The organism is Acinetobacter sp. ABJ_C4_1 (assembly GCF_044538495.1).
Taxonomy (GTDB): domain Bacteria; phylum Pseudomonadota; class Gammaproteobacteria; order Pseudomonadales; family Moraxellaceae; genus Acinetobacter; species Acinetobacter nosocomialis_A.
In genome coordinates this window covers 57672-115342 of record NZ_JBIUCQ010000008.1, presented here as the reverse complement: position 1 = coordinate 115342, position 57671 = coordinate 57672, and the positions used below count along the sequence as shown (strand labels likewise).

The window sequence follows — 57671 nt, the reverse complement described above, 5'->3', positions numbered from 1 at the left end:
AATCCACTTGTGTAAACGTTTCTTTGACCAGTTGATCCCAACCTAGACTTTCTCCAAAGTCTTCCTGCTCATCTTTGGCCTTAACCAAAAGAATTGGAAAATCTTCAGGGTCTGGGAAATAGGTTTGGAGTGCGATGCCATTCGCCAAATAGGTATCAAAGTAAAGTCGGAAATCTGATGGATCAGCATCGAGAGGCAGAACATTAATGGCTTTAGCTTCTTTAAGTACATGATCAAACATTTGATCTGGACTCAATTCACGCAAATATTGCGCTGGGATCGTTAACTTTTTGCCATAAGGTGCAGCCAAATCACGGGCGAACCAAGACAAAAGCATGGCATCGTCGGCATCTTCAGGCACATTTTCTGGAATTGGAGCACGAGTATCGATCATGACAATACCTGTGACCTGTTGCCCCATTTGACGCAACTGATGACTGATCTCATATGCAATCGCACCACCAAAACACCAGCCACCGAGGAAATAAGGTCCTTGAGGCTGCATCTTTTGCATTTCAGCAATATAGAGCATCGCCATTTCTTCAATCGCCACTTCCGCAGCATCGGCTTCAATCAGTCCAGGAGACTGAATAGCACGTAAGGTACGGTTCGGATTGAGATGACGCGAAAGCTCCATATAACAGAAGGTACTGCCACCAATTGGATGGAACAGCCACAGCGGTTGTTCATAGGTTCCACGGCGTAGTTCAATTACGATGGATGGCTTAATTTCTTTATTTTCGCGAATGATCTCACCCAGACGCTCCACAGTGGAGTACTGTGCCAACAAAGCAACTGACAGTTCGGTACCGAAAGCCTTTTTAAGATGGTTAACAAGCTTCACAGCTAATAGTGAATGCCCACCTAGTTCGAAGAAATCATCATGTATACCAACTCGCTTGACCGACAAGATCTGTTCAAAGGTAGTACACAGCTCGATTTCGATCGGATCACGCGGTGCAACATAATCATTGCTCTGCTCAAACACTGGCTCAGGAAATGCCTTACGATCCAACTTATTGTTGGCCGTCATTGGAAATTCATCCAATCGGATAAACGCACTTGGCACCATATAAGCTGGAAGATGGATTTGCATGGTCTTTTTCAAACCGGCAATATCAAGCTCTTGTCCAGTTACATATGCCACCAATTTCTGGTCATTGCCAGCTGTAGTCTTAACCAGCACTACTGCATCTGTGATACCGTCGATCTGTTTGAGAACATTCTCGATTTCACCTAATTCGATACGGAATCCACGGATTTTGACTTGAAAGTCTAGACGTCCATGATGAGTCAAACGTCCATCTGTACGCAGGCAGACTTTATCCCCTGTACGGTAGAGTCGACCAGCATTTGGTAGAGATGGCAATGTTCTAAATTGTGCATCTGTCAGTTCAGGTCGATGCCAGTAATCAACTGCCAGACCATCACCGCCAATCCAAAGCTCACCCATAACGCCTGGTGGAACTAAACGCTGCTGCTCATCAAGGACATAAAGCTGGGTATTCGCCAGTGGTTCACCTAAATCAATATACTTTGCATCGGTGATACGAGCTGCACTAGACCACACTGTAGTTTCAGTCGGACCATAGACATTCCATAGACAACCAACTTTATCCAGCAGTTTTTCTGCAAGAATGGTATCTAGCGCTTCGCCTCCACAGAGTGCAGTCAACCCTGCATTGCCGCCCCACTCGCTATCTAAGAGTATTTTCCAAGAAGCCGGTGTAGCCTGCAGAACATTGATAGACTTAGCATTTAGATAATCTACGAGCTGATTACCATCTTGTGATACTTCACGTGGGCATACATGCACCACACCGCCGTACATAAGCGGAATGAGTAATTCAAGAATTGAAATATCAAATGCATACGTGGTGATTGCTAACAACTGAGTTTCAGTCGTTACTTGCAATCTATCATTCATAGATAGCAAGAAATTGATAATTGAAGGATGCCCAATACGGACACCTTTAGGCTTACCTGTCGAGCCTGATGTGTACATCACATAAGCAATGTCACCAAAAGCAAGCGTCTCGCGCACTTGTTCAAGTGCCACAACACCAGCTTGATTGATATCTAAGCGAGGCACAGAACTGTTAAGAGCATCCATTAACTCGGTTTGAGTCAAGATGACTTTAGGTTCAGCATCTTCAATGATGTTCTGTAGACGTTCAGTTGGGAAATTAGGGTCCAATGGTACATAAGCTGCACCTGCCGCCCAGATTCCAAGGATTGCTGCTGGCAATAATGCTGTGCGGTCTAACATTAGACCTACACGATCGCCATGTGTAATGCCATGTGCACGCAAATATTCAGCAATACCCGCAATATGTTGACCTAACTCACGATAGCTAACCGTATGATCATTTGAGGTCAAAGCATGATTGTCACCACGCTCATCAATCTGCTTGAGAATCATTGCGAATAGATCATGCTGAGCATAATCAGTCGCCTTTCCACGGAGGGCCTCGAACTGGATACCATCTTTATAATCAGGTGCGATATCTAACTCAACGATCTTACGTTCAGGGTGAGCCACCATCTCAGATAGTACAGCTTGCAGCAGCTGTACCATATTTTCGGCAGACTGCGCAGAAAATAGATCAGTGTTGTATTTCAGTACACCAACAAGTTCACCTTGATATTCACCGCCCATTTCCAGCGTAATATCCAACTGTCCTTCTTGCTGGCGAACCGGAAAACTTCCTAACGTCAAATCTTGTCCAACTAAAGTGGCTGGAGTCTGAATTGGCAGAAGTAATTCTTTAAACTCATCCATCCCCCCTAGACGTTCCCAGAACATTCCTACCTGAGCCAATGGGTTAATACTGCCATCACGCTTTGGTGAAACAGCCTCAACTACTCTAGAAAAAGCAACTTTTTGATGCTTAAGGCTCTGTCTTAATTGTTCCTGAACCTGCTGGGTAAATTGACGTAACGTCAAATCAGCATCAATGTCCATCTGGATAGCTATTGTGTTGACGAACTGCCCCAATGCATTACGCAAAGAGCGTTCAAGTCGACCAGCTACAGGTGTAGCAATAACTAGATTATTTTCATTAGAGAGTTTGTGCAGCAGGATATAGAAACCAGATAGCACAAGTCCGAACAATGTGATCTCATAATCTTTCGCCAAATTTACAAGACCAGATGACACTGATTCAGGTACACGGAAAGCCAGTGAGCTACCCTTATGCTGCTGTACAGCTGGACGAGGATAATCAAGTGGAATGCTATGCACATGTGGTGCATGCTTCAGTGCATTTTTCCAGAAAATTAAACTTTCATCAGCATCATCGATTACGCTGCTCTGCTGCTTATCGGCATACTGTGCAAACTCAATTCCGTTCACTGTATCCGACTCTGCAACGAGTCCAAAACGTTTGCTGACGTCTCGTAGCAACAGACCAATTGACCAAAAATCCATGAGCGCATGATGAATCACAACGGCAATCACATAGTGATTTTGACCGCGTTCATAACAATGGATACGCCATAAAGGTGGCTGAGTCAGGTCAAACGGCTGCTTAGTATCCTGTTCAACCAATTGCGTCAAATCAGAAGCTTCAATATGACGAGCATCAGAAAAGATGATATTCGGATACACGCGATCCCAGATCAGTTGTTCAATCCCCTGATCATTGGCAGGCATGCTGACACGCAACAGCGGATAATCATGCATTACCGCTTCCAGAATCTCCATCGGCTTATTGCCTAATGGTTGGTTAACCTTCACATCAAAGGCCACCACCATATTGTAGGCACTGCAAGTTGGCTCTAGACGTTGGATGTACCAAATACCAAGCTGTTCCGCAGAAATCGCATGACGAGACAGAACTTCCGGTTCTAGTCGTGCAAGGTTGTTCATGAAGCAACTCCCTGTTGCAACTCAGAAACAAGATATTCAGCCAACGCATTGATAGTTGGGTAATCCCATAATAGTGTCGGCTCAAGCTCCAGTTTTGTCAGATCTTCTAAATCCCCAGACACAGACAAAGCAACGATCGAATCAAGACCGTAACTGGTAAACTTTTGGTCTGGATCAATCGTCTCAGGCTCTACGCGCATTTCTTTGGCTACTAGCGTACGAATGATTGCGCTCCAGTAAGCTTTATCTTTATTCATGGGGTAATTTCCTCTTTAACCGGTTTGGCATCACGTGGTGCCAGTGCAAAATCGATGACAGATAACATATGGTTGGTTGAAATTCGGTCTAGCAAGTCTGCCAATGTGCTTTCACGTAATGACGTCATTGGAGGAGCGGTCTGCCCTTCAGCGGCATTTAAGAAAATGATCAGCCATGCACCATCCTGTAAAGCAGGCCTTAAGCCATGACGGTTGAAGACCCAGAAACCCAGCACAGCAATGCGAGCAAACAACTCTGCATAACTACGCGCAAGACTAAAGCGCAAGGTTTCAAACTCTTTGCTTTGCTCAGAATTTGAGAAGTAATCCTGAATTTTTTGATCCAAAGAATGCTGTTCAACCAGAAGTTGGTTTGCTTGTTCACGTAGCGTGGTGAGTGTCTCAGCAGACAACCCTGCTGTGACATCGGCATCGTTGAGCATTTCGATGATTGTCCCTAGTGATTCCATCACCAAGTCACCATCTCGGTTGAAAATTTCAAGCTCGCGGAAATCAATAGCACCTGTCTCTACCTGCAAGTCATACAACTGGCGATAGCGTGCTTTAGCTTCGGCTTGGTTGAGATGGTCAGCTTTTTTGCTACGACCTTTATTGGCAGATTTGAGCTGGAAACTCAGGCTGTCTAGACAGACGGTGCTACTACCGTCAAACACACTAACAATTAGATGGTCTCTGAATGCTTTCTGATACATACCATCCGCATATGCATTTCTTAAGAAAAAACGCGACCCAAGCACTGAAGAAGTGATCTTGGCGAGTGACTCTACATACTCAGGTACGAGAACTTTGACGATTGGTGACCATGTACTGAACTGATTGATACAAACGTGTAACCCACGCGCACCAACGAGTGATAACACCTCAGCTGCTAAAAGGTAGGCATAGGCTGTCGCGAGTTGCTCACGTACCAACGGTATGCTTATTACTTTTTTGTTATATAACTCGCGTTCAATAGCAAACTCGGTCGCGATACGTAGCATGGTATCGCCAGCACCAAGAGAGAAGCTACTGCAATATGCACGTGTTACCTGTAGGGTCTTAAGACCAAGCTCTAACCCTTGGCCTTCTTCACCGATCAAAGCATCTTTGTGAATTTCAGCATTGTTAAAGCCAATCCCACTGATATCTAGCCCACGCATACCCACTGTTGGCAGGCGGTTCAGGCTATACGTTCCTTTAGAAGCCATATGACGCTTATCGAGCCAGAAAGCACTTAAACTACGTGGTCCACGATCATTCGATGTTTTAGCGATCAGACTTAAAGAGTCACCTAAAGTGGCACGATTGATCGACCATTTTTCGCCATTTAAGACATATTTGCTCTCGGCAGATTGTGCTGTCACTTCACTAGATAGCAGATCGGCACCATGAGCTTTCTCGCTATAAGCCAGCGCTGGAGCAGCACCACTCAAAATTCGACTAGCAATATTTTGGCATTGGTTCTCATTACCACCGATCCATACAATCACGGACCAAGCATTCGTGCTATAGGTCGAATTGATGGTTAGATCACGTCGTGCCAACACACGATGTAGATATAACAACTCTTCACCAATTTCCATGCGACCTCCAAGCTCTGAAGGCACATAGAAACGGTTCATACCCACTGCATTTAGAAAATCAACAGCTCGCTGAGGATATTGCTCTTTCTCATCGCGCTCGATAGCTGCGGACCAAGAAAAATCATTATTAGTATCATGTACGGAGCCTAAAATTTGCTCCAGACGAGCGGCAGATTGAAACTGCCGCAAATTGGACGTAAGTGACATGGATTTTCACTCAAGATGATTAAAGGGTAAGGATTAAAACAAAGCACTTTTCAGACGATTAAAAATCAACGTGCGTACTTCACGTTCCTTGATCATTGAGTTGAGTAGATTGGAGCTATAACGAATCAGCTGCCCCCGCTGCTCACGATCACGGATGACTTCTAAGCCGTTCTTGACATAGTTTCGAGCAATCACCGTTCTACGGTTTGGATGGGTTAAACAGACCAGTTGACCGCGTTCGATCTGCTCTTTAATTTTTCTTCTTCTGATTTTGCCGCTCGTGGTCTTATTTATTCGGCCTTGATGTAATAAATAGACACTGTCTACAGGCAAGCCAATGTCAGCCGCCACTTGTTCTTTGACCTGAGTTCTGATGGTTTCAAAATTAAGAGTTTTATCTAATGACTTCTTTTTGATTTCAAGTACAACTGTAACACCATCAGAGTCAGCAAAATTTACTGCTGCAACACAACCTTTACGAACAGCAGGATGTGCCGTTTCAACAGAGCACTCGATGTCTTGCGGGTAATAGTTCTTACCACGGATAATAATCACATCCTTAAGACGGCCAGTTACATACAGGTCTCCATCTTTAATAAAGCCCATATCACCCGTTCTTAAGTAATACTCTTTACTCGGCTGATCTGCCTCATCAAGGATAGTTGCTTCAAAGGTTTCCTGATTGACCTCTGGCTTCTGCCAGTAGCCTGCTGTAACACTCTCTCCTGCTAGCCAGATTTCACCGACTTCATGAGCTGCTACTTCTTTACGGGTATGCGGATTGACGATGCGGCAATCAATGTGTGCCGAGATCTTGCCACAACTCACCACTTGCACCGCGGTCTGATCCTGACTGGTCTGTACCAAGTGAGCATTTAACTTGTCACGATCAAGCGAAATTGCATTGAGTGGACCAGTTACACCACTGACCAAGAGCGTCACCTCTGCCAAGCCATAGCATGGCAAGAAAGTATCCAGTTTCAATTTCGATTGAGTATTGAACTTCTCCATGAAACGCTGCATGACATGCGCCTTGATTGGCTCTGCACCGTTAAACAGCACACGCACATGGCTTAGATCAAGCGCTGCTGCATCTTCATCCGAGATGCGATGCAAGCACAATTCATACGCAAAATTTGGTCCGCCACTGATCGTGACGCCTTTTTCACTAATGAATTGTAGCCATTTAAGAGGTTTTCGAATGAAGTCTAGTGGCGACATCACATAGCAGGTCAAACCAACATATACGGTCTGCAAAACTGAGCCAATTAACCCCATGTCGTGATAAACAGGCAGCCATGTCAGGCCAATATCATCAGGTTGTGTACAAAAAGCTTCAGCAATCATGGCTTCATTTGCCATAATATTTTTGTGGGTGACAATTACACCTTTAGGCCAACCTGTTGATCCTGAAGTGTATTGAAGGAAGCAAACGTCATCTGCATCAATATATGGAAAATCTTTTTCCACCAAGTCACGCTGAAATTCGGCGTCAACCGCATGTAGTATTAAACTTTCATTTTGAGCTTTTAATGTGATTAGACCTGATAGCTCAAGAATTTTTTTTGTTGTGAGTACTATCTTTGGTTCACAGTCATTCATAATATTCAAAATATTAGAAAAACCATTACGATTAAACGGCAAGCTAACTGGTACTGCGATAATTTTAGCTTTCAGACAAGCAAAGAACGATACGATAAAGTCTAGCCCAGGCTCGAACAGCAACACTGCACGCTCACCGCTGTCCACAAGGTTCATTAATATCTGAGCTTGGTGTTGAACTCGCTCGTTCAGATCTGCATACGTTAGAGATTGAATACCACCAGATTGGCGTCCCAAATACTCGAAAGCAGTTTTACCTCCCTGTAAATTTGCATGGGATTCCAAAGTTGCAATGATATTATCCGTACACATTACAGCCATAACTTACTCCGATTAATTATAATTAACCCTTAAAACCTGCTCATTCAGAAATTAAATTTCTAGCTGGGTTTTTAAATAAAAAATGAATATACTTTTTGTTTAAAATATAAATTCACATTATATTTTATGTGCGAGTGTTTTTTATTACACCTGTAAGTGTTTACAGGTTGGATGTGATTTATCAAAAATTAAGAAGCCAGACCGCTTTCACAAATCATTTTTTATTCAGTTATATATTTTTAATTCTTGTATTAATTAAACTTAATACTCAATCTTTACTCTTAATTTAGATATTACAAAGCTAAAATTTTGATGTTTTTTTAATCTTAAAATCTGTGCTCAATTGTAACTCTTCTCTTACCTAACTTTTAATTTTAGATGGTTATATGTGACATAATTCATCATTTTTATGATGACAGGTTATTCAAGCATAAAGTACCTACTCTCTCGTTCCCCTTTATTTTCAAGGGTCAAGTATTAAATTGAAATCATCTAATCAGTATTTTAGTGATTGAAAAGCATCTCATGTGCAACCAAGATACAAGTTCCACAATTAATCTATTTAATTTATATGATTATTTATAAATCATTAGAAGGTTATAGCAGGAATCCTAATATAAATAACTTCTCTCTAAAAAATAAATTTTATTATTTTTTAATAACCAAAATTTAAAATAAAACCTTACACTTTATTTAATTTAAAAACATTTTAATTATTAATTTATCTTAAGTTTAAAAACTATTTTAAATATTTAATTAACCCAATTTAAAATAAAACATTACAACTAATTATTTTTAAATTTTAATATTAATTTTTTATTATTTATCTCTATAAAAGCCCAAGCATTACAGCCCGAATAGCCGCTGAGATTTTATTGTTCACATTTAACTTTTGCATCGAATTACAGAGATGGAAATTTACCGTCCTTTCCGTCACCCCAAGAATCTGCGCGATCTCTGCTGACGTTTTACCCTCAGCAGTCCAACGTAGCGCCTCTTTTTCTCGGTTCGTTAAATAAAGATTAAACTGAGAGAACTCTACATCATTTACAATTTTAGCAATGCTGGAATGCACTGTTTGGGTCAACCAGTACATATTTGTATATTGTGCTTTTTGCTCTTTTTCTGATAATTGGTCGGCAGATCTTGCGAGTGTTAACATTCCTCTCGTCCCAATAAAATCACGGCTTGACTGAGCCCAACCAACATTTAAACCATAAGAACGTGCCTCCTCCCAGAACTCTTTTTCTTCTTGTGTCTTTGCACATTGGCTGGACCATACAAGAGGTTGAAGTGAGACCATACAATGCTGCACGGTTGGGTCCACCTTCACATAGCGTTGCTCTACATAACGCTTCTGCCATGCTTGAGGGTAATTATTCAACATAATCGTTTTTGGTTCAGCAATAGATAAGGGTGACTGCATACCATAAGCACAATAATCAAATCCAAGCTTTAAAGCTGTAGATTTAACTACTTCAAACAGCTCATCTTCATCTTGTACGATCAGAAATGCTGATAATAAATCCTCTTGCCAACTTTCCATTTGCGCTCATTAGACTCCATTCACAAATCATTTTTGTCAGTTGCATCTTGTGAATTCAAGTGATCAAATTGAAGCGTAGGCCTAATTTTTACCTTTATTTCAATAAAGCTCTGCAAGAATCTAAAAGATTTTAGGTTCCAAAAATATGTTCAATACCTAATCTTCTTTTATTGATTTCTCAATTGCAGATTTTGAATTCATCATCTAATTAACAACACTTTCAAGCCTGATATGGTTGCAAATTATTCAGATAAACTAAATTTCTGAAAGCTTTTAAGGTTGTTATATCCGTGTGCAGATTATGCTTGAAAATTTAAATTTTACAGGATGCATTTTATTCCAAAAAACAACTATTTTTAAATTAATGAAAGCAGCTTATTATTTATTCTTGTGAGTATATTTTTATTAATTTAATTAAATAATATCTCCCACTAATGGTCCAAGTGATATAATTTTACCACTTATTATATATTGAAACTAAAAACATCCATAATGATCTAGCAAATCAAATAATTAGGTTATGACTTCTCTTAGTTATAATTATTATTTTAATAATGAGAATAGATGCTATTTACAAAATTTATAACAAACTAAGCCTATGGAGCATTTTTTAAAAGTAATTTTCATATTAAAACTACAAAATTTTCAATTTTACATAAGCAAACCTTAATACTTAAACAAGTCTCTAATAAGTAAAGCTTAACGGTGTAAGGTATCAAATTATATCTAACCTGTTAAACATAACAGTATTTAATTGGCAATAATTTATGTTATTTATCAATAGATTCCTAATTCAGGTTGCTTGAACAGGTAGCATGGCCAGCATCCCCCCTCATTTTCCAATCTCAACAGATGGTTTTATTCGCATGAATGAAAACCAGCTTATGAATTACCCTTTCCAACACGTCATATCTATTATTGAGTCTACACACATTAAAGAGTCTCAAATTATCTATTATGGTTTTACTGAATGGGCCACATTAAAGACCCCAGCTTTAAGTACCGGATGGGACTGGGAGTTCGTAGAGCAAAATGGTTTTGCTAGCTTAAAACGAATTGGCCTACCCAGAAGCAATATCATGATTGTTGATGTGTCTGGTACAGATATTGGATTTGATGTTACTGAAACACTAATTGAAAGAAAAATAGATACTCTGTTTTGGGAACAGTTCATTTATGCTCAAATCAATGCAACATTAACAAAGTCTAAATTAAGTCTGAATTTCTCTTAGAAACCTGTAAATTTTTACAGTTACCGCCTTCCCAGCTGTTCAGTAAAGTCACATCAAAAATAAGTGGAAGCACTTGTAATGAACATTATTGCTGGATTTCAAAACAATTTTTCAGAAGGCTTATATACCAAATTTAAAAGTTACCGTTACAGGGTATTTGTTGAACATTTGGGATGGGAGTTAAATTGTCCACATAATGAAGAACTAGATCAATTTGATAAAATCGATACAGCTTATGTGGTTGCTCAAGATAGAGAGTCCAATATTATTGGCTGTGCCAGACTATTACCTACGACTCAACCCTATTTATTAGGTGAAATATTTCCTCAATTACTCAATGGAATGCCTATTCCCTGCTCACCAGAAATTTGGGAACTCTCAAGATTCTCTGCTGTAGATTTCTCGAATCCACCTACAACAGCGAGTCAAGCAGTGTCATCGCCAGTTTCTATTGCAATTCTGCAAGAAGCGATTAACTTTGCAAGAGCACAAGGGGCCAAACAACTTATTACGACCTCTCCTCTTGGTGTAGAGCGTTTATTACGTGCGGCTGGTTTTCGTGCCCATCGTGCAGGACCACCAATGACGATTGATGGATATTCGATGTTTGCATGTTTAATTGATGTCTAATTGTTTAAAGGTTAACTCTTGCTGCTTTAGCATGAGTTAACCTATCTCTCTATAACCAAGAAATATACATACCACCGAGACAAAAATAACGCGTATTAATCAGTCTTGGTTTTTAAATTTAAGTTTACTTTTTTATGATAATCCTCATCCGTTTTAGTCGTCCAGTCACGCGGCATAAAGGAGGTCGATATAATGGCAACGATAGCCATACTTCCAATATAAAGCATAATTAAATATGGATTACCTTGCCCAACACTAAGCAGTTTAGTGGCAATCATCGGTGCTAAACCACCGCCTAATACACCAGCCAACTGTACCGAAATAGAGATTCCGCTGTAGCGAATTTCCGCAGGAAATTGACGGGCGAAAAGCTGAGCTTGTGGTGCATACATAATCGGGAAAACCACGCCAATTGCTAACACAATTGCTGTCCAGACGAGTACCGGATCTTTTGTGTTGAGCATGGTGAAAAATGGATAGCAGTAAAGTGCCAATATGCATAAACCAAACATGAACATATTGCGTTGACCCACTTTATCTGACAAATGTCCACATAATGGTGTCATAAATAGAATGACTATTGCACCGCAAATGGTAGCAAACAAAATGTCTTGGCGTGCGATACCAAGTTGCGCAGTGGTATAAGCCAATGTAAAGGTTGAGGCAATATAGAACCATGCGTTTTCGGCAGCACGAGCTAAAATAATGGTAATAAGTTGCTTTGGATGATTTTTAAAAACCTGTAAGGCAGGAACTTTGACTTCTTCGGACTGCTGTTTTACTTTTTCAAAATCTGGTGACTCTGGTACTTTCACCCGAATGTACCAACCTACTGCTAGTAAAATAATGCTGGCAAGAAATGGTAAACGCCACCCCCAGCTAAACAGTGCTTGTTCAGGTAATAACGACACCAGCCCTAATGCAATTGAGGCTAGCATTAAACCGCCACCTGTACTGGCTTGAGGCAAACTTCCCCAGAACCCTTTACCGCCTTCGGGTGCATGTTCAACGGCCATAAGCACAGCACCGCCCCATTCACCGCCCATTGCCATCCCTTGAATGAATCGTAAGACAACCAAACAAATTGCAGCCCAGTAACCAATTGATTCGTAAGTTGGTAATAAGCCAATCAGTACGGTTGGGATCCCCATGAGCATCAAGGTCAGTAGCAACATCGATTTACGGCCAATCTTGTCACCAAAGTGACCAAAGACTAAGCCGCCTAATGGTCTCCCAATAAACCCAACGGCATAGGTGGCAAATGCAGCGAGCACGCCAGTAAGTGCATCTAGATTTGGGAAAAATAATTTATTAAAAATCAGCGCTGCTGCCGCACCGTAAATAAAAAAGTCATACCACTCAATGGTGGTGCCGACCATGCTTGAGATGCCTGCTAATCGATGTGACGACTTTTTAGTATTTGAACCGTTTCCATGTATTGATTGCATCGTAATATCCTTTTTAGATTTTCTTGTTTTATCTTTTTTATGCTTATGACCAGCCCTGACCATAAGCATTTTCAGGTCTCGCTTTATCTCCTTAAGCTTTTTAGAGTTGCGTAATAAGGCTTAGCTCAATTTTTCTAAAATTGGCTCAAATTTCGAATTACGTTCTTGCCACTGTGGTTGTTTGTCTTTATCGACAATGAGAGCACGGACACCTTCAATAAAGTCACCATGCTCAAACCAGATATCCTGTAAATCACGTTCAAGCTGCATACACTGCTGTAGCGAAAGCCCACGACCTAAATGTTGCAGTTTCAAACTGGTTTGTTTGGCTATAAATGAGCGCTGCTGCAAAATGCTGAGCATCTTACTTGCCCAAGTCTTTAAGCTTTCATCTTGTTCATTTTTAAGACTTTGCTCGATTTCATCTAAATGCTGATATCCGAAGTGTTTACGAATACCTTCAGCTAATTGTTTGAGTTCACTTTCGGCAGGGCGAGTAATAAATCGGGTAATGATGCGTTCAATTCCCTCTTTACTTAAACTTGGTGCCTCAACAAGAGCATCTTGTAAAGCTTGTAACTGTTCGCTTGGCACATGGTAGTCAATTAAATCGAGATAGAGCGCATCGCTGCTGCTGATCTGCTCGCCCGTAATTGCCATATAAACGCCAATATCATCAAGGCGAGACAGGAAATGCGTTGCACCAACGTCTGGGAAAAAGCCAATCGCTGTTTCAGGCATAGCAAATCTAGACTTTTCGCTGCTCACCACAATGTGACAAGCCTGAGCCAAGCCAAAACCACCACCTAATACATAGCCATCAAGTACAACAATGACTGGCTTTGTATATTCACGCAGTACATTCAGCATTTTATATTCGGCACTAAAGTAGCCTTTGTAGTCGGCCGTGCCATTTTTATAACTGTCATAGAGATAGCGAATATCACCACCTGCACAGAAGGCTTTTGGGCTATTTGATTTTATTAAGATTGCTTGAACAGCAGCATCATTTCGCCACAGTTCCAATTGGGCACCAATACTTTTGATCATATCTAGCGACAATGCATTGAGATGAGTCACACGGTCTAAGGTAATCACGCCGAGCTTACCTTGTCGCTCAATCATTAAGTGATTTTCTGTATTCATTTTATTGACCTCTTATTGATTTTTAAAATTTGGCTTTCGTTTTTCAACGAATGCCTGCATTCCTTCTTTTTGGTCAAATGTTGCAAATATTGAATGGAACATACGTCTTTCAAAACGCAAGCCTTCCGTAAGGTTTACTTCAAAAGCTCGGTTAATGGTTTCTTTAAGCATCATGTTTGCAGTTAAAGAGCGTGCCGCAATTTTTTCAGCTGCTTGCAAGGTTTGTTCAAGTAATTCTTCTTTGCTAAACACACGTGCGACTAAACCACTTTGCTCTGCTTCTACAGCGCCCATTTGACGAGCGGTAAAACACATTTCCATTGCTTTGGCTTTACCAATGGCATGGGTTAAGCGTTGTGTGCCACCAATACCCGGAATTACCCCTAAGGTCACTTCGGGTAAGCCAAACTTGGCGTTGTCGGCACAATAAATAAAATCACACATAAGCGCCAATTCACAGCCACCACCTAACGCATAGCCACTCACCGCTGCAATTAGAGGTTTACGGCGCTGTGCAATACGGTCTGCAAGATGGAAAAAGTCATCAAAATAAATATCTGGAAATGCCAAATCAGCCATTTCTTTAATGTCTGCACCTGCGGCAAAAGCTTTTTCAGAACCTGCCAATACGATGCAACCAATTTCGCGGTCTTTTTCGAGCTGATCTAATGCCTGATTAATTTCACTAATTAATTCGCTGTTTAAAGCATTGAGCGCTTGAGGGCGATTTAATGTAATCAGTCCAACCCCATTACGCTTTTCTAATAAAATACTTTGCCACTGCATTATTTATTCCTTGTTCTGATTTTATAGACTACGTGCGATGACTAAACGCTGGATATCACTTGTGCCTTCGTAAATTTGACAAATACGCGCATCACGATAAATACGTTCAATTGGGAAATCTCTGAGGTAACCATAGCCACCAAACACTTGTAGCGCACTTGAGCACACGCGCTCAGTCATTTCTGAAGCAAATAACTTGGCCATAGAAGCTTCGTTGAGACACGGTTGACCTGCTTCTTTTAAACGCGCAGCGTAGTGAACCAGTTGTCTCGCTGCTTCAATTTCAGTTGCCATGCTGGCAAGGCGAAACGCGATGGTTTGATGCTCAAAAATTGGTTTTCCAAAAGTAATACGCTCTTTGGCATAGCGAGTCGCTTCTTCGAGCGCCGCACGTGCTAGACCGACTGCTTGTGCAGCAATACCAATACGTCCACCTTCTAAATTGGCAAGAGCAATTTTCAGGCCCTCACCTTCTTTGCCAAGCATCAGGCTTTTATGAATACGCACATCGGTCAGCGCAATCTGACACGTATCTGAAGCATGCAGGCCTAACTTTTCTTCAACACGAATCACTTCGTAACCCGGTGTTTCGCGTGGGACTAAAAATGCACTAATGCCCTTTTTACCCGCGCTCGGATCAGTCACTGCAAACACAATAATGACACCCGCATTATCACCCGAGGTAATAAACTGCTTGGCACCATTTAAGATGTAATCATCGCCATCTTTCACCGCTCGGGTTTTAAGAGCTGCCGCATCTGAGCCAGTATGTGGTTCGGTTAAAGCAAAAGCACCGATCATTTCACCTTGTGCCAGAGGTTTTAAAAAACGCTCTTTTTGCTCATCAGTACCAAATTTTAAAATAGGCACACAGCCAACCGAGTTATGTACGCTCATGATGGTTGAGGTTGCGCCATCTGCTGCCGCAACTTCTTCGAGGGCTAGTACATAGGCTAAGTTACCCGTGTCTGAACCGCCCCATTGCTCTGAAACAAGCATACCCATAAAACCGAGTTGCCCCATTTGAGTCAATGTGTCTTTCGGGAATGTCCCGTCTCGATCCCAATCGCTGGCATGAGGCTTAATTTGTTCTTGGGCGAAACTTTTCGCCATATCACGAATGAGTAATTGTTCTTCGGTAAATTGCATTATTATTTCCTTTACCCTGCTTTAGCTTGTTGTTTAGCAATTTCTTGATTACGCAATAAAAAGCGCTGAATTTTGCCACTTGGAGTTTTAGGTAATTCACTCACAAATTCAACTAAACGTGGGTAAGCATGAGCAGAAAGTCGTCTTTTAACAAACTGGCTGAGTTCTTCAGCAAGTGCCTCTGTAGGCTGAACACCCGTAGCTAAAATCACAAATGCTTTCACAACTTCGGTACGGTCTGGGTCAGGCACACCAATCACTGCGGCCTCAACCACTGCATCATGTTCAAGTAGTGCGCTTTCCACATCAAAAGGTCCAATCCGATAACCTGATGTGGTGATTACATCATCGCTGCGTCCTACAAAGCTCATACTGCCATCGGCATGTAACTCGGCAGTATCGCCCGTTAAATAGTAATGACCAACAAAAGGCGATTTTCGGCTTTCTTTATAGCCACCAAACCACATCATTGGAGACTGGCTAATGTCGACTGCTAAAATTCCCGGTGTGTCTGGCGGAAGTTCCTCACCTTGTTCATTAACAATCGCAACACGATAGCCCGGACTTGGAAAACCTGCTGAACCAGCATGAATTTCATGTCTTAAACCATGATGATTACACACCACCATGCCCACTTCAGTTTGCCCATAGTGGTCATAAATTGGAGCATCAAGGACTTGTTTAAACCAACGAATTACTTCCGGATTTAGCGGCTCTCCTGCACTACTCACCACACGGAATTGTCCTTTTAACGGCGCCATTTGTGCCGGATCAGCTGCCATCATCATGCGGTAAGCGGTTGGTGCACCTGCCAAGTTGTTAACTTTATAATCTTTCACAATTTGGCATAAGCTATCTGTGCTGAACCCACCTTCATAAAACAAAGTAGCGTGGCCCAAGAATAATGGCCCAGTAATCGCATAGTACAAACCATACGCCCAACCCGGATCGGCAATATTCCAAAACGAGTCCTCTTCGGTTAAACCAATGGCATCTTGCATATATCGACCAAAAGCAATCAGTGCTTTTAATGGCACTTCCAATGGTTTCGCTGGCCCTGTAGTGCCTGAAGTAAACATGAGCAAGAAAGGATCTTGGATGCTACGCATGACTAGATCACATTGATCAGACTGCTGCTTTACTTCATTCCAAAAGTTAAAATCGCCTGCTTTAAGCGGGGTGCCTTGTGCGTCGGCCATCGTCACAATTGCAGGGCAATTTTCAATTTCATCGAGCTTGCTACGGTTACCCATATCGGTCACCACCAGCTTACTTTGTGCAAGCTGAATACGGTGCTCAATCGCTTTTGGGCCAAATGCAGTAAATAGAGGTTGGTACACCGCACCAATTCTCCAAGCCGCCAAAATAGTCACAATCAGTTCAGGTGTTCTTGGCAATAAGCCTGAAATACGGTCACCCGCTTTCACACCTTGTGATTTTAAAAAGTTAGCAAACTGACTCGACCATTCTTTTAGTTCACGGAAGGTGTATTGCTCTTTTCGTCCGTCTTTCCCTTGCCAATACAGCGCGATTTTGTCGCCATCTGCATGTCTATCACAGCATTCATAACAAGCGTTCAGTGCATCGAGTGAACCTGACAACATCTGTTTGGCAGTGCTTTCTAAATCGAAAGTCTGTGCAGCATTTTGATAATCCATCATATCTTTTCCCTCAGTCCGGATTTGTTGTTATTCACGACAGGGTTTGATTTATTGGTTTAAAGCCATCCTTTGGCTTTACCGTTATGCCTCTTGTGGCAGGTATTGCTGAATAATGCTCGAAAAATCGAGATTGGCATTACCACGCATACACATTTGCTGATAGAGCTGTTGCACCATGCCACCTAATACCACTGGTTGTTTGACTTGGCCCGCAGCCTCTACAGCGAGTCCTAAATCTTTTAGCATCAGCTGAGTCGCAAAGCCGTCTTGATAGCCCCGAGACGCAGGCGCATTTTCATTAATATGCGGCCATGGGTTACATACATCCGAGCTCCAGCAACGGCCACTTGAGGTATTAATGACACCAGCCAATGCTTGTGGGTCGATGCCGAGTTTCACACCCAACGCCATGCCTTCTGCCACCGCAGCCATTGAAATACCTAAAATCAGGTTATTGCAGATTTTGGCAATTTGACCTGCACCCACATCACCGCAGTGAACAATATTTTTGCCCATGTGGCTGAGTACAGGTTTCACGTCGTTAAAGGTTTGCTCATCGGCACCCACCATAAAGGTTAAGGTTCCCGCTTGAGCACCAATGGTTCCACCTGAAACTGGCGCATCACAGATTTTAATATTTTTGCCATGTGCAACAGCGGCAATGTCTTTAATGGTTTGCGGGTCAATTGTACTGCTATCAATGCATAAGCTACCTGCTTTTAGCACTTCTAAAACACCATTTTCACCCAAGTAAACCTCTTTAACATGCTTTGCAGCTGGCAACATGGTAATGACCACATCTGCTTGTTTTGCTGCTGCCTGAGGGCTGTCGCAGACTATGCCACCTGCCTCGGCGAAGTGCTGAATAGCAACTTCACTGAGGTCATAACCGTAAACTTTGATTCCGGCTTTTAGTAGGTTATGGGCCATTCTGCCGCCCATATTGCCTAGACCGATAAAGGCGATATTCATCCGTGATCCCCTTAACGTAAACTAATGGTTGTATTTACACCGCCAACTTCATGGCTATCTTCAAACCAGCGACTGGTAATCGTTTTGGTTTGGGTATAAAACTGAACAGCTTGCTTGCCGTATGGTCCCAAATCGCCGAGTTTTGAACCTCTTGAACCCGTAAAACTAAAGAAAGGCACTGGTACAGGAATTGGAATGTTGATACCCACTTGACCAATATCAATTAAGTTTTGGAAAGTACGTGCAATGGCACCGCTTTGGGTAAATAGACCTACACCGTTACCAAATGGGTTGGCATTGATTAGAGCAATCGCTTCATCGAGTGTATCTACACAAATAATTGAAAGTACCGGACCAAAGATTTCTTCTTTATAAATACGCATGTCGGTATTTACGCCACTAAAAATCGTGGCACCCACAAAGTTACCTGACTCATAACCTTGTACTTGAACATTACGACCATCGAGTAGTAACTCTGCACCTTGCTCAACACCGCTATTAATTAAGTCCAACACTCGCGCTTTAGCACGTTTTGAAATGACTGGACCAATATCCGTATTTGGCTCATGGCCTGCGTTTACTTTTAAAGTTTTGGCCTTTTCGACTAACTCTTGAATCCACTGTTTGCTGTCGCCAACCATGACTGCAACAGACAATGCCATACAGCGTTGCCCAGCAGCACCAAACGCTGCACCCACCAAGGCATTTAGGGTTTGTTCTTTATTGGCATCTGGCATGACAACCACATGGTTTTTTGCACCCATCATCGACTGAACACGTTTGCCATGTTGCCCTGCAAGGTTATAAACATGTGTGCCAACCGCAGTTGAGCCTACAAATGAAATCGCTTTAATATCTTTATGGGTACACAAACGATCAACTACTTCTTTACCGCCATGCACAACGTTTAAGACACCTGCTGGAATACCTGCTTGAATTGCAAGTTCAACCAACATCATGGTTGATAAAGGATCTTGTTCTGATGGTTTTAAAACGAAGGTGTTGCCACACACAATTGCCATTGGGAACATCCAAAGCGGAATCATGGCAGGGAAATTAAACGGCGTAATACCCGCACAGACACCCAAAGGTTGCTGCAAGGTATACGTGTCTACACCACGTGCTACACCTTCAACATATTCACCCATTTGCAAAGTGCCGATCGAACAGGCATGTTCAACCACTTCTAAACCACGTTGAATATCACCTTCGGCATCTGCTAAGGTTTTACCTTGTTCAGCCGTCAATACTTGTGCAATTTCTTTCATGTTGGCACGAATCAAGTCTTGCAACTTGAGCATGATGCGCATACGTGCCTGAATTGGGGTTTGGCGCCAAGAAGCAAAAGCATCTTGTGCAGATTGAATAGCAGCGTCAACTTCTTGAACCGTTGCAAATGGTACGCGACCAATCACTTCCTGAGTGGCAGGGTTAATAATATCTTGCCATTCCTGTGTTTTAGATTCGATGAACTGTCCGTTAATGAGTAATTTAGCGGTTTCCAATTCGATTTTTTGGATTGTGTTCATAACCTCTCCATAGGCCATATTTTTATTGTGTTCAATTATTAGAAAATACTGATCTATGTATTTTCTTTATTCAGGTTTCATTTGAGACTAACAAAGAAAGCTTTGACCACCAATGCAAATTCATGCACGATTGTTGTGCAAATATGCACAGGGACAATAACAAAAATGAAAGTGGATTGGGATCATCTACAGTTTTTTCTGGTTTTAGCTCGCACTAAAACCTTAACCAATGCTGCTCGTATTATTGGTGTCGAGCATAGTACGGTGGCTAGACGGATTCAGGCTCTAGAACTTGCTTTGGGTACAACGCTGTTTAAGCGTGAAGCGACTGGTTATGAGCTGACACTCGAAGGTATGGCACTTGTTCCTCGAGTTGAGCAAATGGAACAAGCTTTCTTACAAATTGAAAAACCACATCAACCTTTGCAAGGTCGTGTGCGAATTGGCACACCTGAGGGCTTTGGAACTGCATTTTTAGCACGCTTACTGGCGGAGTTCTCGATTCAGTATCCACTGCTCACCATCGATCTAATTCCAGTACCAAAAATGATTAAGCTCTCACACCGTGAAGCAGACATTGTAGTGTCGATTGAACGTCCAACGTCCGGACCTTATATTATTACGCGGTTATCAGACTACTGCTTAAAAATTTATGGCAGCCAAAACTATCTGGCGCAAAACCCACCTATTCGACGTCTAGAAGATTTAACCCAGCATCGCTTTGTGAACTATATTGATGATCTGGTGTATAGCCCTGAACTGTACTGTTTAGAACGGTTACCTTTAAAGCTCAATGCTAACTTTCGTAGCAGCAGTATTTTGGCTCAGCAAATTGCAGTCAGTGCGGGTGCAGGGCTTGCGATTTTGCCCAAGTTTCTAGCAGACGATAAACCTGAACTCGAAGAAGTATTAGAGCAGCAAGTTCGCTTTACTCATACCTTCTGGATGCTGACTTTTGTTGATTTACAGCACGAACCTCGCATTAAACTGGTCTGGGATTATTTGCGTAAACAGGCCGATAAGTATCAACATTTACTGGTTGATTAGACACCCCAATAAAAAAGCCAATCAATCATGATTGGCTTTTTTGGTAAATCGAGAAAGGATAATTAAAAAACTTCACGGCCTAGTTTTTTCATACGCGGCTTATAGAACGCATAGTAGGTTACGCTTAAAACTACTAACCATACTGGGCTGACGTAGAGTGCTTTCAATGTATCTGGCTCTAGTGCCAAAATCACTAAAGTAAACAAGAAGAATGCAATAACCACATACGCCATCAAAACGCCACCAGGCATTTTAAAGGTTGATGCAGCATGAAGCTCAGGACGAGTTTTACGATAACGTAAATAGCACGCCATGATTAAAATCCACACGCTAATAAACAGGATTACGCAGAGCGAACTTGCCAAAGTAAATGCTTCCATTGTGTTTGGAACAAAGTACTGAAGCACTGCACCGCCCATAATGAAAATACATGAAAAGATTAAACCATTTGAAGGTACAGCACGTTTTGATAAACGTCCTAATACACTCGGTGCTTGACCATCTTTCGATAAACCGAACAACATACGGCTTGTTGAAAACACGCCACTGTTCATTGAAGACATAACCGAAGACAGTACAACCAAGTTCATAATAATTGCAGAAATAGGAATACCTGCATTTAAGAACAACTCAACAAATGGGCTTTTATCTGCACGGATATGATCCCACGGTGTGACTGACATTACGACAAAAAGCGCCAACACATAGAACAGGATAATACGTACTGGAATCGCATTAATTGCTTTTGGTAGGTTCTTTTCTGGATCTTTGGTTTCAGCAGCTGTTGTACCAATCAGCTCAACACCAATAAAGGCAAATACGGCGATCTGGAAACCTGCCAAAAACCCGCTTACACCTTTTGGAAATATACCACCATGTGACCATACGTTACTGACACTTACAACCTCACCATGAGGAGCTTGGAAGTGAGTCAAAATCATGTAGCCACCCACACCAATCAAGCCAATAATCGCTAGAATCTTAATGAGTGCGAACCAGAATTCTACTTCACCAAACAACTTAACTGTAAGAAGGTTAAGGCTTAAGACAAATAGCACACAGCCCGCACTAATCATGGCTTGTTGCATTGGTGAGAAACTGGCGCCTTCGGGCAACCAGAAACTTAAATAATTAATGACCGCTGAAAGATCGGCAATACCAACCAATACCCAGCCTAACCAATAGGTCCAGCCTATGTAGTAGCCAGCCCATGGGCCGATCAAGTCATATGCCATATCAACAAATGACTTGTAATGTAAATTAGCAAGCAGTAATTCACCTAATGCACGCATAAGGAAGAAAAACATACCACCAATTAACATGTAAATAACGAGAATTGAAGGACCTGCGAGGGAGATGGTTTTGCCCGAGCCCATAAATAGACCGGTACCGATTGCACCGCCAATTGCAATAAGCTGTAAGTGGCGATTACTTAATTTCCGTTGTAAATGATCAGGGGAACTTGCCTCATCTGAATGATGAACCATTGTCATATTAGAAGTCCTTTTTATATTTGCTTAATTTCAATCAGCAACATATAGGGAGAAAATGAACCGTATATCATGGGTTGCTGAGTCTATACATCGGGACAATATGTTCAAGTATATTTTTTCCTTAATTGAACTATCTTTTATCCCTGTTTTTTAAATTGCATTATTTATGTACTGCCTTCACGGCAATTTTAATTATCCAATCTCGATTCACCAGATTAGCCGAAGTGTAGCATGTGATAATGCTTGATGTCGCTTTCCCTCCCCCCTCCAAACTGCACTAGTGATTCAAAAATAAACAACATTATTCCGATAAAAAATAGAAAGAAAATAAAAAAAGCCAATCATGTTCGATTGGCTTTTTAATAAAACTTAATGATCGTTAACGAGTTCTCGTCCTAGCTTTTTCATGCGTGGTTTATATAACACATGATAGGTAACACCCAAGATGACTAACCATACTGGACTCACATATAAAGCTTTCAAAGTATCTGGCTCTAGCGCCAAAATAACTAAAGTGAAAAGCATAAATGCTAAAACCACATAGCTCATCCAGATGCCACCCGGCATTTTGAAAGTCGATTTTTCATGTAATTCAGGACGTAATTTACGATAGCGTAAATAGCACACCATAATGAGACTCCAAACGCTAATGAATAGAATCACACAAAGTGAACTTGCTAACGTAAATGCTTCCATGGTGTTTGGAACAAAGTACTGAAGCACTGCTCCGCCCATAATAAAAGTACAAGAAAAAATTAAACCATTTGAAGGAACTGCACGTTTTGATAAACGACCAAATGCACCCGGTGCCTGACCATCTTTTGATAGACCAAACAACATACGACTGGTTGAAAACACACCGCTGTTCATTGATGACATCACTGAAGACAGCACCACCAAGTTCATGATGATGGCAGAAACTGGAATACCCGCATTTAAGAATAACTCAACAAATGGGCTTTTATCTGCACGAATGTGATCCCACGGGGTTACTGACATCACAATAAAGAGTGCCAATACATAGAACAGGATAATACGTACCGGAATCGCATTAATTGCTTTCGGTAGGTTCTTTTCTGGGTCTTTGGTTTCAGCAGCTGTTGTACCTACCAGTTCAACCCCGACAAAAGCAAATACAGCAATCTGGAATCCTGCCAAGAAGCCTTCGGTGCCTTTCGGGAATAAACCACCGTGCGCCCAAACATTGCTAATGCTTGCAACAGCACCTTGTGGAGCTTGGAAATGGCTGAAAATCATATAGCCGCCTACTCCGATCAGGCCAATAATCGCCAAGATCTTAATGAGAGCAAACCAGAATTCAATTTCACCAAATAGCCGTACTGTCAGTAGGTTAAGTCCCATGACAAACAATACACAACCTGCACTAATCATGGCCTGCTGTATTGGGGAAAAACTTGCGCCATCGGGCAACCAGAAACTCAAATAGTTAATGACTGCTGAAAGGTCCGCAATACCCACCAGCACCCAACCTAACCAATAGGTCCAGCCCAAATAGTAACCGGCCCAAGGACCAATCAGGTCATGAGCCATATCAACAAAAGATTTGTAATGCAGATTTGCAAGAAGTAACTCACCCATTGCACGCATTAAGAAAAAGAACATGCCTCCAATAATCATATAAATAAAGAGAATTGAAGGGCCTGCGAGGGAGATGGTTTTACCTGAGCCCATAAATAGGCCAGTTCCAATTGCACCGCCAATAGCAATCAGTTGTAAATGACGGTTAGACAGTTTTCGTTGCAGATGATCAGGAGAGTTTTCCGTATCTGAATGACGAGCCGTTGTCATATTAAAATTCCTTTTTGAATTCCTTTGTTAAGATCAGCAACCTATGGCGAAAATCGAACCGTATGCCATAGGTCACTGAATCTGTTCACCAAAAATGACTGGTTAAACCGTATCTATCTTCCTTCTGTTAGATACATCATCATTTTTGGAGTAAAAACGAATTACTTTTGTGCTGCCGTCACGGCAATTTCAATTAACCAATCTGGATTGACCAAATCGGCCTGAATTGTGGCACGCGATGGAGCAACACACCCTTTTAACCAATCAACCCAAATTGCATTTACGGTTGAAAAGTCAGAAAGATTTTTTAAATAGAGCTGTGCAGAGAGCAAGCGAGATTTGTCGGTATTGGCTAATGCCAAAAGTTCATCAATCGTGGCAAGAATTTCACGAGTTTGGCCTGCCACATCTTGCTCGGTATTTTTAGGTACCTGACCTGACAGATAAACCACTTTGTTAAAAATAGTCACGGCGCTCATGACTTCGTTAGTGTTAATTTTTTGTATATCTGAATTAGACATTCGGATTTCCTTATACCTGATTAATAAATTGAACACGGGCGGTGACAGCACACATCAGTTCATAGCCCACCGTACCAGATGAAACTGCGACATCATCAATAGGTAAAACGACACCTGTACTTGATTGGCCCCAAAGCACGACTTCACTACCGACTTTGGCACTCTCAATGCCCGTTAAATCGACTGCCAACATATCCATGCTGACGCGGCCAATTGTACGAGTGCGGACAGAGTCCACTAAAACAGGCGTACCTGTTGGTGAAATACGCTGATAACCATCGGCATAGCCGCAAGCCACAATCCCAATCGTCATGGGCTGCTCTGCGACAAAATTTGAGCCATAACCGACGCTTTCATTTGGTTCTAAATGCTGAACGGCAATAATTTCGCTGCGTAAGCTCATGGTCGGTTGTAAGCCCCAATCCGCAATACTATGCGTCGGGTAATCTGGCGAGCTGCCATAGAGCATGATGCCGCTACGTGCATAATCTGATTTGAGCTGGTCTTGATAACGCAGAATTGCCGCACTATTACTTACCGATCTTTCACCCGGTAAATCTTTAATAATTTCTTCAAATGCAGTGATTTGATAATCAATGCCTTGCTGGCCGAAACGATCGCCATCTGCATCTGAAAAATGCATCATGTGCGTAATCTTGGACACATTTGCCAAGTTATTTAGACGCTCCCAAGCCTGAACATAGTTTTGTGGTTTAAAACCAAGACGGTTCATTCCACTGTTCATTTTCAAGAAAACATCAAATTGGGCCGAATAAGGATGCTTTTCTACCCACTCAATTTGCGCTTCACTATGAATGGTGAAACTAAGCTGATACTGCACACAATCAAATAAATCTTGAGGAGAAAAAACTCCTTCGAGCAATAAAATTGGACCTGTCCAGCCTAGAGCACGAATTCGTTTTGCTTCTTCAAGATCCAGTAAGGCAAAGCCATCTGCTGCTTTAAATGCTTCATAAACACGTTCAATTCCGTGTCCATAAGCATTGGCTTTTACAACGGCAAAGACCTTACTGTTTGGCATAGCCTTGCGTACCACCGCCAAGTTATTTTGTAAGGCTTGACGGTGGATCACTGCGGTAATAGGACGAGGCATGATTACTTTCCTAACGTCCGCTATGCAGCGTGCGCGTGTGAATAACGCTGAATTGAAAGGCCATCGGTACTGATATCAGTCTTATGATTCAATACGATGTCACTGATTAATTTTCCTGAACCACACGCCATGGTCCAACCTAAAGTACCGTGACCTGTATTCAAGAACAGATTTTTAAAGCGAGTCGCACCAATAATTGGGGTACTGTCTGGTGTCATTGGACGTAGACCCGTCCAGAAAGACGCCTGTGCCATATCGCCACCCGGGAACAAGTCCTGAGTCACCATTTGCAAGGTTGCACGGCGGTCTTCGTTCAGACCTAAATTGAAACCGCTTAGTTCTGCCATACCGCCTACGCGAATACGTTGGTCAAAACGCGTAATCGCAATTTTATAGGTTTCATCCAGCACTGTAGATTGCGGAGCAAAAGCAGGGTCAACAATTGGAATCGTCAACGAGTAACCTTTCACAGGATATACAGGCAACTGTAGATCGAGTGGTTTCAAGAAATCACGTGAATAGCTACCAAATGCTAGGACATAACGATCTGCAGTTAAAACTTTACCATTGACCAAAACGCCCTTAATTTGATCGCCTTCAACAATCAATTTTTCTACGTTCTGGTTGAACTGGAAGTTAACACCTAGCTCTTTGGCAATTTGAGCTAAGGCATTGGTAAATAAATAACAGTCACCTGTTTCATCGTTTGGTAGGTGTAAACCACCGACCAATTTATCTTGTGCATTAGCCAACGCTGGTTCTACACGGCCAAGCTCGTTGCCATTTAATAATTCGTAGCTTACGCCGCATTCTTCAAGCACGCTAATGTCGCGTTGAACCGCTTCCATTTGTGCTTCTTTACGGAATAACTGCAACGTACCCTTCGCACGGTTTTCGTAGTGAATACCTGTGTCTTTTCTGAGTTCACGTAAGCAGTCACGGCTGTATTCAGCCACGCGCATCATACGTTCTTTGTTCACAGCATAACTTTGTGGATTACAGTTTTTCAGCATTTGTGCCATCCACTGTAACTGCCACATGCTGCCATCTAAATTAATTGCAAGCGGTGCATGGTGCTGGAACATCCATTTCACAGCTTTAAAAGGGATTCCTGGTGCTGCCCAAGGGGTTGAATACCCAGGCGAAATTTGACCTGCGTTACCAAAACTTGTCTCTTCAGCAGGACCTGACTGGCGATCAAGAACAGTGACCTCAGCTCCTTGTTGAGCTAGATAATAGGCACTTGCCACTCCAATAACGCCGCTACCTAATACAATTACGCGCATTTCCATTCCCTCACGCACACCAGTTTATTTCACTAGTATATTTCTGCTTCAATAGTTTATTTCACTGTTTTTCAGGGTATAATCTAGGTAAATTTATGTTTTTCTCGCGAGAATTTTAAAAAAAGAGGAAATATCTATGCGCCCCTTAGATCGTATAGATCGCATGATTCTGGACATTTTGCAGCGTGAAGGACGAATTGCGATTAGTGAATTGGCATCGAGAGTCAACCTCTCTACCACCCCTTGTTCAGAGCGTGTAAAACGCCTAGAACGCGATGGCATTATCATGGGTTATTACGCACGGCTAAACCCCGCCTACGTAGATCGTAACCTGCTTGTCTTTTTAGAAATTAAGTTATCTGCCAAATCAGGCGATGTATTCGACCAAGTGGCCAGAGATTTAGTCGAGATTCCTGAAGTGCTCGAATGTCACCTTATTTCAGGTGAATTTGACTATCTTGTAAAAGCGCGCTTAAAAGAAATGAGCGCATACCGCCGCTTATTGGGAGATCTGTTAAAGAAACTTCCCGCTTCAGCATCGTCACATAGTTATGTGGTCATGGAAGAAGTCAAAGAAACTTTATATTTAGATGTGAGTAAATAAAGCGAGCATTATTGAACTCGCTTTACTCACATTTTAGAAATTAGAAATATTTTAAAATCGAAATATGTTTATTTTGATGTTTGAACTTCGAGAACCACTTAACTGCTGGGTAGAGTGCAAAAGACAGCACAATTGTGATTAACCACAGCATCCACACATGGCTGACCGACAAATAACTTCCATAGTTAGCTCCCCATATACTGAGTGCAAATACATACATCAGTTTCAGCACATATAAATGCAGTAAATAAAAGAACATCGGCACCGAGCCAAACACGACCAATGGTTTTAGAAATGAATATTGCTGCATACGTTCAAAAGCAGTCATTACAATTAATCCGATCCCAACATTTAGCAAAATAAACAATAAAGACGGCGGATACTTGGTGAGGTTAAAAAAGCTCATAAGGCTCAGTTGTAATGACTCAAAATGCTGCCACGGCTGGTCACCATAGACGTTGATAAAACGCAGTAAAATAAATAACCCAATACTTGCCACACCAAGGCTGAGTAAAGCACGGCTTCTTTGCTTTGGTGTATATTTTGAACTAAAGAACTGACCTAAAACGTAGCCTAATAAAATCACCCCAATCCAAGGTAAAACCGGATAGCTTGTGCGAAGCTTAATACCTGCAAACTCAAGCCAGCCACGTTCGTGTAAAACGAACCATATATTCTGTAGGATGCCTTGCGAGAAGTGCACAGAATCTAATAAGTTGTGCCCAAAAATAATCACCAACGCTACACCAGCAAGAACAGGCAAAGGCAAACTTACACAGCACGCTAGCACCACCATGCTAATACCTATCGCCCAAATCACCTGTAAATAAATGACTTCGGGTGGAAAAGTCGCTGTCCATGCAAAATTCACAAGGGTAAGCTCTAACACAATTAAAAATAAGCCACGCTTTAATAAAAAAGCACGCGTTTTTTGTAAGTCCTGTTTTTTTGATTGAAATAAAAATGCAGAAATACCCGTTAAAAGTACAAAAACCGGAGCGCAAATATGTGCCAATAATCGACTACCAAATAATGCTGGTTCTGTTACTGTTACGTCCATTGGATCGGTAACCTGTTTATGTAAATAGAAAGTTTCTCTTACATGGTCGAGCAACATAATGATGATCACCAAACCACGCAATGCATCAATCGACTGTAAACGTTCAATATTCTTTTCTAAAGACATAGCGGTAATCAATAAAATAATGTAACGTTATACTATTACATTATAGTTCTTTTGTCTTTCATGGCTGATTATTTATGCAACACAAATTAGGATTGTTGTCTTCGTTGGGTCTATCATTTATATCGACATTCACTTGGGCAGAAGAAACGTCAACGGTACTTGAGACCATACGCGTTCAGGCTGAAAGCACCCAAGAAGGTGTGAGTCAAAATAGCTCGGCGACTAAATTTTCTCACGATGTTTTAGACGTTCCTTTTAATCGTGCTTATGTTTCAAAACAAATGATGGAACAACAAGACGTTCAACGGATTGATGACGCATTAAGCTTGGTGAGTGGGGTTTTTCATCAAAACAGTTTTGGTGGCGGCTTTTGGGATAACTACTCTTTCCGTGGTTTTAGTACCGATCCCAACTTAGGTGCATCCATGATTCGAAACGGCTTGAGTGTCAACCGAGGGATTAATGCGCCAAAAGATGTCGTAAATATTGAATCTTTAGAGTTTTTAAAAGGGCCAATGGCTGCTCTATATGGTCGCGGCGAAACAGGAGGTTTGCTGAACCTCAATAGTAAAAAACCACAGTGGGAAAGCGAAAGTGAAGTTAACCTACGTGCCAATACCCAAGAACAATATCGAATAAGTCTGGAACACACTGCCCCTATTAACGATGAACTGGCCTATCGCGTAGCCGTGGCTCACGAAGATAATCAAAGCTTTCGTGATCATGTCAGCAGTGAACGCTGGTTCTTTTCACCACAGCTCACATGGAAAATTTCAGACCAGACGCAACTCGACTTTGACAGTGAATTTACAGAGCATAAAGGAACCTTTGACCGTGGTGTGAGCACCGTCAATCATGAGTTTGTGATGGACCCGAAAACCTTTACAGGTGAACCTGACGACGGCGATTTGAAAATAAAAGATTACTTTTACCAATTACGTCTGAGTCACGAATTTAACCCTGACTGGAAGCTAAATAGTGCGGTTAGCTATAAAGACGCCAAAATGGTCGGCTTTGCAACCGAACCTCGTCGTATGCAAGCCGATGGACGTACTTTAGAGCGTCAACGTCGCTATCGTGATTATACAAGTGAAGATGTGCTGGCTCAGACAGAGTTACTTGGCAAGATTGATACGTCTTGGGCTCGCCATGAAATTTTACTTTCAACCGAACTTGGTCAACTCGACTACAAACAAAACCAGCTTCGTCGTAATCACAGTGCTGGCATGCCAAACACAATTGATATTTACCAACCTGAATATGGCAAATATTTACCAAACTTAGCACCGTTTACCAACACCAAAGAACAGCAGCGTTACTTTGCGCTTAATCTACAAGACCAGATCTTTTTTAATGACCAGTGGAGCGTGCTATTCGGTAACCGTTTTGATCAGGTCGAACAAGACTTTAAAAATCACCTGACTCAAACTGAAAGCAACCAGACACTTCACCAGAATAGTCCGCGTTTCGGAGTAAATTTTAAAGCCTCTGACCAATGGGCGTTTTATACCAACTATGGTCGCTCATTTGCGATGAATAGTGGTATGAACCGAAATGGACAGACTTTTGCTCCTGAAAAAGGCGAAAGCTACGAGGTCGGTACCAAATATAAAGTGAATGACCAAAGTGTGCTGAGTCTCGCTTTGTTTAAAATGAAAAAACGAAATGTACTCACAACCGACCCAATTGACAGTAACTTTCAAACCGCAGCAGGCGAAGTGAGTAGTAAAGGAATTGAGTTTGACTTAAATAGCCAAATCACTGACCATTGGTTCGTCAATGCCAACTATAGTTATACCGATGCTCAAATTGAAAAAGACCAAGACTTGGCAAAAGGCGCTCGTCTAAGCAATGTGCCAAAACACCAAGGTTCTGTAAGTACCAATTATGAGTTTCTACAAGAAGGTTCAACAAAAGCAGGTGTAGGTGCCAACCTTACCTATGTGGGTGAACGCAGTGGACATAACCTTGATAATGGCTTTAATTTACCAAGCTATACGTTGGTCAACTTAAATGCTTACTATGCTCCATCTGACCGCTTACGTTATCAGCTGAACGTAAACAACCTATTTGATAAAACCTACTATGTCTCAAGCTATAGCGATTTATGGATTCAACCAGGTGAGCCACTGAATGCTTCAATCTCGGCACAGTGGAAGTTTTAATTCATCTAGAAAATAAAAAAGCCCGAATTATTTTCGGGCTTTTTTGTTAGAACATGCCATTTTCATTCACAAGCTGTTCAGGCTGCATTTGCCCGATATCCCAAAGCTCAGCAATTTTTCCATTTTCAAAACGGCAAATATGAACCACAGCCAAAATGGTAGGTTTGTCGTTCATTTGCATTTCAAGTTTTGAATGCACGGCGACTAAAGTTCCATCTTCAATGACATGTTGAACATCAAAGACTTTGTTTGGATTTTCAGCCGCACTTTCACGCATGCCTTCCTTCAACGAAGTCGCATCACCCGCATAGTAAGGGTTGTGATGCTTGAAGTTAGGCGCAGTGTAATTGCTATAGGCTTCATCAACTTCGCCTGCTGCGGCAAGTTCTAAAAACCGTACCGCAATTTGTTTTTGAGATAAGTTCATGATTATCTCCTACTCTTTTTAGACCTTACTGTAACAGGTCGTCTTCTTCAGTTTCTTCTTCAAAGACATAGGCCATACAGCCCCATCCGTCATATTCACCCTGAAATTTTTCAGCGATGCTGGCAAACCATTGTTCCAAATCAACGATATCTGAATACTCAGGTTCCATATTCACAAAGATGGTAATTACCCACTCGTTTGGCTCAACAGAGTCATCTTGGAAAAGTGAAACTTTTTGTTCTTGGTAAAGTAAGTAAAGTGCACATTGCTCTGCATTTTTTTGATCTTGAAAAGCAATTGAAAATTCAATTTCATGCAGCTCGGTTAAGTCATCCCCATCTTCAACCATTTGCCAAAGTACATTGCCGTTATCATCATCTGGAAATTGTTCGTAATCGCGGTTCATTAGATTGTCCTTGTTGTTGTTGTCGCAGTATTAATATTATTCGACATCAAGAATACCCGACTTTTATTGCAATTTGGGTATATATTCCGTTCCCAATTGCACCAAATTGAATTTTTAATTGTATATAAATTTTAAAAAGGCACTTGCGACTCAATGACCACATCTGTGCCTTTCAATGGATGCTGAAAAGCCAAATATGCAGCATGTAAAGCCATTCGGTTTAAATGAAAACGTTTTGGTTCAGGATGATACAGCTTGTCGCCCATAATCGGGTGTCCAATATGCATCATGTGCACACGTAGCTGGTGCGAACGCCCTGTGACTGGCTCAAGCAATACTCGAGTTTGATCAGTGTTTTCATCATAGGTAAGAGGCTGAAACAAGGTTTTAGCGTGTTTGCCTAATTCAAAATGTACAATTTGTCTCGGGCGATTTTCCCAGTCGGTAATGAGTGGAACTTCAACACTGCCCTCTTCTGCCACTTCGCCTTGCACCAAAGCAACATAATGTTTTTTGACTGTTCTAGCCTGAAACATTTTACTTACCGCGACTTCTGCATCACGGTGCTTGGCAAACATAAGTAAGCCCGACGTCGCCATATCTAAACGATGCGTCACTTTAGCCAAAGGGAACTTTTCCAGCACCCTTAAATAAGCACTGTCATGATGCTCAGGTAGGCGCCCCATGACTGACAACAAGCCCGCAGGTTTATCAACCACAATTAAATCGTCATCTTCAAATAAAATTGAAAGCGGATCTTGTGGCGGAGCGTAAACAAAGTTGTCGTTTAAAGGCATGGTCGTAGAAACAGCAATGGAGCATGGCGGCAAATCATAAAGAAATTTCGGACCTACCGCAAAGCAATCTATAAGCTCTCATCATGTTCCACGTGAAACTCGGAAAATCTTTATCGTTTTTTATTCATTTCAGCTAAAAGATCGAGCTGAATTTCTTGAATATGCGCAAGCCTTTCCCACTGATGCGATAAAAGATGATCCATTTTTTCATGCAAATGGCGAATCTCAAGCTCGGCTTTTAAATTAATTTGATAGTCATGTTGAGAACGCAGACGGTCTTTGGCTTCTTGACGGTTTTGGCTCATCATAATAATAGGTGCCTGAATTGCCGCTAAGCATGACAAAACCAGATTAAGTAAAATAAAAGGATAAGGGTCGACTGGACGTGTCACCATCACAACGGTATTTAAAATAATCCAAGCCGTTAAGAAAATAGCAAAGCAAATCAGGAAAGCCCAACTACCCCCAAATGTCGCGATCTTATCTGCCAATCTTTCCCCAAACGTCCATTTTTGATCAAAGTCGGATTCGGTATTTCGGCTAATCAGCTCATGGCGTTGCATACTGCCAATCACTTCATTTTCTAAATTAGAAAGTTCGCCCTTTTCGGAGCGTAAAAGTGACTGAACGTATTTAATTCGATAATCTGCCAGATCGGCTCGACAAATAAAACTTGAGTAATTCCAATCTGGATGATCTTTTATAATTTCATCACTAATCACATTCCGAATGACTTCACCCGAAACCAGCTCTTTTAACGGGAAATTCTTTCCGCATACGGCGCATTGGCGACACTGGTTTTTATTTTCCATCTTATTCAGCTCGCAATTATAATAATAAGGATATTATATAAATGATTTCAGGCGACCACATCGTAAATAAAAATAATGCTTTAACCCAATATTTGTAAAGTTGCTGGCACTATTTTGCGATGTGCAGGAATCACTGGCACCATGTAGAGTCTTCCAAGCCAATTTTTAATATGCACCACTGTAGTTATAGTCAACACTTGGGTCTTTTCATTCTTATAAACAGATAAAGTCACATTTAAGTGCTTGTCATCGTCTCCAATCACTAACTCATTTTCGGTACGTTGTCGTAAGGTAAAAATTCCAATTCGGTCGCCTGCGACATACTCATTTTCTTTTTTATTTGAATCAATCTGTTTAAAACTTCCTAAGTCTTTAAGCCCAATTTTAGAAGTAATTTTATTACGCATATTCATGCTCCACTCTACCCACTCTGGGGTGTGATGGAACAGTTTAATAAGTTGCTGAAATACATTCAGGTCGGGTTGACCCAGCACAATACTCCACGAGTCGTGGAAGTAAGCATTGTTCAATTGAGATGAGATTTGACTGTCGGTAGGTAGCTCAGAAAGATAAGGCTTATTCATTAAATTATATTCTTGTAAAGTATCGTTTTTATTATAGAGAATTTTTTAGGGTGTCAAGGGAAAACATCTATGGTTTACTTCAACAATCATAACTTTGTAAGTTATAACCTTGTGCCTATAAACTTTTGATCTATAGCGTCCTAAGCCGAATCGAGACCTTTTGGGTGAGTACACACTAACGTTATACGTTTTGGTGCATGCTACTCTTTTCGATCCCTATCACACCCTTGAGATATAGTTTAGCCAGCACCCTGCGGGATTGTTTTTCTAAGAAAAGCTAATTTTTAATATTTTTGGGAATTTTTACGCCATTAAGCAAATTTAAAAGAATTTATTCCCATTTACCCATAATTAGTTATATTTAAATTCCACTTTATTTGTATTTTTCGGTTTATTTTACCAAAACATTAACTGTTTTTGACAAAAGTGCATCAAACTATAAAAAGTAAATCACCCTTCATTTTTTAGTCATGAAGGGCAAAAGTCTTTTATGAAGAAATAAAACCATGTTTCCGAGCATGGTAAACAGTAAATAACCCTATCAGGGCAAAAGCCAGCATAAACCACGGAAAAGAAGCTGCCCCAAGACTTTCAAGCAGTCCTCCGCCAATCATTCCACCAAATGCGATAGCAAGGTTAAATACCGTGACCAACATAGACTGCGCTACATCTGCTTCGTGTCCCGCAGTATTTGCCAAAGCTGTTTGTAATAATGTTGGAGCCCCACCAAAAGTAACTCCCCATAACACAACACCCGCCAGTACGACAAAACTTGAAGAGCTATAAACACCTAACAGCGCTGTTGCGATTGCAAAGATCAATAAGCTTAAAAGCGTTATTTTTCTTAATGAACGATCGATAAACATGCCTGTAATGAGAATGCCGAAAATTGAAGAAATGCCGAATATAAACAGGATAGTCTCAACGTTGTATGTCTGCCCTGTCGAGGCCAAAAATGGTGAAATATAAGTATAAAGAATGCTATGCGCCAATATCCAAAGGAAGACGACTGCTAAAACAGCTCTAATGCCCGGCATTAAAAGAACTTTTAAAATGGGCAACCTTTTCTGTGCTGACTGTCCTGCAAAATCAGGAATGCTAAAACGAATCCAGACAAATAAAATCAATGCTAGTAAAGACATGATCCAAAACACGCCACGCCATTCAAACAATGTTCCCAACCACGCACCCAAAGGCACCCCTATTGATAAAGCAATCGGTTGCCCAACCCCAGCAATTGCTAAAGCTCGTCCCTGATAAGATGCAGAGACCATGCGTCTTACATAACCCGCTAAAAGCCCCCAAATAACACCCGCGGCCATCCCTGCAATAAAACGAGCAATCAAAGTCAGCATATAGTCATTTGATAAGGCAGTAATCGCGTTAAATAAAAGTAACCCTGCAATAGCACTGAGTAATAAGGGTCTCCGATTCCAACTACGCGTAAGGCTAATCAGCGGTATTGCCGCTAAAACAGAACCTAAGGCATACACTGCTATAAGCTGCCCTGCATAAGCTTCTGAAATATGTAAGCCTTGACTGATTTGAGGCAAAAGCCCTGCTGGCATGGTTTCTGTCATAATGGTCAGAAAGCCTGCAACTGTAAAAGCCAACAGTTTCCAAATTGGTAATTGAGTAGAGAATTCATCAGTTAACTGATGAGATGTTTCATTACTCTTAGTATTCATAAAGCTTTACTCTCAAATTCTTTTAAAGCGTACTTACTCTGCTCTGCATCGCTATATGCTTGTTTTATCAGGTTAGGATGGAAAGGCATTTGTTCTCCATGTGAACTAAAATCATTATTTTGGAATGATCATTCCAATTTAAGTTAAATAAAAACCTTAACTATTCAGCTCAACCATAGTTAAGGTTTAAATGAGTTTTATAAAACGTTTAAAGCAACCTCGACCACATCCATTAAACATTGCTTTCTTTGTTCAAGTGGGCTGCCTTTCCCTAGAACACGTAAACCTTGCATGGTGTTTAGAAAGAAACTTGCCAACGCACGTGGGTTTTGGGTAGAGGCAATTTCACCAGATTGTTGAGCTTTAATTAATAAATTCTCTAAAGCATGTTGAAGTTTCTGTAGGTTACTTACAACGAATTGAGAGACGTCTTCATCATGCCCAGCCAGTTCCAAACAAGCATTTGCAACGAGGCAGCCTTTGTGTTCTGAATCATTCAGCTCATCTTCAACCACATTTATCAGTAATTGCTGAATAAGGGCTTTCGGCGAACCTGAACCAGACAACAGCTTCACATTGTTAAGTGTTTTTAAAAGTTCATAACGCTGTAACGCTTTTTGATAAAGCCCTTGTTTGTTTTGAAAGGTACTGTAAAGGCTACTTCTAGATAGTCCAGTACCGTCAACCAAGTCTTGAACTGAAGTTGCAGCATAACCGTGACGCCAAAAAACCTGCATTGCAGCATCAGCAATTTCATCAGTTTCAAATTCTTTGGTTCGCATAAAACATATCTAAAAGGAACGATCGTTCCAATTAATTTAAGACAGACCAATAGAGAAGTCAAACTAAAAAATTATTTCATAGGTAAACATTTCTTCAATTCGAAAATCACTATTCTAGGTTTTCCATAAAGGTAAAATTTTAATAAAAGCTATATTATCCAGACCATTCAAAACCAACTGACTTAATTAATGTTTTTCATATTTTTGTCTTGTTGTTTCTGCATTATTTTTAGATTTAATTTTTTCGCTTGAATACATTATAAAAACATATTATAAACTATTTCTAACCAAATAATTGGTTTTCTGGAACTTTATAATGAACAACAATATTATAATTTTTGGTTATGGAACAGGTATTTCCAAAGCCGTAGCACATAAGTTTGGTAAAGAAGGCTATAAAATCGGTTTAGTGGCACGTAATGCTAAAAAACTCGAAAAAGCCATTTTAGAACTTAAGGCACAAGGTATTGAAGCTTACGCTTTTACATGTGATTTAGCGGTTCTTGAAGATATACCAAACCTTATTCAACGTATTAAAGATCAATTAGGAGAGATTAAAAATATTCATTGGAATGCTTTCCATGATATTGAAGGTAATATCTTAAAAACCCCTCCACTAGAGCTTACCAAAAGCTTTCATATTCGTGTTTCGAGCTATATTGCGACGGTACAAGCTTGCTTAGGTGATTTAGAGAAGAACCACGGTAGTATTTTATCGACAAACGGAATTTTTGCTTTCGATGCAGTAGGCATCGACTTGGTTGCCAAAGAGTACTCATCGTTAGCAACTACCGCTGCCGCTCAATACAAGGCCACCAACTTGCTTGCTCATAGTCTTGCTGACTCAAATGTTTATGTGAGCCAAGTGATTGTAAATGGTTTTGTAGATGGAACCCCAGAAGCGAAGGATAAAACCTACGCGGTACATCCACAAACAGTTGCAGATCAGTTCTGGTACTTACACCAGCATAAACAAGAAACGGTTTCTTTTTGTGGTGAAGCTATTCAAGCTGCTTAAACTATGTCTGATGAGAGAAAAAGCGTAATCCATTACGCTTTTCTTAACTTTTTAAATTTATTCTTTTGCTCAAGCCCACATATATTTCGTATTTAAACTACCCTTCCCATTTTCTAAAAACCAGACAGGTATTTACCCCACCAAAACCAAAGCTATTACTCATCACTGTTTTTAGTTCGGTTTCTCGGCTTGTTTGAACAATATCGAACTTTTTAGCTTCTTCGCGTAGTTCGGTAATATTAATACTCGGGGCGATAAAGTTATTTTGCAGCATTAAAATAGAATAAATAGCTTCGTGTACGCCTGCTGCCCCCAAACTATGTCCAGTCATCGACTTGGTTGAACTGAGCGGAGGGACTTTTTCACTGCCAAAAGCTCTTTCTATGGCCAATAGTTCGGGAATGTCGCCTGCTGGCGTTGAAGTGCCATGCGTGTTGATATAGTCGATGGTGTCTGAGCCGTTTTGCTTGGCTTCTGCGAGTGCCAGTTTGATGCAACGAGTCGCGCCTTCACCACTTGGAGCTACCATATCGACACCATCACTATTGGCAGCGTACCCAACCACTTCTGCCAAAATTTTTGCTCCGCGCTTTTGGGCATGGCTTAAAGACTCCAAAACCACCATGCCACCGCCGCCAGCGATCACAAAGCCATCGTTATCTTTTGAATATGGGCGTGAAGCGGTTTCTGGTGCATCGTTATATTTAGAGCATAAGGCTCCCATCGCATCGAATATTGCAGTTTGCGACCAATGGTCTTCTTCACCGCCGCCTGCTAGCATGAGGTCTTGTTTACCAGCAGCAATAAGGTGATATGCATAGCCAATTGCGTCGGCTGAAGTCGCGCAGGCACTCGCAACCGATTGAGATACGCCTTTTAGATTGAAAGCGCGTGATAAGTTAGAGCTAATGGTGCTGGTGAGGTAGCGTGGTGCTAAATCGGGTGATACTTCGCTGACGCCTTTTTCTTTTAGGGTATGCAACATGTCGATGATAGACGCAGTTGAGGTGCCGCCTGTTCCCCCAATCACGCCATATTTTGGGTTATTGGCAATATCACTTGCGTTAAGCTCGGCGTGTTGTAACGCATCGAGTGCCGAGTTGTAGGCATACATGGTGCAAACGCCCATGTGTTTTTTTAAATCTGGATCGATGTTTTCAAAATTCATTTCGGCAGTGGCGCTCACATGACTCCGAAAGTTCAGTTTTGCATAGACATCGTTATAGCGAATGCCTGAGCGGCCTGCTTTTAAGGACTCGGTTACTGTCTCTAATGTATTTCCAATACAAGAATTAATTCCCATACCTGTGATGACAACTCGTTCCATTCTTATCTCTATAAAAACGACAAAATAGATCTTAACAACCAAGTTCTTTTTTGGAACTGGCAAAATATTTCTATATTTATTATTTTTTCTCATCAAATATAAATAAAAAGTTAATAATAATATTTTTATTTTAAAATCTATTTAGTTTTATTATTAAATCAAAAATATTTTAAATATTAAATTGACGTATTTAAAATCACCGATTATTATTTCGTTGCTGGCCTACATTGCCAGACGGTTTTGACAGACCGTAAGCTCATAGCGGATTGTAGTTCTACTATAATTCGTTAGACCCTTGCGTCCCCTTTCTTTGCGGTAGGACGGGAGGGGGACGCCCCGTGCGTGCTGGGTCTATGAGCTCCAGTCTGTCAACCCCCTTTCGTTCTACCACCATAAATTAATTCGCGGTAATCTGGTGGTAGGACTCCATTTTTTAAGGAGTTGACCATGACACTTTTCAAACTCATTTTCTCTCTTATTTAACTATTTTATTGATTTAAAATTTGGGTTTTTACGTCTTATTTTTTTAAATTTATAAATTATTTTTATTTTAAAATTTTAATTATTTTATTTTCCTGTGCTTTTAGGAGGATTAATTATTATTTAAAAAATTATTTTAAATCTCAAAGTCATTATATTTTTATTTTAGTTATACACATAAATAATCATGAGAATAATATGAAAATTTATAAACCCTTTTTGGCTTTAAGTTTCATAGTTGGCAGTTACGGCGTTTCGGTTTACGACCCAGAGACTCATCAGGAGTTTGAAAAAATTTGCCTGTCAGGTGGGCATAGCGAGTCGAGTTGTGACTGTATTTACCAGCGGCTTGAGCAAGTTTATTCCCCCAAGCTCATGCAGCGCCTCGAACATGTCAGTTTGCAAAGTCCTGTTCTCCCACGGGACTTTGCCCCTACTTTTTTCAGCGTCATGCAGCGTTGTGACAACAGTAGTCTGGGCTAAGCGTTGGCTTAGCTCTTTATCTCTGTGTTGCAATGGTGTTTTACTTTAAATCAGCGCAAAAAATTAAAGTCTGTTGTGGCGCAGAGGCCAGAGTTATTGGGTTAGCTGAACTGGTATTTTTAAAAATCACATCAACTCTATAACCAATCAAGTTATGCTGTGCTTACATTCAACTTTTGAACATTTATTAGAATGAACTACACATGGGATGAATTTGAGCAAAGACTTATCACCTATAGAGATGTAAAGACTGATCTTGCAAGAGTTTTAGATGCGTATGAGCTTCAAATAAAAGAACTTCTTCAACAAATTCAATTATTAACTTATGAAGATTCTTTGCCTATATTTAATCAGTTATATGAAATACAAGATCATTTAGCTACTGCCAAGTTTCGCTATGACCTCGACCTAAATGAAGCTTTAGATATATTCGTTTATCATTTCGATAGAGATGACAAAGCGCTGATAAGCCAATATTGGTACAAAAAATTCAAGCAAAACAAAGATATTCTTTGGCCTTTACCTCAAGATGAATAGTGGCTTGTACGTTTTATCCTACAAACTTTTAAGGTTTTTGCGGATTGGCGACACCCTTCTTTTTTCCTAATATGAAGTCATACAGGAACAGGATGTTCCAGAACATAAAACAACAATAATAGGTTCATGCATCAGGATCGTGAGATACGACAGGAGTCATATCTAGTACCCAAATACGAAAAAGCCCAACAGGATGTTGGGCTTTTTTTATAGCTGAATATTTATGAGTTTTTCTTTAAGGCTTCAATATAAGTGGTTGTGCTGCCATCCCAGTAACAATGTATACAACGTCCCTCTTTAAAAACATGCTCACAATTTGTATATCCATAAATTATAGAAGCACATTCAGGACACAACGAGGCCATGCTAGATTTAGTTTTTAAATACTGGCTTCCGCATTCATCACATTTTTCACAACCACTCAGCATGAATATATCTCGATTTAAAACAACGTCATGAGAACATAATGATAAATTAAAAGGCAATCTTGTACGTTTTATCCTACAAACTTTTAAGGATTTTGCGGATTGGCGACACTCTGCTTTTTTCCTAATATGAACTCATACAGGAACAGGATGTTCCGGAACATAAAACAACAATAATACGTTCAAGCACCAGGAGCGTGAGATACGACAGGAGTCATATCTAATCACCAAATACAAGAAAGCCCGACAGGATGTCGGGCTTTTTTTATGCTTATTTAAAACTGTTATTTGCATACGCCTATAGCGGGGTATGCGCCTGTTCTTGCTTTTTCTGGCGAATCCAACGTACCACCCAAATAACTGCAATCAGCACCACTATTGCCACAAGTGCAGGCACCAGCATAGCTGAAACCGAAAGTAAGATTGCGCCAATCCACTCACCTGTCGCAACGACAAAATTCCCTAAACCACCTGTGGTTGCAGTTGAAACACCACGTGCAGCAACGGTACTCATTTGCACCACACCTGCTGTGCCACCACCGACAATAATCGCTGCTGCCCAAGTAGCAAACTGAGACATTTCCCCACTACTCACAGCCATTGTGGTAAGCGTACCCGCAATCATCGCCGCAGGAGTTGCGACCGTGTCTAAGGCGTTATCCACCCACGGAATATAATAGGCTGCAATTTCACACACCGTTGCCACACCTAAAGCCAAACACACCGATGGTAGAGCTAACCACTCAAAGCCTTTCGATGGCTCAAACCATCCTATCATGGTGGCAATGCTCATGACCAGTAGCGGCACAAACACGCGAAAACCGCAGGCAGCGCTCAGCCCCACGCCAATACATAAACCCAATATTGTTTCCATAACGGTTTCCTTTTCATGCCCATCACGGGTCTTGTTATGTAAGTCTTATTTTTAAATTAACAAAAAGCCCCATCAGGTGACAGGGCTTTTTGTTAAATGCGAACGCAAATATTATTTCATTCTTAACGTTTAAATTGTGTGCAGTAGCATTTCGTGCAAGGTGGTAAAGGGTCTGTGTTAATTTCTAAAAACACTCTATGACCGCACTGAGCACAGAAATAGAAGCCTGTTCCGGGTTTTTCGCCTGCTGTTACCATGATTACATTCCTATAATCGTATATATATTAAACAGGAATATAACCCACTTAAAGTGAATGTCAATTGTCCATTTCGCCCGATGATGATGGCATAAATGCAAAAAATGTTATTTGTACGATTTATCTTACACAGATTTAGGGATTTAGCGGATTGGCGGTCCCCTGCTTTTTTTCTATGATGAGTTCATACAGGAACAGGATGTTCCGGAACATAAAACAACAATAATAGGTTCATGCATCAGGATCGTGAGATACGACAGGAGTCATATCTAGCAACCAAATACGAAAAAGCCCGACAGGATGTCGGGCTTTTTTTATATTCTTATTTTTCACTTATCTTTCCAATCACATAGTTTATAAATGCGCTACAAGAAACAAGCATGTATTTTGCATCACTATAACTAATGGTAGATTCATCCAAAAGTGCATGCCTAATTCCATCTGAATCACTTGTATATCCATATAAGCTTGTCAGAGCTTTCTTAAAAGCGGGATGTAAAGAATGATTTTTTTCAATAATATTTAGCGATGCTCCTAATGTAGCTTTTGGATTATCAGATAAAGTTATACATAAAGCTTCTACTGCACTAATAGATTCTTTAACCGAGTTTCTATAATCAGGTTTTTTTCTATCGGTTAATAAACTTAATGCTGCTTTCAAATGTATTTCTGTACCCGAAAATTTATTAGAAGAGTTAATTGCCGTTTCAATTGACTCAATCTCTTGTTCATCTGTTATGTCTGTTAATTGCTCATCAACAAATCTATATGCTGACAGTTCTTTTTCAAGAATATGATTCACAAATTTAATAAAATTATCCTGAAGATGAATTGGACAATTTTGGGCAGTAAACTCTATAAAATCATACAATTCAAACCATGAGTAAGCGAAAAATCTTTTTCTAATTGCTTCTTTAGCAATATCAAAATCTAGAGGCATATAATCTAGAGGAAGTTTAAAAAAATTATGCCAATAACTTACAAGTAGAGTAAATAAATTCGATGTTCTAAATGTTTTACTGTAATGATAACCATCATATTCTGTCCAAATCGTTAAATGTAAGGCATTCCATAAACCATTTTTCAAATCATCATCTATAGATTCTCTCTGGATTTCGATTCTTATTGGACTAAGACCTTTTCTTTTCGAAAATAACATTCTTTTTACCCCAGATTATTTTTATATCCTTAATCGTATAAGTTTTTTACATTTCTCATGATATAAGAATTTAGTCCATTACCACTCTTAGCTAATATTTTCATTTTTTCGACATGAAGTTGGCCTGCTTTATAATAGCTGTACTGATAAATTTTAATGGTTTTATCAAACTTTACCCTTATATATGTATCACCAATTTCATATGAAAAAACGCCAGAATCACCATCTAAATCTAAATATCTTTCCACTATTATTCTCAATAAAAAAACCCCATCTTCAAGATAGGGCTCTTCTGAATAAATTTCAATCAATTATAGACTAAATATTAAGCTACTTGACCTTCTAAAAAGTCTTGCGCAAAACGTTGTAATACACCGCCCGCTTCATATACCGAAACTTCTTCTTCTGTATCTAAACGGCAAGTCACAGGCACTTCAAGAATCTCTTCTTTACCATCCGCTGTGGCACGTTCAATCACTAAAGTTAAAGTCGAACGCGGCGCAATATTACCAATCACGCTATAAAGCTCTGTACCATCTAGCTTTAAAGTTTTGCGGTTTACACCCGGTTTAAACTCAAGTGGTAACACGCCCATACCCACCAAGTTAGTACGGTGAATACGCTCAAAACCTTCTGCCACAATCGCTTCAACACCTGCAAGGCGTACACCTTTCGCAGCCCAGTCACGGCTTGAACCCTGTCCGTAGTCAGCACCCGCGATAATAATTAATGGCTGTTTACGGTTCATGTAGGTTTCAATCGCTTCCCACATACGCATGACTTCGCCTTCTGGCTCTACACGCGCTTTTGAACCTTGCTTAATGGTACCGTCTGAACGAACCACCATTTCGTTATACAGTTTCGGGTTGGCAAATGTTGCACGTTGTGCAGTCAAGTGGTCACCACGGTGCGTTGCGTATGAGTTAAAGTCTTCTTCTGGTACGCCCATTTTGTGAAGGTATTCACCCGCAGCCGAGTCCATCAAAATCGCGTTTGAAGGCGACAAGTGGTCGGTGGTGATGTTGTCACCCAAAATCGCAAGCGGACGCATATTCGCCAAAGTACGTGGTGCAGCCAACGCCCCTTCCCAATATGGTGGACGGCGGATATAAGTACTTTGCGGACGCCAGTCGTAAAGTGGGCTCTTCGCTTGTTCAACTTCGCCCAAGTCAAACATTGGAATGTAGACTTTACGGAACTGTTCAGGCTTCACGGCTTGTTTAACTAAGGCATCAATTTCAGCATCAGATGGCCAGATGTCTTTCAGGTAAATCGGCTTACCTTCTTTGTCATGACCTAACGCATCTTTTTCGATGTCAAAACGAATCGTACCCGCAATTGCATATGCTACAACAAGCGGTGGAGATGCCAAGAACGCTTGTTTTGCATATGGATGGATACGGCCATCGAAGTTACGGTTACCAGACAGTACTGCTGTTGCGTACAAGTCACGGTCAATAATTTCTTGTTGAATGACTGGATCTAACGCGCCCGACATACCATTACATGTCGTACAAGCGTAAGCCACAATACCAAAACCAAGTTGTTCTAAGTCTTTTAGAACACCCGCTTCTTCAAGGTAAAGAGCAGCCGCTTTTGAACCCGGTGCAAATGATGATTTCACCCAAGGTTTACGAACTAAACCAAGTTCATTTGCCTTACGTGCCAACAAACCTGCCGCCACAGTGTTACGCGGGTTAGAAGTATTGGTACATGAAGTAATTGCAGCAATAATGATCGCGCCATCTGGCATTAAGCCATCAGAACGGTTTTCAACTACACCCGCAATGCCTTTTTCTTTTAGGTCCGCAGTTGAAACACGTGCATGTGGGTTTGATGGACCAGCGATGTTACGTGTTACTTTTGATAGGTCAAAACGTAGTACACGTGGGTACTCTGCTTTGGTCATATCAGATGCCCAAAGGCCGATTTCTTTTGCGTACTGTTCAACCAATGCCACTTGAGCATCTTCACGCCCTGTTAAGCGTAAGTAGTCGATTGTGTTTTGGTCGATGTAGAACATCGCAGCCGTAGCGCCATATTCTGGTGTCATGTTCGAAATGGTTGCACGGTCGCCCACAGACATGCTGTCAGCACCTTCACCAAAGAACTCAAGGTAAGCACCAACCACACGCTCTTTACGTAAGAACTCAGTTAGAGCCAACACGATATCTGTTGCAGTAATGCCTGCCTGACGCTGACCTACAAACTCAACACCAATAATGTCTGGTAGACGCATCCAAGATGCACGGCCTAACATTACGTTTTCAGCTTCTAAGCCACCAACACCCACAGAAATTACGCCCAACGCATCTGTATGCGGTGTGTGTGAGTCTGTACCTACACATGTGTCTGGGAATGCTACGCCATCACGCGCCTGAATCACCGGAGACATTTTCTCTAGGTTAATCTGGTGCATAATGCCGTTCCCCGCAGGGATCACATCGACATTTTTAAATGCTGTTTTGGTCCACTCAATAAAGTGGAAACGGTCTTCGTTACGACGGTCTTCAACAGCACGGTTTTTTGCAAAAGCGTCTGGGTCAGCACCACCATATTCCACCGCTAAAGAGTGGTCGACAATGAGCTGTGTTGGCACAACTGGGTTAACTTTAGATGGGTCACCGCCTTTGTCAGCAATCGCATCACGTAAACCTGCAAGGTCAACCAAAGCTGTTTGACCCAAGATGTCATGACACACCACACGTGCAGGGTACCAAGGAAAGTCCAAGTCCTGACGGCGTTCAATCAACTGCGTTAAATATGCAGTTAAGTTCTCGGCATCGGCACGGCGTACCAATTGCTCTGCGAGTACTTTAGAGGTGTAAGGCAGTTTTTCGTATGCGCCTGGCTGAATATCTTCAACGGCTTGACGCACGTCGTAATATTCAAGCTGGGTACCTGCCAGCGGTTTACGGTATTTTGTGTTCATTAACCACGCTCCGCCAATGGTTTAAATTCGAGATTTTCAGGGCCTGTATAGTTCGCGCTTGGACGAATGATCTTGCCGTCTTGACGTTGTTCAATCACGTGTGCTGACCAGCCTGCTGTACGTGCAATCACGAATAACGGTGTAAACATGGCAGTTGGAACGCCCATCAAGTGGTAGCTCACTGCACTGAACCAGTCGAGGTTCGGGAACATGTTTTTCACTTCTTTCATCACTGCTTCTAAACGTTCAGCGATGAGGTACATTTTTGTGTTCTCTTGTGCTTCTGCTAAGTCGTGCGCCACTTTCTTAATTACTTCGTTACGTGGGTCAGAAACTGTATATACAGGGTGACCAAAACCAATCACGACTTCTTTATTTTCAACACGCTTACGGATGTCAGCTTCTGCTTCGTCTGCATTGTCGTAACGTTGTTGAATCACGAATGCAACTTCGTTTGCACCACCGTGTTTAGGTCCACGAAGCGCACCAATACCACCAGTAATTGCTGAGTACATGTCAGAACCTGTACCTGCAACTACACGTGAGGTAAATGTAGACGCGTTAAATTCGTGCTCAGCATACAAAATAAGCGATGTATGCATTGCTTGAATCCATTCTTCAGATGGTTTTTCGCCATGAAGTAAGTGCAAGAAATGCGCTGCAATTGAGTCGTCATCTGTTTCAACTTCAATACGACGTCCGTTGTTGCTGAAGTGGTACCAATAAAGCAGCATTGAGCCTAGGCTTGCCATTAATTTGTCAGCAATGTCTTTTGCGCCCGCTTCGTTGTGGTCTTCGTGTTCTGGCGTTAAACAACCTAAAACTGAAACACCTGTACGCATCACATCCATTGGGTGTGCAGATGGTGGTAATTGTTCAAGTGCAGTTTTAAGAGCTGCTGGTAAGCCACGAAGTGCTTTTAATTTTGCTTTATACGCTTTGAGTTCAGCTTTGTTTGGTAGTTTGCCATGTACGAGCAAGTGAGCAACTTCTTCAAACTGGCTACCCGCTGCAAGGTCAAGAATGTCATAGCCACGATAGTGCAAGTCATTACCGCTACGTCCTACGGTACACAGTGCTGTGTTTCCTGCAACTTGTCCGCTAAGTGCAACTGATTTTTTTGGTTTGAAGCCTGTTGTTGTTTCATTTGAGCTCATAAGATTGTCCTTTCCTATCTATTTAAATTATTTGGGAAACACGGCATATGTACCGTGTTTTACTTCTTATTTCTTTTTAGCAAATGCGTTGTCTAAGTAGTCTTCAAACGCATAGTAGTTAATGCGTTCATATAACTCTTTACGCGTTTGCATAATATCAATCACGTTCTTTTGCGTGCCTTCTTTACGCAAGGTTTCATACACAGTTTCGGCTGCTTTGTTCATGGCACGGAAAGCAGAAAGCGGATAAAGCGCAAGGCTTACATCGGCAGATGCTAACTCTTCAGTGGTAAACAGTGGTGTAGAACCGAACTCGGTAATGTTTGCCAAAATTGGTGCACCTGTCTTCTGAGCAAATTGCTTGTACATATCAAGCTCAGTAATTGCTTCAGGGAACAACATGTCTGCACCCGCTTCGATGTAGGCACCCGCACGGTCAATTGCAGCTTGTAAGCCATCTACAGCCAATGCATCGGTACGCGCCATAATCACGAAGCTGTCATCACCACGCGCATCAACCGCTGCTTTAATACGGTCAACCATTTCTTCTTGAGTCACAATGGCTTTGTTCGGACGGTGACCACAACGTTTTGCGCCCACTTGGTCTTCAATGTGCATTGCCGCCGCACCAAACTTGATCAGTGCTTTTGTAGTACGAGCAATGTTAAATGCAGAAGCACCAAAACCTGTGTCAGCATCGACTAATAATGGAAGATCACATACATCAGTAATACGGCGTACGTCGGTCAACACATCATCAAGGTTACTAATTCCCAAATCAGGTAAGCCTAAAGAACCAGCGGCTACACCACCACCTGATAAGTAAATCGCTTTATAACCTGCACGTTTTGCCAAAAGTGCATGATTGGCATTGATGGTTCCAACCACTTGTAATGGCTTTTCTTGGGCTACTGCATCGCGAAATAGCTGACCTGCGGATTGTTTAGCCATTGTTATGTTCTCCTTGTGCTTGTAGCAGTGTTTGCTCAATAATTTTGTAAGAAGCATTGATATGTCGATGCATGAGCAGCTCGGCAAGTTCACCATCGCCTTCTGCAATTGCATCTAAAATACGGATATGTTCGTCCCAAGCTTTGCTTGGTCGGTCGGGTGTGTTTGAAAACTGAATTCGGTACATGCGGATGAGATGATAGAGCTCATCACATAGCATTTTTTCTAGGGTTTTATTGCCACTACTTTTGATAATGCAGTAGTGAAAATCGTCCTGTCCTTCTTGTAAGTAATATCCCTTACCTGCTTTAAAGTTTTCATCTTCGGCATGCATACGTAAGACATCACGTAGCGCCAAGATTTGCTTTTTATCAATATGCTGTGCAGCAAGTTTGCAGGCCAAACCTTCTAAAGACGCACGAATCTGGTAAAGCTCTTTAAACTGCTGCAAGGATAGCGAAACCACGCGCGCTCCCACATGTGCAGTACGCTCAACCAGTCGTTGACCTTCAAGGCGATGAATTGCTTCACGCAAAGGCCCACGGCTAATGCCGTAAGTGCGCGCCAGTTCAGGCTCAGAAATTTTGCTACCTGCCGGAATTTGACCCAAAACAATCGCCGTCTGTATTTGTTTAAATACATTCTCGGTCAGTGTTCTTCCCTGACTTTGTAATGGCTCTGGTGCGAAGGTCAAATCTTGCATATTGTCGACAATTTTTAATCAATTATGAGTTTTATAGCGGTATGAATGAAAAAAATCAAGGTAATTGTTGACACTTTTCAGAACGCATCAGGTCAATTTTTATCATTTGGCCTGTCATTCCACCTTATATTTATAGTATTACACCACTTTCCAATTTGTATTTATAAAACAGTTAGTTAATATTATTTTACCTAGAGATTTATGACACTTTTTTAGCTGCTTTTCGACCGCTAATCTTTTGTTTCAAACTTTAGTCTACAACCAATGTATTACAGCAAGATTGTAGACAATCTGCTTGAATGAAAGCATGAGTTAGAAATTAGTATCTATTTACCGTAATTTCTTTTAAATCTTTTTATCATTTTCAGCCAGAAAATATCGATATTAGTGAAATTATCAGGTGCTTCACGGTAGCTTTATTGATACATTATTGAACATCGACATAGTTGTGGCGTATTTTTCGAGACAGAAAAAACCCAGCACTATGCATATTGTTGAATGAAAGGACTTTTTTGATGTTTCAACATATCCCCCCATACGCAGGCGATCCAATTTTATCTTTAATGGAACAGTTCAATGCTGATACTCGTTCTGGAAAAGTGAACTTGAGTATTGGTCTTTACTATAACGAAGACAGTATTGTTCCTCAGTTAGAGACCATTATTGAAGCGCAAAAGCGTATTGAGCCTAAGAACGGTAAAACCAAACTTTATTTGCCAATGGAAGGCTTCAAACCTTACCGTGAAGCAATTCAAGCACTTTTATTTGGTGCAAACAGCCCAGCAGTTAAAGCTGGCCGTGCTGTGACGATCCAAACACTTGGTGGTTCAGGTGCATTGAAAGTTGGTGCGGACTTCTTAAAAACTTATTTCCCAAATTCAGACGTTTGGGTAAGCCAACCAACTTGGGATAACCACGTTGCGATTTTCAATGGCGCTGGCATCAAGACTCATTTCTACCCATATTTCGATGCAGAAACGCGTGGTGTAGATTTTGACGGTATGTTGTCTACACTTAAAACTTTGCCTGAGCAAAGCATTGTGTTGTTGCACCCATGCTGCCATAACCCAACGGGTGCTGACTTAAACCCAGCGCAATGGGACCAAGTGATTGCAGTATTAAAAGATCGTAACCTTATTCCATTCCTAGACATCGCTTACCAAGGTTTTGGTGACGGTATGGAAGAAGATGCGTATGCAATCCGTGCTTTAGACCAAGCGGGTCTAAACTTCATTGTGAGCAACTCGTTCTCTAAAATCTTCTCTTTATATGGCGAACGCGTTGGCGGCTTAACTTTCGTATGTGACGATGCAGAAGCTGCTCAGTGCACATTCGGTCAGTTAAAAGCGACTGTACGCCGTATTTACTCTAGCCCTCCTACAACAGGTGCTTGGTTAGTTGATGAAGTGTTAAATGACGCTGAACTTAACCAACAATGGCAAGGCGAAGTGAAAGAGATGCGTGAGCGTATTATCAAAATGCGTAGCATCTTGAAAGATGAACTCACTAAAGCGTTACCAGACCGTGACTTTAGCTACCTTGTAAACCAAAAAGGTATGTTCAGTTACACAGGTTTAACTGCTGAGCAAGTGGACATCTTGCGTGAAGAATATGCAATCTACTTAGTACGTAGTGGCCGTATTTGTGTAGCAGGTTTAAACATGAACAATGTTTATACTGTTGCTAAAGCAGTTGCAGAAGTGCTTGCTAAATCAACAGAAGCAGCATAAATCACCTATTAAAAAAGGCGCTTCGGCGCCTTTTTTTATTTCTAGATATTAAGATTTAGCTTTGCCCCAATACTTCAGTTTTGAGGTATGCCCAATCCCCACATTAAAGCTATTGGTTGGGTCGAGTTTTTGATAGAAATTGGCTAATGCAGGCTTGGCAATATAAAGATGCCCAACATTATGCTCTGCCGGATACTCAGCACGGCGCGCGTCCAACAATTTCCACATTTGATGTTCCATTTCTAAAGGGTCATGGCCCTTTTTAAGAATATAGTCCTGATGGAATACATGACAAAAGAAATGCCCATAATAGAGTTTATGGATGATTTTCTTTTCCATCTCGGCTGGCAGTTGCTCTACCCACTCGCGGTCATTACGACGTAGCGCAATATCAAGCGCCACAATATCTTCAACTTCACTACGATGTGTATCACGATAACGAATTGCCGCCCCTGCAATCGCAAAACGGTGTAAGAACGCTTTTCGGCCTTCCTCTTCGCTACATACGAAATAGCTACCTGACTGATGCACTGCAAAATATTCTTTTAAAAACTGCTCGGTCTGAGCTTTTGAATTATTTTCAACACGTAGCACTAAATGGTGCTCATAACGATCTCGATATTCGGTCATACGCTTCGGTAAATGACTCGGTAAAAAGAAGGTAATCGCCTGTAAAATATGATCCGTTAAACCTTTAATTTTAAATTTTTCTAAAAAGCCATCGACTTTATCTTTCATCGCAAAAGCTTTTGGAACATTGGCTGTACCAAACTTTTCAATAAACAAAAACGTGTCTTTCCCGTACTTTTCGCCAATCAGGTAAGCATCTCGGTGAATATATTCGCCCGCAATCGGCAAGCTTGGCAGTGAGGTCAGTAAGTAGCGACGAATGGCCGTTAAATCATCGGCATCATTAGTACCAATATAAAAGACATTACTTTCTACTTTTTCATAGGTATCAAGGCGCACAGCAAATACACAAACTTTACCCGCCGAACCCGAAGCCTCAAACAAACGTGACGGGTCTGCATTAAAACGCGCAGGTGTATCTTCATCAACTTGCGTCACATCGTGAGCATAGCGATGATCCGATGCCTGCTTTTCGCTGTCATCTAAAATATCTACAGCTTGATATTGCTGCTTCTCTAAACGCGTCAAAATTTCTTCAGGAGTCGAGCCTAAATTTACGCCTAAATGATTTACCAGTTCTAATTGACCAGCAGCATTGACCTGAGCATATAACGCCAGTTCAGTATACGCAGGACCGCGGCGTACCAAGGCACCGCCAGAGTTATTACAGACACCACCGAGTACCGATGCACCTATACAAGATGAACCAATTACCGAATGTGGCTCACGATTATAGCCTTTTAAAATTTGCTCTAAATTATCTAAGGTCGCACCCGGTAAACAAATCACTTGCTTGCCTTCATGAATAACTTGAATCCCCTTTAATCGGCGCGTGCTCATCACCAAAACAGGACGGTCATAATCATCACCATACGGAGTTGAACCACCGGTGAGTCCTGTATTTGCTGCCTGCATAATGACAATACAGTCTGCCTCAATTGCAGCCTGCAACACTTGCCATTGCTCTAGCAAGGTCCCTGGTACAACCACTGCAAGCACTTTCCCCTCACCAAAACGACGACCTTGACGGTACTGACGCGTGCTTTGATCATCGGTCAACACATGCGAACGCCCTACAATGTTTTGTAAACGGTCAATCACTGCTTGAGGAGAAAATGTTTGCATGATGGTTTCCTTTTGGTCATCCATTTATCAAATTAGACCAACACGACGGCATCTTACCGTTTGTAATTTATAATTTAATTAGCTCATTCTCTAATGTGAATCAGCCCTACATTTACTATCGCGGTTGGCGGCATGGATGCCGCCTGTTGAGCAACCGTACAAGGACGTAAGGTTTGCTCAACAAAAGGTTTTTGGTTACTTTTGACCTTTCAAAAGTGACAAATGCCTATATGTAAAGCATTAGCAAATCGCCAAATTCTTAAGCTGTACTTATTGCTTCACTTAAAAAGTTATTTCTTAAAAACCTTGCTTCATCGCCTGTACTAAACAATCCGCATTAATATCCGAAATCGACTTAGCACCTGTCAGCGTCATCGCAACTCGCATTTCCTTATCAATCAAATCAAGCAAGTTCGACACCCCTTGCCCACCTGCTGCTGCCAAGGCATACACAAACGCACGGCCAAGTAAAACCGTATCGGCACCAAGCGCTAACATACGCACTACATCTAAGCCATTACGAATGCCTGAGTCAGCCAAAATTGCTAAGTCACCTTTGACTGCATCAGCAATTGCAGGCAATGCACGAGCAGATGACATCACGCCATCTAACTGACGACCGCCGTGATTCGACACCACAATCCCATCTGCACCAAATCGCACCGCATCTTTAGCATCTTCAGGGTCTAAAATACCCTTAATTACCATTGGGCCATCCCAAAACTCACGGATCCACTCAAGGTCTTTCCATGAAATCGATGGGTCAAAATTCGAGCCTAACCAACCAATATAATCTTCAAGCCCAGTCGGCTTACCTAAATATTTAGAGATATTACCCAAGTCATGCGGACGCCCCATTAAGCCGACATTCCACGACCAATGTGGATGGAACATAGACTGCATATAACGGCGCATCGCAGCATTTGGTCCGCTCATCCCCGAATGGGCATCACGGTAACGTGCACCTGGCACAGGCATATCTACAGTAAACACAAGTGTTGAACAGCCTGCTGCTTTTGCACGTTCCAAAGCATTACGCATAAAACCACGGTCACGTAATACATAAAGCTGGAACCACATCGGGCGGTTAATTGCAGGTGCAACTTCTTCAATCGGACACACTGAAACCGTTGAAAGCGTAAATGGAATACCCTTCTTATCGGCTGCCATCGCGGCTTGCACTTCACCACGGCGTGCATACATACCTGTTAAACCCACAGGTGCCAAAGCAACTGGCATCGACAAGGTTTCATTAAACAGTTTTGTCTCTAAACTTAACGCTGACATGTCATTCAGTACACGTTGACGCAATGCAATTTCTGACAAATCTTGTACGTTACGCTTTAAGGTATATTCCGAATACGCTCCACCATCAATGTAGTGAAATAAAAATGGAGGTAAGCGACGTTGTGCCGCAGCACGATAATCATTGCCAGAAGAAATAATCATTTTGAATCAACTCTATTTAAACGGTTTGCACGTTTCTGGCGAGCTTCATCTTCATCCAGAGAACGCACATGATTAATCACAAATTCAATATGACCGCAGACAGCTTGGCGTGCGGCCTCGGGATCTTTACGATCAATAGCATCCATCACCTGAAAATGCTGCTCGCTCAGCAAGTCACCATTGACTGGGTCGTTATAAACTTTTTTACGCCCTAACAAGACGTTGTATTGCAGCAAATCAAACAAGCTGCGCATCATTTGAATCAGCACCACATTGTGAGATGCTTCAGCAATTGCTAAGTGAAATTCAGCATCTGCGACCGCAGCCTGTGCCGAGTCGCCCGCATTTTGATGGCGACTAATTTCATTAAAATAATGACGGATTTTGGCACGATCTTCAGGCGTTGAGCGCAATGCGGCATACCATGCCGTGCCACCTTCAAGTAATAACCTCGCCTCTTGCACATCAAAACGGTACAGTGGATCTTCTTCAATCAAGTTACTAATTGGGTTCACAATGAGTTGCTGTGGCCACTGCTCAGGTAACTGCTGAATATAGGTCCCATCGCCACGGCGGCTACTGAGCACCCCTTGACTATTGAGCTGTTGAATCGCTTCACGCAAAGACGGACGAGAAACCCCTAAACTTGTTGCAAGCTGGCGTTCGGCAGGCAAACGGTCACCTTTTTTCATATGACGCTCTTCAATTAATGCCTGCAATTTCATGACCACTTGATCGGAGATTCTCATCGCGTTTCCTTCACTGGAGTTATGGAATCATCCACGGAACCAGATAAGCCTGAACCGTAATAATGATGCCAACAAAGACAGTGAATATGATGCTATGTTTTACCGTGAAACGGAACAAGTCAGACTCTTTTCCAACTAAGCCTACCGCTGCACACGCAATCGCAATCGACTGTGGAGAAATCATCTTACCGGTTACACCACCGCTGGTATTAGCAGCCACCAATAACACTTCTGGAATACCAATCTGCTGAGCTGTGGTCGCCTGTAATGCTGAGAACAAAGCATTTGAAGAGGTATCTGAACCTGTAAGGAACACACCAAGCCAACCCAAAAATGGTGAGAAGAAAGTAAACGCATGACCTGTATGCGATAGAGCCAAAGCTAAAGTTGCAGATAAACCTGAATAATTCGCAATAAAAGCAAACGCCAACACCATACCAATCGAGTAAATCGGTGTTTTCAACTCATTGAGTGTTTCACCAAAAGTCGTTACTGCCTCACTTGCTTTCATTTTTAAGAAAATAGCGGTGATGATTGCGGCAATAAAAATTGCAGTACCTGTTGCAGAGAACCAGTCAAACTTATAAATCGCTTCATATGGCTTTATTTCTGCCACAATTGGCGGCATTTTTTCGACCAATTTATGCAAATACGGTACTTCAAGTTTAAAAATCCAGTGCTCAAGAGCAGCCTCTTTTGCAAATAATGCTTTAAACGGCTTAACACTCCAGATGGTCACCATAATTGTTAAAATGGCAAATGGAGACCACGCCTTAGCAATTTTCCCAATACTGTAACGTTGAACCGTTGTAGGTTGCTGAATTAGAGTTTGGCCAGCTTCAGGTTCAAAGCGGAAAATATGTTTTGGTTTCCAAAAACGGAACAGCAAAGTTAAGCTCACCAATGACGCAATTGCAGCGGTAATGTCTGGTAATTCAGGGCCAATAAAGTTAGATGTAAGATATTGGGCAATCGCAAAAGCGCCACCACCCACTAATACAGCAGGCCAAGTTTCCTTAACACCACGCCAGCCATCCATAATCGCCATAATCCAGAACAGCACAATCAGCGTTAAAAATGGCAACTGACGACCTACCATCTGGCTAATTTCCATAGTGTCTACGCCTGACACCTGCCCCGCCACAATAATTGGAATACCCATCGCACCAAATGCCACTGGCGCGGTATTTACAATCAAGCATAAACCAGCAGCGTAAAGTGGCTTAAAGCCTAAACCTACAAGGAGTGCAGCCGTAATTGCGACAGGAGCACCAAAACCTGCAGCCCCTTCAAGGAAAGTACCAAAGGCAAAACCAACGAGTAACATTTGCAGCCGTTGATCTTCGGTAATTGACAAAATGCTTGAGCGAATAACCTCAAACTGGCCTGTTTTTACCGAAATTTTGTATAGAAAAACTGCCCCAATAATGATCCATGAAATTGGCCATAGACCATAGAAGAAACCATAAATGATTGACGCAAAGGCCATTTGACCCGGCATTTGATAGAAAAAGAGAGCAATCAATAATGCAATAATGACTGTGCCCGTACCCGCGATACTGCCTTTTAAACGAAAAACTGCTAATGCCAAAAAGAAGAAAATAATCGGGATTAATGCAACCGCACTGGACAGCCAAATATTATTTAAAGGGTCATAAAGTTGTTGCCACATATTGAGCATTGTCATCTCCTTGAAATGCCGGGGCGAATTTTTGTACCTTAAATTCTTAAACATTTAACACAATTGGTCTTACCAATTAAAAATTAAGTGCAAATGTTATTCCTTAAACCACAGACCGCATCATAAACACAGAAATTGGTAAGATCAATCATTAAATAACCATCATAATTGGTAAGACCAATAGTGCTAAGTAAAATCAAGCAATTTCTAATTTATAAATTTATTTATTAGACTAAAGTCGTAAAAATCTTTCTTATAAATTTAGATATGAACTATAGAAATGAAGTGAAAAATTTGAATATAAAAACTATAAACATTCCTGTTTCATGATCTATGTATAATGTGCACACAACTCAAACCACATGTATTGAATTGAATAATGACTACTTTAACGTGTTTTAAAGCTTATGATATCCGAGGCAAACTCGGCACCGAATTGAATGAAGAAATCGCCTATAAAATTGGCCGCGCTTACGGACAAATCTATAAACCAAAGACTGTGGTTGTAGGTTGTGATATTCGTCTAAGCAGTGAGGGTTTAAAACAAGCGACCATCCGCGGGTTAAATGATGCGGGTGTCAATGTTCTTGATTTGGGCATGACAGGTACTGAAGAAGTTTACTTCGCCGCTTTCCATTTAGATGTGCAAGGTGGTATCGAAGTTACTGCGAGCCATAACCCAATGGACTATAATGGTATGAAATTGGTACGAGAAAATGCTCGTCCAATTAGTGCCGATACTGGTTTAAAAGAAATTCAGGCTTTAGCAGAAACCAATAACTTTGAAGAAGTTAGTCAAAAAGGTACAACTCAAAGTTATAACATTTTGCCTGAGTTTGTTGATCACTTAATTACCTATATTGAACCAGCAAAAATCCGTCCACTAAAATTAGTGGTAAACGCGGGTAATGGTGCAGCTGGTCACGTGATTGATGCAATCGAAGAAAAATTTAAGGCGCTTAACGTATCAGTTGAATTTATTAAAATTCACCATGAAGCAGATGGTACTTTCCCAAATGGGATTCCTAACCCAATTTTAATTGAAAACCGTGACAGTACTCGAAATGCTGTTCTTGAGCATAAAGCGGATATGGGAATTGCATGGGACGGCGACTTTGACCGCTGTTTCTTGTTTGATGAAAAGGGGCAGTTTATTGAAGGCTACTATATCGTTGGTCTATTGGCTCAAGCTTTCTTGATTAAACAATCAGGTGAGAAAATTGTGCATGACCCACGTTTAGTGTGGAACACATTTGATATCGTAGATGAATACAAAGGTGTTGCTGTACAGTCAAAATCTGGTCACGCATTCATTAAAGACGTTATGCGTGAACACAATGCTG

The 57671-nt window shown here is 41.4% G+C and carries 48 protein-coding genes (2 of these 48 cut by a window edge); 10 read left to right on the top strand and 38 right to left on the bottom strand.

Annotated elements, in window-relative coordinates; genetic code table 11:
• The 5 genes from ACIF8R_RS11645 to abaR all read right to left on the bottom strand — a co-directional run.
• Positions 1-3871, bottom strand: partial view of an amino acid adenylation domain-containing protein gene (locus tag ACIF8R_RS11645; protein ID WP_396480880.1) — the 5' portion only. Its footprint begins 89 nt before the window's first position; only the first 3871 of its 3960 coding nucleotides appear in the window; it begins with the start codon at positions 3869-3871; its stop codon lies off the left edge, out of view.
• The gene (locus ACIF8R_RS11640; protein ID WP_001030690.1) at positions 3868-4128 is read right to left on the bottom strand and encodes an acyl carrier protein; all 261 of its coding nucleotides are present in this window, start codon (positions 4126-4128) and stop codon (positions 3868-3870) included. The genes ACIF8R_RS11645 and ACIF8R_RS11640 overlap by 4 nt, the downstream gene beginning before the upstream one ends.
• Positions 4125-5900: an acyl-CoA dehydrogenase gene (locus ACIF8R_RS11635; protein ID WP_396463865.1), complete on the bottom strand. Its 1776-nt coding sequence runs from the start codon at positions 5898-5900 to the stop codon at positions 4125-4127. The genes ACIF8R_RS11640 and ACIF8R_RS11635 overlap by 4 nt, the downstream gene beginning before the upstream one ends.
• 51 nt (positions 5901-5951) lie before the next feature.
• Positions 5952-7841, bottom strand: coding sequence for a fatty acyl-AMP ligase (locus tag ACIF8R_RS11630; protein ID WP_396463852.1), 1890 nt, complete (start codon positions 7839-7841; stop codon positions 5952-5954).
• Between the two features lie 829 nt (positions 7842-8670).
• Positions 8671-9387, bottom strand: a complete 717-nt coding sequence (gene abaR, locus ACIF8R_RS11625) for a LuxR family transcriptional regulator AbaR (RefSeq protein WP_396480878.1) — start codon at positions 9385-9387, stop codon at positions 8671-8673.
• 815 nt (positions 9388-10202) lie between these two features.
• Here abaR and ACIF8R_RS11620 point away from each other — a divergent pair.
• Both ACIF8R_RS11620 and abaI read left to right on the top strand, forming a co-directional pair.
• Positions 10203-10619, top strand: coding sequence for a DUF4902 domain-containing protein (locus ACIF8R_RS11620; protein WP_396463277.1), 417 nt, complete (start codon positions 10203-10205; stop codon positions 10617-10619).
• Positions 10620-10682: 63 nt separating this feature from the next.
• On the top strand, positions 10683-11249 hold the full coding sequence (abaI, locus tag ACIF8R_RS11615; protein ID WP_396480876.1) for an acyl-homoserine-lactone synthase AbaI: 567 nt from the start codon (positions 10683-10685) through the stop codon (positions 11247-11249).
• Between the two features lie 95 nt (positions 11250-11344).
• Here the strand turns inward: abaI and ACIF8R_RS11610 are convergent, their stop codons facing one another.
• From ACIF8R_RS11610 to ACIF8R_RS11580, 7 genes are all read right to left on the bottom strand, one after another.
• Complete coding sequence (locus ACIF8R_RS11610; RefSeq protein WP_396480874.1) at positions 11345-12697, bottom strand: MFS transporter; 1353 nt, start codon at positions 12695-12697, stop codon at positions 11345-11347.
• 120 nt (positions 12698-12817) lie between these two features.
• A complete protein-coding gene (locus ACIF8R_RS11605) occupies positions 12818-13843 on the bottom strand; it encodes an enoyl-CoA hydratase/isomerase family protein (protein ID WP_396480872.1) in 1026 nt (341 codons plus the stop codon).
• A gap of 12 nt (positions 13844-13855) precedes the next feature.
• Entirely contained in the window at positions 13856-14629 is a 774-nt protein-coding gene (locus ACIF8R_RS11600; protein WP_005309095.1) for an enoyl-CoA hydratase, read from the bottom strand.
• A gap of 21 nt (positions 14630-14650) precedes the next feature.
• Positions 14651-15778, bottom strand: coding sequence for an acyl-CoA dehydrogenase family protein (locus ACIF8R_RS11595; protein WP_151828019.1), 1128 nt, complete (start codon positions 15776-15778; stop codon positions 14651-14653).
• An 11-nt stretch (positions 15779-15789) separates the two neighbouring features.
• Positions 15790-17439: an AMP-binding protein gene (locus ACIF8R_RS11590; RefSeq protein ID WP_396480869.1), complete on the bottom strand. Its 1650-nt coding sequence runs from the start codon at positions 17437-17439 to the stop codon at positions 15790-15792.
• Positions 17440-17520: 81 nt separating this feature from the next.
• Positions 17521-18411 (bottom strand): 3-hydroxyisobutyrate dehydrogenase, encoded by an 891-nt coding sequence (gene mmsB / locus ACIF8R_RS11585; RefSeq protein ID WP_396480867.1) that lies wholly within the window; start codon positions 18409-18411, stop codon positions 17521-17523.
• Between the two features lie 11 nt (positions 18412-18422).
• Positions 18423-19940: a CoA-acylating methylmalonate-semialdehyde dehydrogenase gene (locus ACIF8R_RS11580; protein WP_396480865.1), complete on the bottom strand. Its 1518-nt coding sequence runs from the start codon at positions 19938-19940 to the stop codon at positions 18423-18425.
• Positions 19941-20105: 165 nt separating this feature from the next.
• Here ACIF8R_RS11580 and ACIF8R_RS11575 point away from each other — a divergent pair, with 165 nt between their 5' ends.
• Positions 20106-20987 (top strand): LysR family transcriptional regulator, encoded by an 882-nt coding sequence (locus ACIF8R_RS11575; protein ID WP_000861801.1) that lies wholly within the window; start codon positions 20106-20108, stop codon positions 20985-20987.
• Between the two features lie 62 nt (positions 20988-21049).
• Here ACIF8R_RS11575 and ACIF8R_RS11570 read toward each other — a convergent pair whose 3' ends face one another.
• The 5 genes from ACIF8R_RS11570 to ACIF8R_RS11550 form a co-directional block, all read right to left on the bottom strand.
• Positions 21050-22480 (bottom strand): amino acid permease, encoded by a 1431-nt coding sequence (locus ACIF8R_RS11570; protein WP_396480863.1) that lies wholly within the window; start codon positions 22478-22480, stop codon positions 21050-21052.
• Between the two features lie 369 nt (positions 22481-22849).
• Positions 22850-24289: an amino acid permease gene (locus tag ACIF8R_RS11565; protein WP_396480861.1), complete on the bottom strand. Its 1440-nt coding sequence runs from the start codon at positions 24287-24289 to the stop codon at positions 22850-22852.
• A gap of 161 nt (positions 24290-24450) precedes the next feature.
• Positions 24451-24810 (bottom strand): RidA family protein, encoded by a 360-nt coding sequence (locus ACIF8R_RS11560; RefSeq protein WP_000071346.1) that lies wholly within the window; start codon positions 24808-24810, stop codon positions 24451-24453.
• 10 nt (positions 24811-24820) lie between these two features.
• Complete coding sequence (gene alr, locus ACIF8R_RS11555; RefSeq protein WP_396480858.1) at positions 24821-25924, bottom strand: alanine racemase; 1104 nt, start codon at positions 25922-25924, stop codon at positions 24821-24823.
• 20 nt (positions 25925-25944) lie between these two features.
• A complete protein-coding gene (locus ACIF8R_RS11550) occupies positions 25945-27210 on the bottom strand; it encodes a D-amino acid dehydrogenase (RefSeq protein ID WP_304401258.1) in 1266 nt (421 codons plus the stop codon).
• 136 nt (positions 27211-27346) lie between these two features.
• On the opposite strand from ACIF8R_RS11550, the gene ACIF8R_RS11545 reads away from it, so the two are divergent.
• A complete protein-coding gene (locus ACIF8R_RS11545) occupies positions 27347-27814 on the top strand; it encodes an Lrp/AsnC ligand binding domain-containing protein (RefSeq protein ID WP_001247568.1) in 468 nt (155 codons plus the stop codon).
• Positions 27815-27854: 40 nt separating this feature from the next.
• Here ACIF8R_RS11545 and ACIF8R_RS11540 read toward each other — a convergent pair whose 3' ends face one another.
• Positions 27855-29000, bottom strand: coding sequence for a DUF1624 domain-containing protein (locus ACIF8R_RS11540; protein ID WP_396480856.1), 1146 nt, complete (start codon positions 28998-29000; stop codon positions 27855-27857).
• A 74-nt stretch (positions 29001-29074) separates the two neighbouring features.
• Here ACIF8R_RS11540 and ACIF8R_RS11535 point away from each other — a divergent pair, with 74 nt between their 5' ends.
• Positions 29075-31165 carry a TonB-dependent receptor gene (locus ACIF8R_RS11535; protein WP_396480854.1) on the top strand — a complete coding sequence of 697 codons (2091 nt, stop codon included), beginning with the start codon at positions 29075-29077 and terminating at the stop codon, positions 31163-31165.
• 46 nt (positions 31166-31211) lie between these two features.
• On the opposite strand, the gene ACIF8R_RS11530 is transcribed toward ACIF8R_RS11535, so the two are convergent.
• The 7 genes from ACIF8R_RS11530 to ACIF8R_RS11500 form a co-directional block, all read right to left on the bottom strand.
• Complete coding sequence (locus ACIF8R_RS11530) at positions 31212-31592, bottom strand: nuclear transport factor 2 family protein (protein ID WP_343569959.1); 381 nt, start codon at positions 31590-31592, stop codon at positions 31212-31214.
• 25 nt (positions 31593-31617) lie between these two features.
• Positions 31618-31998, bottom strand: coding sequence for a ribonuclease E inhibitor RraB (locus ACIF8R_RS11525; protein ID WP_006581242.1), 381 nt, complete (start codon positions 31996-31998; stop codon positions 31618-31620).
• Between the two features lie 131 nt (positions 31999-32129).
• Positions 32130-32795 (bottom strand): RluA family pseudouridine synthase, encoded by a 666-nt coding sequence (locus ACIF8R_RS11520; RefSeq protein ID WP_396480852.1) that lies wholly within the window; start codon positions 32793-32795, stop codon positions 32130-32132.
• Positions 32796-32905: 110 nt separating this feature from the next.
• The gene (locus tag ACIF8R_RS11515; RefSeq protein ID WP_396480851.1) at positions 32906-33607 is read right to left on the bottom strand and encodes a DUF1003 domain-containing protein; all 702 of its coding nucleotides are present in this window, start codon (positions 33605-33607) and stop codon (positions 32906-32908) included.
• An 80-nt stretch (positions 33608-33687) separates the two neighbouring features.
• On the bottom strand, positions 33688-34191 hold the full coding sequence (locus ACIF8R_RS11510; protein ID WP_396480849.1) for a DUF2867 domain-containing protein: 504 nt from the start codon (positions 34189-34191) through the stop codon (positions 33688-33690).
• A 488-nt stretch (positions 34192-34679) separates the two neighbouring features.
• Entirely contained in the window at positions 34680-35879 is a 1200-nt protein-coding gene (locus ACIF8R_RS11505; RefSeq protein WP_396480847.1) for an MFS transporter, read from the bottom strand.
• Positions 35880-36076: 197 nt separating this feature from the next.
• Positions 36077-36661 carry a TetR/AcrR family transcriptional regulator gene (locus tag ACIF8R_RS11500; protein ID WP_396480845.1) on the bottom strand — a complete coding sequence of 195 codons (585 nt, stop codon included), beginning with the start codon at positions 36659-36661 and terminating at the stop codon, positions 36077-36079.
• A gap of 316 nt (positions 36662-36977) precedes the next feature.
• On the opposite strand from ACIF8R_RS11500, the gene ACIF8R_RS11495 reads away from it, so the two are divergent.
• Positions 36978-37679 carry an SDR family NAD(P)-dependent oxidoreductase gene (locus ACIF8R_RS11495; RefSeq protein WP_396480843.1) on the top strand — a complete coding sequence of 234 codons (702 nt, stop codon included), beginning with the start codon at positions 36978-36980 and terminating at the stop codon, positions 37677-37679.
• 97 nt (positions 37680-37776) lie between these two features.
• Here the strand turns inward: ACIF8R_RS11495 and ACIF8R_RS11490 are convergent, their stop codons facing one another.
• Positions 37777-39006, bottom strand: coding sequence for a beta-ketoacyl synthase N-terminal-like domain-containing protein (locus ACIF8R_RS11490; protein ID WP_396480841.1), 1230 nt, complete (start codon positions 39004-39006; stop codon positions 37777-37779).
• Positions 39007-39684: 678 nt separating this feature from the next.
• Here ACIF8R_RS11490 and ACIF8R_RS11485 point away from each other — a divergent pair.
• On the top strand, positions 39685-39969 hold the full coding sequence (locus ACIF8R_RS11485; protein ID WP_396480839.1) for a hypothetical protein: 285 nt from the start codon (positions 39685-39687) through the stop codon (positions 39967-39969).
• Positions 39970-40161: 192 nt separating this feature from the next.
• Positions 40162-40506 carry a hypothetical protein gene (locus ACIF8R_RS11480; RefSeq protein WP_396480838.1) on the top strand — a complete coding sequence of 115 codons (345 nt, stop codon included), beginning with the start codon at positions 40162-40164 and terminating at the stop codon, positions 40504-40506.
• Positions 40507-41229: 723 nt separating this feature from the next.
• Here ACIF8R_RS11480 and ACIF8R_RS11475 read toward each other — a convergent pair.
• From ACIF8R_RS11475 to ACIF8R_RS11440, 8 genes are all read right to left on the bottom strand, one after another.
• On the bottom strand, positions 41230-41805 hold the full coding sequence (locus ACIF8R_RS11475) for a DUF4126 domain-containing protein (protein WP_396480836.1): 576 nt from the start codon (positions 41803-41805) through the stop codon (positions 41230-41232).
• A 122-nt stretch (positions 41806-41927) separates the two neighbouring features.
• A complete protein-coding gene (locus tag ACIF8R_RS11470; protein ID WP_001983336.1) occupies positions 41928-42062 on the bottom strand; it encodes a zinc ribbon-containing protein in 135 nt (44 codons plus the stop codon).
• 322 nt (positions 42063-42384) lie between these two features.
• Complete coding sequence (locus ACIF8R_RS11465) at positions 42385-43221, bottom strand: AbiJ-NTD4 domain-containing protein (RefSeq protein ID WP_348901629.1); 837 nt, start codon at positions 43219-43221, stop codon at positions 42385-42387.
• A 29-nt stretch (positions 43222-43250) separates the two neighbouring features.
• Positions 43251-43469, bottom strand: a complete 219-nt coding sequence (locus ACIF8R_RS11460; protein ID WP_026056967.1) for a hypothetical protein — start codon at positions 43467-43469, stop codon at positions 43251-43253.
• A 77-nt stretch (positions 43470-43546) separates the two neighbouring features.
• Complete coding sequence (acnD, locus tag ACIF8R_RS11455; RefSeq protein ID WP_396480834.1) at positions 43547-46153, bottom strand: Fe/S-dependent 2-methylisocitrate dehydratase AcnD; 2607 nt, start codon at positions 46151-46153, stop codon at positions 43547-43549.
• Positions 46153-47310, bottom strand: a complete 1158-nt coding sequence (gene prpC, locus ACIF8R_RS11450; RefSeq protein WP_004795430.1) for a 2-methylcitrate synthase — start codon at positions 47308-47310, stop codon at positions 46153-46155. Before prpC ends, acnD begins: the two co-directional genes overlap by 1 nt.
• Before the next feature lie 66 nt (positions 47311-47376).
• On the bottom strand, positions 47377-48261 hold the full coding sequence (gene prpB / locus ACIF8R_RS11445; protein WP_005071840.1) for a methylisocitrate lyase: 885 nt from the start codon (positions 48259-48261) through the stop codon (positions 47377-47379).
• Positions 48254-48964, bottom strand: coding sequence for a GntR family transcriptional regulator (locus ACIF8R_RS11440; protein ID WP_001153627.1), 711 nt, complete (start codon positions 48962-48964; stop codon positions 48254-48256). Before ACIF8R_RS11440 ends, prpB begins: the two co-directional genes overlap by 8 nt.
• A gap of 515 nt (positions 48965-49479) precedes the next feature.
• Between ACIF8R_RS11440 and ACIF8R_RS11435 the strand changes: the two genes are divergently transcribed.
• Positions 49480-50694 carry an amino acid aminotransferase gene (locus ACIF8R_RS11435; protein ID WP_325754696.1) on the top strand — a complete coding sequence of 405 codons (1215 nt, stop codon included), beginning with the start codon at positions 49480-49482 and terminating at the stop codon, positions 50692-50694.
• 48 nt (positions 50695-50742) lie between these two features.
• Here ACIF8R_RS11435 and dld read toward each other — a convergent pair whose 3' ends face one another.
• The 4 genes from dld to lldP all read right to left on the bottom strand — a co-directional run bounded on the left by dld (position 50743) and on the right by lldP (position 56334).
• A complete protein-coding gene (gene dld / locus ACIF8R_RS11430; RefSeq protein ID WP_396480830.1) occupies positions 50743-52449 on the bottom strand; it encodes a D-lactate dehydrogenase in 1707 nt (568 codons plus the stop codon).
• A gap of 297 nt (positions 52450-52746) precedes the next feature.
• Positions 52747-53898: an FMN-dependent L-lactate dehydrogenase LldD gene (lldD, locus tag ACIF8R_RS11425; RefSeq protein ID WP_004706043.1), complete on the bottom strand. Its 1152-nt coding sequence runs from the start codon at positions 53896-53898 to the stop codon at positions 52747-52749.
• On the bottom strand, positions 53895-54647 hold the full coding sequence (gene lldR, locus ACIF8R_RS11420; RefSeq protein ID WP_005309013.1) for a transcriptional regulator LldR: 753 nt from the start codon (positions 54645-54647) through the stop codon (positions 53895-53897). The genes lldD and lldR overlap by 4 nt, the downstream gene beginning before the upstream one ends.
• 19 nt (positions 54648-54666) lie before the next feature.
• Complete coding sequence (gene lldP, locus ACIF8R_RS11415) at positions 54667-56334, bottom strand: L-lactate permease (protein WP_396480828.1); 1668 nt, start codon at positions 56332-56334, stop codon at positions 54667-54669.
• A gap of 373 nt (positions 56335-56707) precedes the next feature.
• On the opposite strand from lldP, the gene ACIF8R_RS11410 reads away from it, so the two are divergent.
• On the top strand, positions 56708-57671 hold the 5' portion of the coding sequence (locus tag ACIF8R_RS11410; RefSeq protein WP_396480826.1) for a phosphomannomutase CpsG. It continues 407 nt past the right edge of the window; only the first 964 of its 1371 coding nucleotides appear in the window; its start codon is at positions 56708-56710; its stop codon lies off the right edge, out of view.

What these genes read in the sequence shown, in the direction of transcription:
- ACIF8R_RS11640 (WP_001030690.1), bottom strand. Translation starts at nt 4,128, where the DNA reads ATGAATAAAGATAAAGCTTACTGGAGCGCAATCATTCGTACGCTAGTA.
- ACIF8R_RS11630 (WP_396463852.1), bottom strand. Translation starts at nt 7,841, where the DNA reads ATGGCTGTAATGTGTACGGATAATATCATTGCAACTTTGGAATCCCAT.
- abaR (WP_396480878.1), bottom strand. Translation starts at nt 9,387, where the DNA reads ATGGAAAGTTGGCAAGAGGATTTATTATCAGCATTTCTGATCGTACAA.
- ACIF8R_RS11620 (WP_396463277.1), top strand. Translation starts at nt 10,203, where the DNA reads ATGGCCAGCATCCCCCCTCATTTTCCAATCTCAACAGATGGTTTTATT.
- ACIF8R_RS11610 (WP_396480874.1), bottom strand. Translation starts at nt 12,697, where the DNA reads ATGCAATCAATACATGGAAACGGTTCAAATACTAAAAAGTCGTCACAT.
- ACIF8R_RS11605 (WP_396480872.1), bottom strand. Translation starts at nt 13,843, where the DNA reads ATGAATACAGAAAATCACTTAATGATTGAGCGACAAGGTAAGCTCGGC.
- ACIF8R_RS11600 (WP_005309095.1), bottom strand. Translation starts at nt 14,629, where the DNA reads ATGCAGTGGCAAAGTATTTTATTAGAAAAGCGTAATGGGGTTGGACTG.
- ACIF8R_RS11595 (WP_151828019.1), bottom strand. Translation starts at nt 15,778, where the DNA reads ATGCAATTTACCGAAGAACAATTACTCATTCGTGATATGGCGAAAAGT.
- ACIF8R_RS11590 (WP_396480869.1), bottom strand. Translation starts at nt 17,439, where the DNA reads ATGATGGATTATCAAAATGCTGCACAGACTTTCGATTTAGAAAGCACT.
- mmsB (WP_396480867.1), bottom strand. Translation starts at nt 18,411, where the DNA reads ATGAATATCGCCTTTATCGGTCTAGGCAATATGGGCGGCAGAATGGCC.
- ACIF8R_RS11580 (WP_396480865.1), bottom strand. Translation starts at nt 19,940, where the DNA reads ATGAACACAATCCAAAAAATCGAATTGGAAACCGCTAAATTACTCATT.
- ACIF8R_RS11575 (WP_000861801.1), top strand. Translation starts at nt 20,106, where the DNA reads ATGAAAGTGGATTGGGATCATCTACAGTTTTTTCTGGTTTTAGCTCGC.
- ACIF8R_RS11570 (WP_396480863.1), bottom strand. Translation starts at nt 22,480, where the DNA reads ATGACAATGGTTCATCATTCAGATGAGGCAAGTTCCCCTGATCATTTA.
- ACIF8R_RS11565 (WP_396480861.1), bottom strand. Translation starts at nt 24,289, where the DNA reads ATGACAACGGCTCGTCATTCAGATACGGAAAACTCTCCTGATCATCTG.
- ACIF8R_RS11560 (WP_000071346.1), bottom strand. Translation starts at nt 24,810, where the DNA reads ATGTCTAATTCAGATATACAAAAAATTAACACTAACGAAGTCATGAGC.
- alr (WP_396480858.1), bottom strand. Translation starts at nt 25,924, where the DNA reads ATGCCTCGTCCTATTACCGCAGTGATCCACCGTCAAGCCTTACAAAAT.
- ACIF8R_RS11550 (WP_304401258.1), bottom strand. Translation starts at nt 27,210, where the DNA reads ATGCGCGTAATTGTATTAGGTAGCGGCGTTATTGGAGTGGCAAGTGCC.
- ACIF8R_RS11545 (WP_001247568.1), top strand. Translation starts at nt 27,347, where the DNA reads ATGCGCCCCTTAGATCGTATAGATCGCATGATTCTGGACATTTTGCAG.
- ACIF8R_RS11540 (WP_396480856.1), bottom strand. Translation starts at nt 29,000, where the DNA reads ATGTCTTTAGAAAAGAATATTGAACGTTTACAGTCGATTGATGCATTG.
- ACIF8R_RS11535 (WP_396480854.1), top strand. Translation starts at nt 29,075, where the DNA reads ATGCAACACAAATTAGGATTGTTGTCTTCGTTGGGTCTATCATTTATA.
- ACIF8R_RS11530 (WP_343569959.1), bottom strand. Translation starts at nt 31,592, where the DNA reads ATGAACTTATCTCAAAAACAAATTGCGGTACGGTTTTTAGAACTTGCC.
- ACIF8R_RS11525 (WP_006581242.1), bottom strand. Translation starts at nt 31,998, where the DNA reads ATGAACCGCGATTACGAACAATTTCCAGATGATGATAACGGCAATGTA.
- ACIF8R_RS11520 (WP_396480852.1), bottom strand. Translation starts at nt 32,795, where the DNA reads ATGCCTTTAAACGACAACTTTGTTTACGCTCCGCCACAAGATCCGCTT.
- ACIF8R_RS11515 (WP_396480851.1), bottom strand. Translation starts at nt 33,607, where the DNA reads ATGGAAAATAAAAACCAGTGTCGCCAATGCGCCGTATGCGGAAAGAAT.
- ACIF8R_RS11510 (WP_396480849.1), bottom strand. Translation starts at nt 34,191, where the DNA reads ATGAATAAGCCTTATCTTTCTGAGCTACCTACCGACAGTCAAATCTCA.
- ACIF8R_RS11505 (WP_396480847.1), bottom strand. Translation starts at nt 35,879, where the DNA reads ATGAATACTAAGAGTAATGAAACATCTCATCAGTTAACTGATGAATTC.
- ACIF8R_RS11500 (WP_396480845.1), bottom strand. Translation starts at nt 36,661, where the DNA reads ATGCGAACCAAAGAATTTGAAACTGATGAAATTGCTGATGCTGCAATG.
- ACIF8R_RS11495 (WP_396480843.1), top strand. Translation starts at nt 36,978, where the DNA reads ATGAACAACAATATTATAATTTTTGGTTATGGAACAGGTATTTCCAAA.
- ACIF8R_RS11490 (WP_396480841.1), bottom strand. Translation starts at nt 39,006, where the DNA reads ATGGAACGAGTTGTCATCACAGGTATGGGAATTAATTCTTGTATTGGA.
- ACIF8R_RS11485 (WP_396480839.1), top strand. Translation starts at nt 39,685, where the DNA reads ATGAAAATTTATAAACCCTTTTTGGCTTTAAGTTTCATAGTTGGCAGT.
- ACIF8R_RS11480 (WP_396480838.1), top strand. Translation starts at nt 40,162, where the DNA reads ATGAACTACACATGGGATGAATTTGAGCAAAGACTTATCACCTATAGA.
- ACIF8R_RS11475 (WP_396480836.1), bottom strand. Translation starts at nt 41,805, where the DNA reads ATGGAAACAATATTGGGTTTATGTATTGGCGTGGGGCTGAGCGCTGCC.
- ACIF8R_RS11470 (WP_001983336.1), bottom strand. Translation starts at nt 42,062, where the DNA reads ATGGTAACAGCAGGCGAAAAACCCGGAACAGGCTTCTATTTCTGTGCT.
- ACIF8R_RS11465 (WP_348901629.1), bottom strand. Translation starts at nt 43,221, where the DNA reads ATGTTATTTTCGAAAAGAAAAGGTCTTAGTCCAATAAGAATCGAAATC.
- acnD (WP_396480834.1), bottom strand. Translation starts at nt 46,153, where the DNA reads ATGAACACAAAATACCGTAAACCGCTGGCAGGTACCCAGCTTGAATAT.
- prpC (WP_004795430.1), bottom strand. Translation starts at nt 47,310, where the DNA reads ATGAGCTCAAATGAAACAACAACAGGCTTCAAACCAAAAAAATCAGTT.
- prpB (WP_005071840.1), bottom strand. Translation starts at nt 48,261, where the DNA reads ATGGCTAAACAATCCGCAGGTCAGCTATTTCGCGATGCAGTAGCCCAA.
- ACIF8R_RS11440 (WP_001153627.1), bottom strand. Translation starts at nt 48,964, where the DNA reads ATGCAAGATTTGACCTTCGCACCAGAGCCATTACAAAGTCAGGGAAGA.
- ACIF8R_RS11435 (WP_325754696.1), top strand. Translation starts at nt 49,480, where the DNA reads ATGTTTCAACATATCCCCCCATACGCAGGCGATCCAATTTTATCTTTA.
- dld (WP_396480830.1), bottom strand. Translation starts at nt 52,449, where the DNA reads ATGCAAACATTTTCTCCTCAAGCAGTGATTGACCGTTTACAAAACATT.
- lldD (WP_004706043.1), bottom strand. Translation starts at nt 53,898, where the DNA reads ATGATTATTTCTTCTGGCAATGATTATCGTGCTGCGGCACAACGTCGC.
- lldR (WP_005309013.1), bottom strand. Translation starts at nt 54,647, where the DNA reads ATGAGAATCTCCGATCAAGTGGTCATGAAATTGCAGGCATTAATTGAA.
- lldP (WP_396480828.1), bottom strand. Translation starts at nt 56,334, where the DNA reads ATGACAATGCTCAATATGTGGCAACAACTTTATGACCCTTTAAATAAT.